Raw genomic sequence first — 54913 nt, 5'->3', positions numbered from 1 at the left:
GCCGCCCTGTGGAACTACGCGCAGCACTACGCCATGAGCGACCACGCCTTCAGCACGACCTTCGGGCCGTCCACGCCCGGCGCGATCAACCTCGTCTCCGGGCAGACCCACGGCGTCAAGGAGTTCACCGCCGACGGCAAGCCCGCGGCCACCCCGTCGACCGGCGACTACACGGTGCGCTTCCCCGACGCGAACGGCGTCGGCACCATGACCGGCGACCCCGACCCCGTCTACGACGACTGCTCCAACGCCAGCCGCACGAGGCGCAACCCGCTCGCCGCCATGACGGGCCGCAACATCGGTGACCTGCTCAACGCCAAGCGCATCACGTGGGGCTGGTTCCAGGGCGGCTTCACCCCGACGACCGTCGCGGCCCCGGGCAAGCCCGCCGCCTGCCTCACCTCGCACCGCAACGTGGCCGGGGTGAGCTCGACCGACTACAACCCGCACCACCAGCCCTTCCAGTACTACGCGTCGACGGCCAACCCGCACCACCTGGCGCCCGCGAGCCTCGCCGAGATCGGCCACGCGGGCCGGGCCAACCACCAGTACGACCTGTCGGACTTCGACCGGGTCGTCGCGAGCGGCAACCTTCCCGCCGTCAGCTTCCTCAAGGCCGCGAACTACCAGGACGGCCACGCCGGCTACTCCGACCCCATCGACGAGCAGCGGTTCATCGTCAAGCAGGTCAACGCGATCCAGCAGAGCAAGCACTGGAAGGACACGGCGATCATCCTCGCCTACGACGACTCCGACGGGTGGTACGACCACGTCGCCGCGAAGCTGCAGAACGCCTCGAACACGAGTGACGACGCGGCCTTCTGCCGCGACGCCGCGGCGGCCGGGGTGCCGATCGCCCGCGGCTACCAGGACCGCTGCGGGCCCGGGCCGCGACAGCCGCTCATCGTCGTCTCGCCCTTCGCGCGGACGAACTACGTCGACCACCGGCAGACCGACCAGGCCTCGATCCTGCGCCTCATCGAGGACAACTGGGGCCTCGGCCGCATCGGCGACGGGTCGGCCGACGCCTGGGCCGGTTCCCTCGGCGGGCTGTTCACCTTCGGTGAGTCCCGCGCCCCTCAGGTCGTCCTGGGCTCGACCGGCGCCGTGACCTCGGTGCGCCCGACCCTCTAGCCCGACCCTTACCTCGTCCCGCCAGGCCCGACCTGTTGCCTCGCCTCACGGCCTCACGGCTACTTGAGCAGCCGTGACATCCGGCGGTCGGCGAGCGGCTTGCCGCCGGTCTGGCACGTCGCGCAGTACTGGAGCGAGGTGTCGGCGAAGGACACCTCGCGCACGACGTCGCCGCACACCGGGCAGGCCTCGCCGGTGCGGGCGTGCACGCGCATGCCGGCGCGCTTGGCGTCCTTGAGCTCCTTGGCCGGCTTGCCCGACGCCGTCGCGACCGCGCTCTCCAGCGTGTCGCGCAACGCGGCATACAACCGGTCGACGACCTCGGGAGCGAGCGTGCCCGCGATGGCGAAGGGGCTGATCTTGGCGACGTGCAGGATCTCGTCGGAGTACGCGTTGCCGACGCCGGCGATGAACTCCTGGTCGCGCAGCAGTCCCTTGATCTGGGTGCGCCGGCCGTCGAGCATCGACCGGAACCGCTCGAGGGTGAAGTCGTCGGCCATCGGGTCGGGCCCGAGGCGTGCGATGCCGGGCACCTCGGCCGGGTCCTTGACGATGTAGGCGGCGAGCGACTTCTTCGTGCCGGCCTCGGTCAGGTCGAAGCCCGAGCCGTCGGACAGCCGCACCCGCAGGGCGATCGGCGACTTGCCGGGACGCACGACGGTGGCCGGCAGCTGGTCGGACCAGCGCAGCCACCCCGCGCGGGCGAGGTGGAAGACGAGGTGGGTGCCGTCGGCGTCGATGTCGAGGAACTTGCCGTGACGGTGGACGCCGTCGATCGGGGCTCCCTCGAGCGCCTGCGGCGGCGGGTTGAAGGTCTTGAGCACGCTGAACGACGCGAGCTCGACCCCCGTGATGGCGAGACCGTCCGTCCGCTCGGCGAGGAAGTCGACGAGCGCCTGCACCTCCGGCAGCTCAGGCATGGACCCAGTCTGTCATCCGGGGGCGACGGAACGGCCCGGGCGCGAGGGCTGTTCGTCGCTCGCCACGACCTCGCCGACCTTGCCGGCCGCGTCGAGGACCCGCAGCAGCCCGTGCCCGTCCGCCGCGGAGAAGGTCGGCACCGACCGCGCCGCCCAGGACCGGATCGGCGAGTCGATGCGTATCGGGTTGGACAGCACCTGCTCCGTCGGCGACAGGTGCCGGATGCAGATGGCGTCGACGCGCTCCGGCCTGGCCTCGGCGAAGTCGGCGTAGATCTGGGGGTCGTGCTGACCGTCGTCGCCGACGAGCAGCCACCTGATGTCCGGGAAGTCGCGGGCGAGGCGGTCGAGGCTCGTGCGCTTGTGCGCCTGCCCGCTGCGGAACCACCCGGTGTTGGTGGGCCCCCAGTCGGTGAGCATGAGCGGCCCGAGCGGGAAGCCGTTCTCCACGAGGAAGCGGTTGAGGGTGGCGGCGGTGTTCCACGCCCCCGTCGAGACGTAGACGATGGGTGCGCCCGGATGAGCCGAGAGGATCCGGCGGTACATCGGGGCCATGCCCGAGACGGCGTGCCGGGCCTTGCCGCGGCGCACGAACGTGTTGAAGGCGGCGATCATCGGGCGCGGCAGCATCGTCGTGATGACGGTGTCGTCGATGTCGCTGACGATGCCGTGCGTGACCCCGTCGGCGACGATGAAGACGTCGGCAGCGACCGGGTCGGTGCCCTGCACCTCGACGACGACCTGCTGCCAGCCGGGCTCGAGGCCGTGGTCGCGGGCCACGATGTCGACGTGGCCCCCGCGGTCGGACCGGCCGTAGACCTCGCGGTCGCCGACCGTCACCTTGACGGGGACGCCCGTGGCGGGCGAGGTGATGAAGGCGCGCCAGCCGCGATCGTAGTGGGCCGGGCTCAGGGCGCCGGTCGCGTCCTGACGCGGTTCGGGCCCCTCGGTGTGCTCACGACCCTTGCGCCCGAGGAGGACCCGCGCATAGACGCGGACGAAGGACGACGAGCCGTAGCCGACGTGCGTGATGACGCGGTTGCCCCAGCCGCGGCTGCGGAGCACGCGTTCGACCTGCTCGTGGACGGTGTCCTCGATGATGGCGGCCGCGTGCGGTCGTGACATGGCCTCAACCTACCCGTCGGCGTGCCAGCAGGTGGACCCCGACGAGCGGCGCTGCGACGTGGCGGGTTTGATGGACGGCGTGCACCCCATCGCCGAAGTCCTCAGCAAGGCCGCAGGTGGCGACTTCCCCGCCGTCGACGGCGGGTGGCAGCGCGTCGCGCCGTGGCGCCCCGGAGTCGAGGGCGTGGTCGCCTTCACCGGTCACGCCTTCCTCGCGGTCGACGACGACGTCTCGGACGGCACGCTCGTCTCGCTGAGCCCCGACGGCTTCGGCGGCGCGAGCAACCCGCGCCTCGTCTCGCGCCTCGCCGGCACCGGCTGGATCGACGCCCTCGACATCATCCTCGTGGCGCGCGGCGCCGGCGGCGAGCCGACGCTCGTGCCGCGCAGCGACCTGCGCAACCACCCGCGCGCCGAGCACGCGACGTCCGTGCGCAGCGACGTCACGACGTTCGGGTATGCCGCGCCGGACGACCACACGCTCGTGACCCTCTCGACGGGGCTGGGTGGACTGCCCGAGGTCGGCCTCGAGACCGACCCGGCCAAGGACCACGTCGGCGCCGACGTCGTGCGCGACGCGCTGACCCTCATCCCGGAGGGCGAGGTCGTCGTCGCGGCCTGCGCCCCGGGGAACGCGCGCGCCCTGCGCGCCTTCCTGTCCGCGGGCTTCGAGCCCGTCGCCTCCGTGCAGCTCTGGCGGCCCGAGCGCTGAGGGCCACGCCGCGACTGGCGCGACTGCCGCGACTGGCGCATGTCGGGCAGACATGATCGGATCTGCGCGTGGACAGCGGCGTCGGCATGCGTGGAGGAGCTCGGCCCGGGTGGGTCCGGGCCCGGGTGTGGCCGGTGCTGCCCCTTGCGGCCGCGGCGTGGTGGCTCGGCGGGGCGCTCCCCTGGGTCCTCGACGGGCTCGGTGCGCAGTCGCCCCGCGACTGGCCGTACGACGTCGCGACCGGCTCGGCGACCGACGGCTACATCAGCCTGCTGCCCTTCACGACGGCCCGCCTCGGCCTGCTCCTGACCATCACCCTCGTCGGTGGAGGCATCGCTGCCCTGGCCGTGCTCTGGGCCGGGCGCCGCGACCGCCGGCGCCTCGTCGTCGGCGTCCTCGCCGCGCTCGGTGCGCTCTCGGCGGCCGCGTACTCCATCGCCCAGTCGGCCGGTGCCACCCGCCAGCTCGGCAGTGACTTCGACCGCGACGACCGCGTGCTGCTCGGCGTGCTCGCCGTGGCCGTCGTCGGCACCATGCTCGGGATCGCCCTCGGGCTGCTCGTCGTGCTCGGCGGTCCGGTGCTGCGGGCCCTGGCCGCAGCGCCGCTCGCCGTCGCACTCGGCAGCTGGGTCAGCGCCGTCCTCGTGGCGCTGATCGGTGTCGAGCGGGCGATCAGCGCCCTGCGGTGGACACCGGTCGTCGTCGGCGTCGCAGCCGGCCTGGCCCTCGTGGGTCTCGGCCTGCGACCGGCGCGGCGCCTGCTCGCCTGGGTCGCCGTGCTGCTCCTCGTCGCGGTGGGCGCCGCCGGCCAGACGGCCTTCTCCTACCTCGTCGCCTACCTGCGGCCCCGCTCCGGCCTACCGGACGGCCTGCGCGACCACGTCGAGGCCAGCCGCTCGGTCTTCCTCGCCGCGCTCCGCCCCGGCCAGCAGGCCTGGGGCGTCTACGCCGTCGCGATCGTCGTCGGCCTCCTCGGCTCGGTGCTGCGCGTGCGGCGTCCCGCCACCCGGCCCACGCGAGACGCAGCGGTGCCGGCGAGCCCGGCCACACGGCATACGACCGCTTCTGCACAGGATCGTCACGCCGACGTCACGGCCTCATGAGCGGGGTGTCGCAGGGCGGCACGTACCGTGGGCACATGCTCAGGGGATCTCGCTCCAGGACTCTCGTCTCCGTCTCGCTCACGGGCGTGCTCGTCGGCACGCTGTCGGCCGGCTGCTCGATGTTCCAGTCACCGCCCGACCCCGGCGACGCCGCGCGTGCCCTCGCCACCGGCCTGGCCAAGGCCGACCTCGGCGCCGTCACCTTCAAGGGCACCACGCCGGCCAAGGCGACCGCCTTCGTGCAGGCCGCCTACAAGGACCTCGGCACCCTGCGGCCCCAGGTGTCGCTCAGCGAGATGAGCCACAACGAGGGCTCCGACCACGCGACCGCGACGCTCTTCACCCGCTGGGACGTCTCGAAGTCCGCCACCGACTGGACCTACGAGACGCGGGTCAACATGACCCTCGTCGACGACCAGTGGCAGGTGTCGTGGACGCCCGGCGTCGTCGCGCCCCAGCTGACCTCCGACGAGACGCTCGACCTCGCCCGCAAGTGGCCGCAGCGCGCCGACATCGTCGACTCCTCCGGCGGCAAGATCATGACCGAGCGCGAGGTCGCCGCCGTCGGCATCGACAAGACCAAGGTGTCGGGCGGCGAGGCCACCGCCTCGGCCAAGAAGCTCGCGGCGCTCATCGGGATCGACGCAGGCCGGTTCGCCGCCAAGGTGTCGGCCGCCGGCTCCAAGGCGTTCGTCGAGGGCGTCACGCTGCGCGAGACCGACCCGCTCCTCGAGCGCAACGGCGCCGCCATCGCCAAGGTCAAGGGCGCGATCACCGTGCCCGCGATGCAGGTGCTCGGCCCCAGCCGCACCTTCGCCGCCCCGATCCTCGGCACCGTCGGAGAGGCCACCGCCGAGCAGATCAAGGCCTCCAAGGACACCCTCCAGCCCGGCGACACCGTCGGCAAGACAGGGCTGCAGTACCGCTACGACGCGCAGCTGCGCGGCACCCCGGGCCTCGCCGTCCAGGCGGTCAAGCGGGGCGCCGACGGCAGCGCCATCGACAAGCGCGAGCTCTTCGCCGAGCAGTCGACCGACGGCAAGCCGCTGACGATCACCCTCGACCAGAAGGCCCAGGCCGCTGCCGAGGCAGCCCTCGCGAAGCAGACGGCGCACCCGACCGCCCTCGTCGCGGTTCGGGTGTCGACGGGCGAGGTGCTCGCCGCCGCCGTCGGCCCGGGCGCGAACGGCGCGACCCTCGCCCTCGCCGGCAAGGAGGCGCCCGGCTCGACGTTCAAGATCGTCAGCTCGCTCGCCAACGTGCGCAAGGGCGCAACGGCCGACACCAAGCTGCCGTGCACGCCGACGCTCACCGTCAACGGGCGCAAGTTCAGCAACTACACGGGCTACCCCACCAAGCACCTCGGCGACATCCCGATGCGCACGGCGCTCGCCTACTCGTGCAACACGGCCTTCATCAGCCAGTACGAGAAGGTCAGCCAGGACGACCTCATCAGCGCCGCCCAGTCGCTCGGGATGGGCGAGAAGCTCGACCTGCCGTTCACCGGCTTCCTCGGGTCGGTGCCCAAGACCGACAACGTCGTCGAGCACGCGGCGTCGTTCATCGGGCAGGGCCGCGTCGAGGCGTCGCCGCTGACGATGGCCCTCGTCGTCGCCTCCGTCATGAAGGGCCAGACGGTCCGGCCCCAGCTCGTCGCCGACGCGCCGGCGCTGCCCAAGCCGGCCACGCCGCTCGACCCGACCGAGGCCGGCGTGCTGCGCGCGGAGATGCGCGACGTCGTGGCCGAGGGGTCCGGCACGGTGCTGAAGCCGCTCGGGGTGGAGTACGCCAAGACCGGCACCGCCGAGTTCGGCACGAAGAACCCGCCCGACACCCACGTCTGGATGGTCGCCGGCCGCGGCGACATCGCGATCGCCGCCTACAACGAGGTCGGCGACAACGGCGTGACGGGCGCCGCGCCCTTCATCATCAGCTTCCTCAAGGCCTACGACCTCCGCTGACCCGAGGCCCTCCCCCTGAGTCGAGTGCCCATCTCCCGACGTGCCCGACGGTGCACTCGACCCAGGGAACGGCCCAGGACGGTCGAGTGCCCACTTCCCGACGTCGGAAAGTGGGCACTCGACTGGAGGGCGGAGCCGGGCTACTGGGCCGGGACGACGTCGACGTCCGCGGCGCGCACGTAGGCGAAGCGGTGGCCGAGCGAGATCTGGTAGTAACGGTCCTGCCCGACCACGTCGACGTGGTCGTTCGGGGTGTCGGCCGAGTAGGTCGTCGCGCGGTAGTAGTCCGTCGGCACCGTCAGGTCGCCCACGGCATACCGCTGGCCGGCGGCGAAGGTGTACTGCAGCGGCGCGATGGCCTGCGCCGGGATGCCCGCCGGGTAGGCGGACGCCTCGGGGTAGGCGCGGCCGTAGACCGGTGCCTTGGCCAGGCCCGCCTTGGGCACGACGTAGGAGCCCTTGACCGGGACGGCCGTCGGGTCGGCGACCGGGTTGAGGAACCAGCCCTTGACGCCGTTGAACCAGATGGCGGTCCAGTCACCGCGGCGCTCTGCGACCGCGAAGGTCAGGCCGGCCTGGGCGCGAGCGCCGATGTCGGAGACCGACGTCGTCGACGGGGCGCCGTTGGCCTTGCGGCCGATGTCGTTGACGAGTGGCGCGTCAGCGGACGGGGCCGTGCGCAGGTAGACGAAGTTCGTCGGCTGCGAGCCGCAGCTGGCGGCGACCTTGCCGTCGCAGAACGTCACCGGCTGGCGGTTGTCCTCGAAGCCGGGAAGGATGCGCACGAGGTCCTTGGCGTTGCCGGAGGTGTGTGCCTGCAGCGGTGCGCCGAGGAGCTGGAAGTAGTGCTCCCAGTTCCAGTAGGGGCCCGGGTCCCAGTGCATGCCGGCGACGTTGGCAGGCGTCACGCCGGGGATCTGGTCGTGGCCGAAGACGTGCTGCATGTCGAGCGGGATGTCGTACTTCGTGGCGAGGTAGCGCACGAGACGCGCCGACGAGCGGTACATCGGCTCGCTGAACCACTCGGCACCCGTCGCGGCGAAGCCCTCGTGCTCCAGACCGATCGAGTGACCGTTGACGTACCAGTTGCCCGCGTGCCAGCCGACGTCCTTGGACTCGAGGTGCTGGGCGATCTGGCCGTCGGAGCTGCGCAGGGTGTAGTTCCACGCGAGGTACGTCGGGTCGCTCACGAGCTTGAGCGTCGTGTCGTAGGTCGCCTCGGTGTTGTGGATGACGATGTTGGTGATCTTCGGCGCGGTCGGGCGGCTCGCGAGGTCGTGGTTGCCGTAGTCGCCGGGGTCGGAGCCCAGGCTCTCGTAGGGCGCCGGGACCCACGCGCAGTCGAGCCCGGGCGGGCAGTCGACCGGGCCGTTGTCCTTCGTCTTCTTCGCGACGAGGCCGAGCCGCTTGACCTGCGTGGCCTGCGGCGTGACCTTCGAGGGGACGAGCGAGACCTGCTTGCCGTCGACGGTGCGGCGGGACGCGCCGGAGGAGATCACGGAGTATGCGTCGTCGGCGAAGGCGGCCGCGACGTCCTCCTCGGCCGAGCCGGACGCATCGGCGACCGCCGCGAACCACTGGCCCGCGTCGGTGGACTCACCGGTCGGCAGCGCGAGCCGCTTCTGCGTGGCGGCGAGCAGCGCGGCGCCACCGCGGATGTTGGCGAGCTCGTCGGTGCGCAGGGCGTCCTCCGAGAGACCGGTCAGCGCGGCGGCGCGGCCGAGAGTGTCGGCCACGGGCGCCGGGGCGGGTGCCGGGGCCTCGCCCAGGCCCTTGCCCTCGGACGCCGACCCGAGGTTCGCGTCGACGAGGTGCATCGGGCCGTAGCCGCCCGACGTGCTGTGCCCGGGGTTGAAGTCCCAGCGCGTCTGGGCGTACGACACCGCCTCGAGGACGGTGCGCGGCACGCCGTACTCGGCGGACGCGGCGGCGAAGGCGCGCTCCCGGCTGGACGGGTCGCTGCCCGCGCCGGAGGCGGCACCACTGGCTCCCGCGGCGGCGGTGGGGTCGGCGGCCTGCGCCGTCGGGCTGGCGAACGCCATGCCCGCGGTGACGGCTGCGAGCGCACCGAACGCTGCCACGGACCGGCGCACTCTGCGGGCCCCTGGAGTTCGGTGCGGTGTGGAGTTGGGTATCACTCGATCGTCCCTTTCGTATCACTGGGACCGCAGGACGCGTGGTCGTCGATATGGGTCCATCGGCGGCGACGTCCCTGCGGCTTTCGGTGCGTCCGGCTCCGTGCCGCGACACACCTCTGAGTCCGAGCATTCCCGTGCACCTTGAGGCCCGCCACTTGAAACTGTCACCGAAGCGTTGCGCCCTGTCCGCCCGAACCGACGTGCATCGCCCGCCGAGAGGGCGCACCATGGATCACATGGGGCGCGCAGGCCTGTGCGTGGGGTTGGCCATCGCAGCACTCTTCGTCGGGGGGTGCGGGTCGGACGTGTCCACCGGCAGCTCCGGCAGCCCCGGCGCCACGGGCGCGACGTCCCAGGGCTCCAGCGGGTCCGGCGGCTCCACGAGGCCCTCGACGTCCACGCAGCCGCGGGTCGGCTCCGGCGGCAGCGACGCCGCCTCGCCCTCCTACGGGCCGGCCTTCCCGCTGACCCTGCGCCGGACCGGCGGCATCGCCGGCTTCAACGACCGCATCGTGCTCGACCTCGACGGCCGGCTGCACGTCGAGACCCGCTCGGTCCACGGCCGGGTGTGCACGCTCGCGCCGACGCAGCAGCGCCAGCTCGTCTCGCTCCTCGCGACGCTGCGCCTCGACCCGTCGGCGGCCGGCCTGCCCACGAGCGACCCGGCCGGCGGCCAGGGCCCGGTGGGTCCTGACAGCCCCGACGCCCCCGACGCGGTCACCGACCCCATCACCATCACGGTGACCGACGACGAGGCCCGCCCGATCGACCTCAGCGACCCCTCGCTCGGCGAGATCTCCGGGCTGGTCGGCGTGCTCGTCAGCGACGTGACGCTCTCCGTGCCGGCGACGACCCGCTGCACGACGCCGACGACGTCCTTGGCGGCCGCGCCCGCCCGCTGACCTCGCCCGATCGACGAGCCGGCCCCGCCTGTACGTGCTGCCCGCCACACGCACGAAGGCCGGTATGCCGCGGGGCGTGACCCCGCGGCATACCGACCTCTGGTGGTGCGTGACGTTCAGGGCTGCTCACGCAGCCCGGTGGGCTCCGTCGCTCAGAAGTTCGTCGAGACGTCGTCGACGACGAAGCTCGTCTGCAGCGAGGAGTCCTCGGTGTCGGCGAACTTCAGCGTGACGTTGGTGCCCTTGTAGGCCGTCAGGTCGATCGTCTTCTGGACGTAGGACGCCTTGGGCGTCGACAGGTTGGAGTAGCTCTGCTTCGTGACGCCGTTGATCTGGACCGTCGCCGTGTCGTAGGCGCTGGACGTCGTCGTCTCGGCCGTGTCGATGCGGATGTAGTACGTCAGCGTCGGCGAGGTGGCCGTGGACGGGACGGCGAAGGTCTGCGACTCGCTCTCCGAGCCGGAGGTGCCGTTGCCGCCGAGCCACAGCTTGTAGGAGCCGGTGCGCGCCGGGCGACCCGTGTTGTTGGTGATCGGGCCGGTGGTGCCGGTCCAGCCGGTCTGGCCGGACTCGAAACCGCCGTTGACGAGCGAACCGCCGGTGGGCGGGGGCGTGGTGCCGCCGCACGTCTCGGTGCTGGCCGGGGCCGCGATGGCAGCCATGGCCTTGTCGACCGCGGTGCACTCGGCCGAGCCGGCGCCGTAGAGGTCCTTGGCCGCCTTGATGACGCCGGTGCGGGCCGCCGCGTAGTTGCTGCTCGAGGTGAGGTACGTCGAGAGCGTGCGGTACCAGATCTTCTCGACCTTGGTGTGGCCGATGCCGGTCACCGTCGAGGCGTTGCACGTCGGGCTGTTGTAGCTGACGCCGTTGATCGTCTTGGCGCCCGAGCCCTCGGAGGCCAGGTAGTACCAGTGGTTGAGCGGGCCCGAGGAGTAGTGCGGGTCGAGGCCGCCGAGGGAGCTGCTCCAGCAGTCCTTCGACGCGCCGTCCTTGCTCGGCTTGTCCATGTAGCGCAGCGGCGTGCCGTTGCCGTTGAGGTTGATCTCCTCGCCGATGAGGTAGTCCGGCGTGTCGGAGGGGTTGTTGGCGTACCACTCGACGGCGGTGCCGAAGATGTCGGACGTCGACTCGTTGAGGCCGCCCGCGTCGCCGGAGTAGTTGAGGCCGGCGGTGTTCTCGGTGACGCCGTGGCTCATCTCGTGGCCGGCGACGTCGAGCTCGACGAGCGGGGCGGCGTTGTTGGCGCCGTCGCCGTAGGTCATCTGCGTGCCGTCCCAGAAGGCGTTGACGTAGTTCTGGCCGTAGTGCACGCGGCTGCGGGCGCCGGTGCCGTTGTTCCAGATGCCTGCGCGGCCGAGCTGGGTGTTGTAGTAGTCGTACGTCTTGCCGGCGCCGTAGTGCGCGTCGACGGCGGCCGACTGGCGGTTGCTCTGCAGGCCGTTGCCCCAGACGTCGTCGGCGTCGGTGAACGTCGTGCCGGTGCCGGACGTCGCCTGGTTGAGGTCGGTCGTGTAGTTGCCGTGCGTGTCCTTCATCGTGTAGCTCGTGCCGGCCGTCGTGGCGAGCGTGACCGAGCCGACGAAGATGCCGTTGCCGGTGCCCTCCTTGACGTCGTCCCAGCTCGTCAGCGTCTTGCCGGTGGTGGCGTCGACGATCGTGTGGAGCCTGGTCGGGGTCTGGTCGGCCTTGATGCCCTCGGTGATGACCTCGTAGGCCAGCTTGGGGCCGGCTGCCGACTGGAAGACGACGAGCTCGCCCGGCGTCGCGGTCTCCTTGTTGGCCTTGGAGGCGGCGAGACCGGCCTGGTGGGCCTCCCTCTTGGAGACCGCCGGGGTCATCGTCGACGGGGTGACGCTCTTGCGGATGTTCCACGTGACGCTCTTGACCGCGCCGGAGGAGTCCTTGTGGCTGACGAAGTCGCCCCCGATGACGCGGAGGCCGTTGATGGTGCGCTCGTAGCGGACGTGCGTGGCACCGTTCGGGTCCGCGATGACGGACTTGACGGTGAGCTTCTCACCGGAGGCGAGGCCGAGGGCGCTCGCGGACGATGCCGCTCGGGACTGCTCGGTCGCCTTGAGGCTCTGCGACTCGGGTGCCGGCGCCTTGTCGCGCCCTGCTCCGGCCGCTGCGCCCGCCGGGATCGCCGGCGAGATGGCGAGGGCGAGGGCGAGCAGCCCTCCGGTCGCCAGCCCAGACTTCAGTCGATTCACTGGTTGCTCCTTGTCGAGATGCGGCTGGAACGCCGCTTGGAGGGAGTTCCGCCCTCCCACGACTTGAGATCGGGCCGGAACGAGCGCGACGTTGGCAGTCGCGGAATCCACCGGTCAACGGGGCTTACCAAGTCTTTGCCATATGCGTCCCAAGTTCTGAGTAGCACTTGGCTGCAAGAGGATTCGCCGCAGGGCGCGGCTTGGGCGATTTCCCAGAGTCAGCCGGGCGAGCCCTCAGCGGTCGTTCGAACGGGCCTCAGTCGGCCGTCGGAGCGCCGTCCGCACGCTCGCGCGCACGGGCCAGGTCGGCCGGCGTGTCGACGTCGAGCGCCAGGTCGGCCGGGTCGTCGACGGACTGCGTGCGTATGCCGTCTGCGAGCGCTCGCATGCTGGCTCCGTAGGCGTCGCCGAGCTCCAGGAGCCGGGCCCGGAGCGCCGTCAGGCGCCAGGCCGCGCAGAGCCAGTTGCGCCGACCGTCCCGGTCGACGGTGACGGCCAGGTCCGCCTCGTCCAGGGCCTCGAGCAACCGCTCGACATGGGCGGAGGTGACGAAGGGCAGGTCGGCGGCGAGGACGGTGACGGCATACGGAAGCGGTGTGTCCGGGTCGGACGTCAGCGCGGCGACGGCGGCGGCGAGGCCGGCGACGGGACCACCCCCGGGCACCGGCTCCATGACGACGCGGACGCCGTCGGGGACGCCTTGGCCCGGGCCGACGACGACCGCCAGGTGCCCGCCGGCCGCGTCGAGCACGCGGGCGACGAGGGGGCGACCGCCCACGTCGAGCAGCGGCTTGTGCGAGCCCATGCGTCGGGATGCGCCGCCGGTCAGCACGACGACGACGGCCGGCGCGGTGGCTGGGGATGGTTGCACCCTGCGAGTCTGGCAGGCTGGGTGCATGGGACGGGTGACGGTACGGCGCAAGGTCACGACGATCGACCTCGCCACGCCCTCGACCACGACCCGCCCCGACACGCTCACCGTCGAGGAGCCGCTCGAGCTGCGCGTCAACGGGACGCCGCTCACGGTCACGATGCGCACGCCGGGGCACGACATCGAGCTCGTCCACGGTTTCCTCATGTCGGAGGGGCTCATCCGGTCGGCCGAGGACATCGCGCTGGCCCGCTACTGCGAGGGTGCGGTCGTGTCCGGCGAGAGCGGCTTCGACGAGAACACCTACAACGTCATCGACGTGACCCTCGCCCCCGGAGTCGCGGCGCCGGACGCCTCGGCGACGCGGGCCTTCTTCACCAACTCGTCGTGCGGCGTCTGCGGCAAGGCGAGCATCGAGCAGCTGCGGGCCCAGTCGGCCTTCGACGTGCGTTCGGACGTGACGGAGTTCTCGGCCAAGGTGGTCGCCGAGCTGCCCGACGCGCTGCGCGGCGAGCAGCGGTCGTTCGACAAGACGGGCGGCCTGCATGCAGCCGGCCTCTTCACCGCCGACGGCGAGCTGCTCGTCGTGCGTGAGGACGTCGGCCGGCACAACGCCGTCGACAAGGTCGTCGGCTGGGCGCTCCAGGAGGGGCGCGTGCCGGGGGTGGGCTGCGTGCTCGTCGTGTCGGGGCGCGCCTCGTTCGAGCTGACCCAGAAGGCGATCATGGCCGGGATCCCCTGCCTTGCAGCGGTTTCCGCCCCCTCGTCGCTCGCCGTCGAGTGTGCCGGCGACGCCGGGATGACCCTGCTCGGCTTCGTGCGTGGGAGCCGCCTCAACGTGTATGCCGGAGCACACCGGATCACGACCAGCTGACCACCGACGACCACCTGCCGACTGGAGGCCCACCCCGTGGCGATCTTTGCGATCCACTACACCTATCCCGACGACGTGACCGAGATGCTGACGATCCGTCCCGAGCACCGGGACTTCCTCGTGGGACTGCCCGGACTGCTCGTCGCGGGGATGTACCAGGACGGCCTCGACGAGGTGAGCGAGGGCGAGACGACCGACCAGGAGCCGGCCAACGCCGCCCTCATCGTCTACTCCGCCGACTCGGTCGAGGCCGTGACGGAGACGTTCGACCAGGACCCCTACTGGCTCGGCGGCTACGTGCTGCGACGCGTCGTCCGCCGCTGGGACCCGCCGCTGGGCCCGTGGGTCGCCGACCCCACCCAGTCCCCCGGCTGAGTCTGCCTGCCCGGACACCGCGCGACGCCCGGCCGCACACTTCCGGGCGAGCCACACACCTTGGGGCTGCACACACCTCGAACACGGTGTGGTCCTGACCCGGACGTGTGCGGCTGGCGTGCCCACGCGCGGGGTCCGCGGGTCAGGAGCGGGTGACCTGGCCGTCCTCGACGTGCCAGCGCTCGTCCAGCCGCACGTTCTCGAGCAGACGGCGGTCGTGCGAGACGAGCAGCAGCGCCCCGTCGTAGGAGTCGAGCGCCTCCTCGAGCTGCTCGATGGCGGGCAGGTCGAGGTGGTTGGTCGGCTCGTCGAGCACCAGCAGGTTGACGCCCCGGGCCTGCAGCAGCGCCATCGCGGCCCTGGTGCGCTCACCGGGTGACAGCCGCGCCACGGCGCTGCCGACCTGGTCGGCCTTGAGCCCGAACTTCGCGAGCAGCGTGCGCCGGTCGGCCGGCTCGAGGTCGGGCACGGCCTCGCCGAAGGCGTCCCCGAGCGTCAGGTCCTCGCGCAGCCCCGTGCGGGCCTGGTCGATCTCCCCCACCGCGACGCTCGCGCCGAGCGACGCGGTCCCCGAGGTCGGCTCGACCCGTCCCAGCAGCAGCGACAGCAGCGTCGTCTTGCCCGCGCCGTTGGGCCCGGTGATGCCGATGCGACGACGCGCCTCGACCTGCAGCGACGCCGGCCCGAAGGTCCAGTCCCCGCGGCGCACGACCGCCTCGTTGAGCGTCGCCACGACCGAGCTCGAGCGCGGCGCGGAGCCGATCGAGAACTGCAGCACCCACTCCTTGCGCGGCTCGGCGACCTCGTCGAGCCGGGCGATCCGCGACTCCATCTGCCGCACCTTGCGCGCCTGCTTCTCGGACGACTCGATGCTCGCCGCGCGACGGTTCTTGTCGTTGTCGGGGTTCTTCTTCATCGCGTTGCGCACGCCTTTGGACGACCACTCCCGCTGCGTGCGGGCCCGCGCCTCGAGGTCGGACTTCGTGCCGGCATACGCCTCGTACGCCTCGCGCGCGTGCCGCCGCGCGACCTCACGCTCCTCGAGGTAGGACTCGTAGCCTCCGTCGTGGACCGAGACGGAGTTCTGCGCGAGGTCGAGCTCGACGATGCGCGTGACGCAGCGGGCGAGGAACTCGCGGTCGTGCGAGACGAGCACGACGCCACCCCGCTGGCCGTGGACGAAGGCCTCCAGCCGGTCGAGCCCGGCGAGGTCGAGGTCGTTGGTCGGCTCGTCGAGCAGCACGATGTCGAAACGGCTGAGCAGCAGCGCGGCGAGCGCCGCACGGGCGGCCTGACCACCCGAGAGCGAGGTCATGAGCGCGTCGGCGCCCACATCGAGACCGAGCTCCGCGAGCATCGGCAGAATGCGGTCGTCGAGGTCGGGCGCTCCGCTGGCCAGCCAGTGGTCGAGGGCGACGGCATACGCCTCGTCGGCCTTCGGGTCGTCGCCGCCGAGCGCCGCCGCGGCCTCCTCCATCGCGAGCGTCGCGGCGGTGGCGCCCGTGCGCCGGCCGATGTGGTCGGCGACCGTCTCGCCGGGGAGACGCTCGTGCTCCTGCGGCAGCCAGCCGACGAACGCGTCGGACGGCGCGGTCGTGACGGTGCCGTCGAGCGGCAGGTCCGCGCCGGCGAGCAGGCGCAGCAGCGTCGACTTGCCCGCGCCGTTGGCGCCGACGACCCCGACGACGTCACCGGGGGCGACCGTGAGGTCGAGGTGCTCGAAGAGGGTCCGGTGGGCGTGGCCCCCGGCGAGGTCCTTGGCCACCAGGGTCGCGCTCACGGGCCCAAGCCTAGGGGCGCCCGGCGGGTGCCCCGTTCACACCGGGTGGACGACGACGACGTCGCCCTCGATGAGCTGGTCGACGCCCTCGGGCACCTCGACGAGGCAGTTCGCGGCGGCGAGCGCGGTGAGGTGCCGGGCGTCGGGAGAGCTGACCGTGCCGTCGTCGTGCAGCACGCTCGTGACGAACTGGACGCGTCCCGCGCGCGTGCGCCGGGTCCTGCCGACGTATGCCGCGTGGCCGGGTCGCGCGCCCGGCTCGCCGTGGCGTCGGTCGAGGGCCGGACGGACGAGGACGTGGAAGGCGACGAAGGCACCGACGGGCGTCCCCGGCAGGCAGACGACCGGCGTCGAGCCGTAGCGGCCGAGCCCCTGGGGTCCGCCGGGCTGCATGGCCAGGTGCACGAAGGCGAAGGACGCCAGCGGCTCGCAGACCTGCCGGACGACCTCGTACGCGCCGGCGCTCACGCCCCCGGTCGTGACGACGAGGTCGACCTCCGGGTCGGTGTCGAGCACGTCGAGCAGCGCGCGCAGGTCGTCGGGCTCGTCGGAGCACACCTCGACGCGGCGCACCTCGCACCCGGCGGCCTCGGCCAGGGCGGCGACCATGTCGGAGTTGGACTCGTGGATGCCGCCGGCACCCGGGTCGGCGTCGGGCGGGGCGAGCTCGGCCCCGGTGGCGATGACGGCGACGCGCGTGGGCACGTGGACCTCGACGGTGGTGCAGCCGGCAGAGCGGCCGAGGGCGATGAGGGCCGGGGTCACCGTGAACCCGGCGGTTGCGATGACCGTGCCGGCCGTGACGTCCTCGCCGCGACGGCGCACGTGCTGCCACGGGGCCGGCTCGACCCCCAAGGTCACCCGGGACGGCGCCGGTCCGGTCGGGCTCGCATCGGTGCGCTCGACGGGGACGACCGCAACGGCTCCCTCCGGCACGCGTGCCCCGGTCATGATGCGAGCCGCCTCACCGGGGCTCAGCGCGAAGCCGGGGGCCGACCCGGCGGGCACGTCCCCGACCACGGCATAGCTGCGCTGGCCCGGCGAGCCGGGGCACACGGCATACCCGTCCATGGCAGAGGCGTCGAAGCGCGGGAGGTCGTCGGCGGCGACGAGGTCGGCGGCGATTCGCCGCCCCGCGGCGTGGCGGTCGAGCGTGACGGGCTCGGTCGTCCCGGTGCCGAGCAGCCGCTCGACGGCGGCGCGGTGGTCTGCGACGGACACGTGACCCATGCGCGCCAGTCTGTCGCATCGCCCCGCCGGTACGTTGGCGGGCATGGTGCACGAGGTGAACGGCTTCAGGCTCGACGGCATGCTGCTCGGCGTCGCGAGCGCCGCAACGCAGGTCGAGGGCGGCGACGTCGAGAGCAACTGGAGCGACTGGGCCGACCGTCCCGGCACGATCGCCGATGGTTCGACGCCGAGGAGGGCGACCGACCACTGGCGGCGGTGGCGCGAGGACACCGAGCTGATGGCCTCGCTCGGCGTGCAGGTCTACCGGATGAGCGTCGACTGGGCGCGGCTAGAGCCGAGGCCCGGCGCCTGGGACGACGCGGCCTTCGCTCGCTACCGCGAGGAGCTGACCCTGCTCCGCGACAAGGGGATCCGACCGCTCGTGACACTGCACCACTTCAGCCACCCGTCGTGGTTCGAGCGGGACGGCGGCTGGCTCGCGCCGGGCGCCCTGTGGGTGTGGGAGCGCTTCGTCAGCGAGGTCGTGACACGGCTGGGCGACCTCGTCGCGGAGTGGGTGACGATCAACGAGCCCAACGTCTACGTCACCGGCGGACACGTCTTCGGCGACTTCCCGCCCGGCCACCGCAGCCTGCGCGAGGGGATGCGCGTCTACAGCGTGCTCGCGGCGGCCCACATCCGCGCGTACGCCCTCATCCACGCCCTGCGACCCACGCCCGACACGATGGTCGGGGTCGCCCACCACCTGCGGACCTTCCGGCCGGGCAACCCACGCAACCCGAGGCACCAGGCGCTGACCCGGGTCATGCGCCACCTCTTCCAGGACGCGATCGTGCGAGCGATGACGACCGGCGAGTTCGCCGCACCGCTGCGCAGGCCTACGGGCATCGAATCCGGTTGCTACGCGGACTTCTTCGGGCTCAACTACTACTCCCGCACGACGGTGACCCGCTTCGACGACGGCACGCCGTCCGGCGTCCCCGTCAACGACCTCGGCTGGGAGGTGTATGCCGCGGGGCTCGGCGAGACGGCCCGTTGGGCCTGGGAGACCTACCGCCTGCCCGTCTGGGTCACCGAGAACGGCACGTGCGACGCGGCCGACGCCTTCCGGTCCCGCTACCTGTGGGAGCACCTGTCGGTGCTGAGCGAGGTTCGGGCGCAAGGGGTTCCGGTCGAGCGCTACTACCACTGGTGCTTCGTCGACAACTGGGAGTGGGCCGAGGGCGAGGGGCCCCGCTTCGGTCTCGTCGCGCTGGACTACGAGGCGCAGGAGCGCACGGTCCGCGACTCCGGCCGCTTCTTCGCCGAGGTCATCCGTGAGGGCGGGACGACTGCCGAGATGTTCGCGAGCCACGTTGCAGGACAGGCCTATCCGGTGAGCACGGCCGAGGGCCACCACCGCTGAGCGATCTCGGCCAGATCTCCCCGACGGTTCCAGGACCCGGTGAGCGCCGACGCAGACCACGAGCACGGGTCGACGTGGAAGCCGCCCCGCCCCGGCTGGGACGGGGCGGCCACCGGGCCGGCTCTCCGCTCACCCCTCCGGAGCGGAGCAGCTGCCCTTGTCCCACGTGAAGCCGGAACCGGACGACCAGTGGCTGACGATCTGCACCTTGACGTTGCCGCCGGAGGTGACGTCGTGCAGCACCCAGTGCTCGGTGTCGGTGAAGACGAGCGGCGTGCCCGTGCCGTCGACCTTGCCGCCGAACCACGAGGCGCCCGAGACCGTGTAGAGGTCGCCGTTGGAGCCCTGGAGCGTGACGCCGCTCGTGTTGACGGTCCCCGTCTCGTGGAACACCCCCTGACCGTCGACGTTCCAGTGGTCGACCATCTTGACCGTGCCGGTGAGCGCGGTGATGTCACCCGTGGGTGCAGCGCACTCGAAGACCGCGCCTGCGGCAGGGAACGTGATGTGCTCGGTCCCTCCGTTCGCGGGTGCAGCGCCGGCCGAGGCGGCGGCTCCCGTGGTCAGCGCGATGGTGCCCAGTGCGGTGACGCCGGCCCTGACGGCGCGGCTGCGCAGTGAACGCATGTGTCTCCCCTTTTCCCCTTGTTGACCAGCCGGCGCAAGGCCCCCGAGGTCGGCGGGTGACGCCGACCGGCGCCACGTTCCAAGGTGCTCCCGGGCAGGCCGTCAGAGACGAAAAGGGCTGAACTGTCAGCGAACTCGGAGGTAGGCGCGCCTTCCTGAGTCCACGCTGCACGCAAAGGCGACATTCACAGCGTCGGGACGAGAGGGCTGGAGCGACGGCGCAGCGCCGACGGCCTCAGCACTCGATGACGTTGACGGCGAGGCCGCCTCGCGCGGTCTCCTTGTACTTCACCTTCATGTCGCGGCCGGTCTCGCGCATCGTCTTGATCACCTTGTCGAGGCTGACGACGTGCGAGCCGTCGCCACGCAGGGCGGTGCGGGCGGCCGTGATGGCCTTGACCGAGGCGATGGCGTTGCGCTCGATGCACGGGATCTGGACCAGCCCGCCGACGGGGTCGCAGGTGAGGCCGAGGTTGTGCTCCATGCCGATCTCGGCGGCGTTCTCGACCTGCTCGGGCGTGCCGCCCATGACGGCGGCCATCGCGCCGGCCGCCATCGAGCAGGCCGAGCCGACCTCGCCCTGGCAGCCGACCTCGGCACCGGAGATCGAGGCGGTCTCCTTGTAGATGACGCCGATGGCGCCGGCGGTCAGCAGGAAGCGCACGATGCCGTCGCGGTCGGCGCCGTTGACGAAGTTCGCGTAGTAGTGCAGCACCGCGGGGATGATCCCGGCCGCGCCGTTGGTCGGAGCGGTCACGACCCGGCCACCCGAGGCGTTCTCCTCGTTGACGGCGAGCGCGTAGAGCGTGATCCAGTCCATGCCGCGCAGCGGGTCGTCGCTCGTGCCCTCGAGGCGCAGCCGCCGGGCCAGCTCGGGCGCCCGACGCCGCACGCGCAGGCCACCGGGCAGCACGCCCTCGGTGTCGATGCCGTTGCGCACGCACTCCTTCATGACGCGCCAGATCTCGAGCAGGCCGTCTCGGACCTCCTGCTCGCTGCGCCACGACAGCTCGTTCTCGAGCATGATCCGGGCGATCGACTTGCCGGTCTCCTTGCAGTGCGCGAGCAGCTCGTCGCCGGTGCGGAACGGGTGCGCGACCGGCGTCGAGTCCTCGACGATCTTCGTCGAGCCGTCGGCGTCCTCGCCGACGACGAAGCCGCCGCCGACGGAGTAGTACGTGTGCTCGGCGACCGTCGCGCCCGCGGCGTCCACGGCCGTGAACGTCATGCCGTTGGGGTGCAGGGGCAGCGTCTTGCGCCGGTGCAGCGTCAGGTCCTCGAGCTCGATGAAGTCGATCTCGTGCTCGCCGAGCAGGGCGAGACGCTTGGTCGAGCGGATCTCGGCGAGGCGGCCCTCGACGGCGCGCGGGTCGCACAGCTCGGGCCGCTCGCCGGTGAGGCCGAGCAGCACGGCCTTGTCGCTGCCGTGCCCGTGGCCGGTGGCGCCGAGCGAGCCGAAGAGCTGCGAGCGCACCCGCGCGACCTGGCCCAGCGTGCCCTCGTCGCGCAGCCGCTCGGCGAAGAGCGCCGCGGCCCGCATGGGGCCGACGGTGTGCGAGCTCGACGGCCCGATGCCGATCGAGAAGAGGTCGAAAACGCTGAGCGCCATGGTGTCCTGACTTCGTGTCGTCGTTGACGGCTGCCGCCCGGGGTGGTGGACGACCGCCTGAGCCTACGTCTGACGGGCCCTCGCCCGCACGTGCGTGCGGGGTGGCCGGCCGAGCGCGGGCCGCGACCGGCACCTACAGTCGGGGCGTGCCCCAGGTCAGCGCTGATGTCCACGTCCCGCTCGCCCCTCCCGTCGCCCGCACCCTGGCGGCCACGGTCGGTGAGCCGGCGCTGCGGCTGCCCGCCCACGTCCGTGCCGAGCCGCTGACCTGGCGCTTCGACGCCGAGGGCGAGGGGACACTCGTCGTGCTGACGCTGGCGTATGCCGTGTCGCCCGGCTGGGTGCGCCCGATCACGCACGAGGTCACCCAGTGGTCGCTGGCCAGGCAGCTGCGCGGCCACCTGGCGAAAATCACGGCGGCAGCCGCCGACCCGGCCCGGCTCGAGCTCGCCCGCAGCAGCAGCAGCGACACCGACACCGACACGGTCACCGGGGAGGTCTGAGGTGCAGCAGCCGCGCTGGGTCGACGCCGCGACGGTGCGCCGGTCCCTATCCCCCGACCGGGCCCGGCGGCTCATCCGGCGCGAGCTCGCCGACGGTCTCGACCCGGCCTCGGACCCGCCTCGCCTGGCCGCGCCGGCCGGTGACGGACAGCTGCTCGTCATGCCGTCGACCAACCGTCGCGCCGCCGGCGTCAAGGTGCTCTCGGTCGCGCCGGGCAATCCCGCGCGAGGGCTCGACCGCATCCAGGCCGTCTACGTCCTGCTCGACGCCGACACCCTGACGCCGTCGGTGCTCGTCGACGGCACGGCCGTCACGTCGCTGCGCACCCCGGCCGTGTCTGCGGTCGCCATCGAGGCCCTGGCGCCGGCCGAGGTCGAGTCCGCAGTGATCTTCGGGAGCGGGCCGCAGGCGCTCGGTCACGCGGAGGCGCTGCTCGCCATCCGGCATACGTCATCGGTGACGGTCGTCGGCCGGCGCGCGGAGGCCGCTCGCTCGACGGCCCAGCGGATCTCGGGACTCGCCTCGACGCACCGGCTCACCGCACGCGCGCTCACGGTCGACGACCCGCAGGTCGAGGCCGCGGTCCGCGAGGCCCAGGTCGTCGTCACCGCGACCTCGGCCGCGACCCCGGTGCTGGGCGACGACTGGGTCGCCGACGGCGCGTGCGTCGTCGCCATCGGGTCGCACGAGCCGCACCGGCGCGAGCTCGGCTCGGCGCTGCTCGGCCGCTCGCTCGTGATCGTCGAGGACCTCGGCACGGCGCACCGCGAGGCCGGCGACGTCATCCTCGCGGCCGCTCAGGGCGCGCTGGACTGGAACGACGTCCGCACGCTGCAGGACGTCGTGCTCGGCCGCGTCGAGCGGGCGACCGACCGGCCCAACGTCTTCAAGAGCGTCGGGATGGCGTGGCAGGACCTCGTCATCGCCGAGCAGCTCGCCCGCCCCTGAAACGAGTGAGCGCCTGACCACAGTCGAGTGAGCGCCCCGCCCCACAGGGATGTGGCGGAGCGCTCAGTCGACTGTGGCGGAGCGCTCACTCGACTTGGGAGCGGGGGGTCAGGCGGGGATGGCGGCCACGACGTCGTCGATGGGCTGGAAGCCGTCGTTGAAGGCGATGATGCGCTGCGCCGTCGTGTCCGGGTGCGCGACGACCGAGCGGATCACGTGGGCGACGTTGTCGCGCGACACCTCGCCGGCCTCGACGCCCTCGCCCGCCGCGATGTGGCCGGTGGCAGCGCCGAGCGTCAGGCTGCTCGGGCGCAGGATCGTCCACGCGAGGTCGGTCGTCTTGAGGTGCTCGTCGGCCGCGGCCTTGGCCTCGGCGTAGGCGTAGAAGCCGTTGTCCTCGGGCACGCCGTGGTCGGGCCCGGCGCCGAAGTAGCTCACCATGACGTAGCGCCCGACGCCCGCCTGGGCCGCGGCGTCCATGGACCGGATCGCGGCGTCGCGGTCGACGGCATACGTCCGCTCGGGGCTGCCGCCGCCGGCGCCGGCCGACCACACGAGCACGTCGCTGCCGCGCACGAGGTCGGCAATCTGCTCGGCCGAGCTGCTCTCGACGTCGAGGACGGCCGCGGTGGCGCCGGTGGCCTCGACGTCGGCCACGTGGTCGGGGTTGCGCACGACCGAGGTGACCTCGTGCCCGTCGGCGACGAGCAGCGGGGCGGCGAGCAGGGCGACCTTGCCGTGGCCGCCGATGAGCGTGATGCGGGACATGCCTCTCCTCGGGTTGGGGTCGTGGGTCTCCTCGTTCCAACACGCAACACCGACGAGGTATGCCGCAGGCCCGGTCGTGCGCGACGACCGGGCCTGCGGGTGGGCTGGGTCAGCTGCTGCTGCCGCGGCCGATGAGCCAGCCGATGACGACGCCGATCGCGGCGGCCGCTGCGTAGCCGGCGTACCGCTGGATGAGCACGGGCATGACGGCCGAGCCGAGGTCGAGCGGGGCGTCCTCCTCGACGTCGGCCGGGACCCGGCGCGGCGGGTGCGCGTGGTGCGCTGCGGGCGCTGCACCGGGGGCCGCTGAGGTCGCCCCGGTGGCAGCCTTGCCGGTGTCGGCGGCGAGCGCGTCGGAGGCCGTCTCGACGTAGCCGTTGGACGACCCCACGGCAGCGGCGGCCGGGGCCGGCGCTGCAGCCTCCCCCTCCGCCCCAGCCGCGGCGCCCGTCTCAGGACCGGCCAGCTGCTTCTCGATGCAGGCGACGAACGCCTGGAGCAGCTTGTCCGACACGTCCTGCATGACGCCCCGGCCGAACTGTGCCGGCTTGCCCGTGACGGCGAGGTCGGTGATGACGTCGGCGCGGGCCCCGGTGCCGTCGGGGCTCAGCGTGATCGTCACCGTCGCCCCGGCGGTGCCGTTGCCGCGCTTGTCCTTGCCCTTGGCCTCGATGACGGCGTGCTTGGCGGCGTCGTCACGCTCGACGAACGAGCCCGACCCGGCGTAGACGAGCGCGATCGGACCGAGCTTGACCTTGACGGTCCCGGAGAAGCCGTCGTCGGTCACCTCCGTCACCGTCGCGCCGGGGAAGCAGCCGCCGACCCGCTCGAGGTCCATGAACAGGGCCCACGCGTCGTCGACCGAGGTCGGCACCGTGAAGGAGTGCGTCAGTTCCATCCGGGCTTCACGCTCCTGCCGCGGCGAGGACCGCGCGCCGCGTCAGCACCGTGGCGAGGTGCTTGCGGTAGTCGGCGTCACCGTTGAGGTCCGACGGCGGGTTGGTGCCCTCGGCCACGGAGGCGACGGCTGCGCGGACGGCCTCGTCGGTCGCGGGCTGCCCGACGAGGGCCTCCTCGACCGCCTTGGCGCGCAACGGCGTCGAGCCCATGTTGGTCAGGCCGACGCGGGCCTCGGCGATGGAGCCGCCCTCGCTGCGCACCGTGGCCGCGACCCCGACGATCGACCACTGGTGGCTGACGCGCACGAACTTCTCGTAGTGCGCGCCCCACCCGGTGTGCTTCGGGATGCGGATCTGGGTCAGCAGCTCACCTTCGCCGACGGCGGTCGTGAAGAGGTCCTCGAAGAAGTCCTCGGCCGCGACGGTGCGCGTCGAGCCACCCGAGCCCGCGATGACGAACTCGGCCCCGAGCGCGAGCGCGGGGGCGCCGACGTCACCGGCCGGGTCGGCGTGCACCAGGGCGCCGCCCACCGTGCCGCGGTGACGGATCTGCGGGTCCGCGACGGTCGCGATCGCCTTGGACAGCAGGGCCGCGTGCGTCGACACGGCCTCGGAGGCGAGCACGGCGGCATACGTCGTCATGGCTCCGATGACGAGGTGGTCGCCGTCCTCGGTGACGCCCTGCAGCTCGGGGATGCGGCCGAGGTCGATGACGACACCCGGCGCGTTGAGCCGCATGCGCAGGATCGGCAGGAGCGACTGCCCGCCGGCGAGCACCTTGGCTTCGTCGCCGTGCTCGGCGAGCGCCGCCACGGCCTCCTCGACCGAGCCCGGTGCGACGTAGTCGAACTGTGCGGGGATCATGCCTGGCTCCCTTCGCTCGCGGCACCGGGATCCTGGTTGGGGACGCCCTCGTCGAAGTGCGGCTGCGCGTCGCGCTCGCCCTCTCCGGGCACCGACCTGCCCTTCTCGATGGCCTTCCACACCCGCTCGGGCGTGCACGGCATGAGGATGTCGTTGACGCCGAACTGGCGCACGGCGTCGACGATGGCGTTGACGACCGCCGGGGTCGAGGCGATGCAGCCCGCCTCGCCGACTCCCTTGGTGCCCAAGGAGTTGTAGGTCGACGGCGAGACCGTGTGGTCGGTGACGAAGCTGATCGTGTCGGCCGACGTCGGCAGGGTGTAGTCGACGAACGAGCCGGTCACGAGGGTGCCCTGCTCGTCGTACTCCGCACCCTCCCAGAGCGCCTGGGCGATGCCCTGGACCAGACCGCCGTGGACCTGGCCCTCGACGATGAGCGGGTTGATGATCGTGCCGATGTCGTCGACGCAGACGTACTTGCGCATCTTCGTGGCCCCGGTCTCGGTGTCGACCTCCATGGCGCACAGGTGCGTGCCGTGGGGGAAGGAGAAGTTGTCGGGGTCGAAGGTCGCGTCGGCGTCGATCGAGGGCTCCACGCCGTCTGGCAGGTTGTGACCCGTCCACGTGGCGATGGCGACCTCGGGCATCGAGATGCCCTTGTCGGTGCCCTTGACGCCGAACGTCCCGGCCTTGAACTCGATGTCGTCGACGCTCGCCTCGAGCAGGTGCGCGGCGACGACCTTGGCCTTCTCGATCACCTTGTCGGCGGCGCGGACGACCGCCTCGCCGCCCACGACGAGCGAGCGCGACCCGTAGGTGTCCATGCCCTTGGGCGCGATCTGGGTGTCGCCGTGCAGCACCTCGACGCTCTCGAACGGCACGCCGAGCTTGTCGGCGACGATCTGGCTCCATGCCGTCTCGTGGCCCTGGCCGTGCGGCGAGACGCCGGTGATGACCTCGACCGTGCCGGTGGCGAGCATGCGGATGCTGGCGCTCTCCCAGCCGCCGGCGCCGTAGTTGAGCGCGCCGAGGATGCGGGACGGCGCGAGGCCGCACATCTCGGTGAACGTCGAGATGCCGATGCCCAGCTGGACCGGGTCGTTGCTCTCCCGGCGGCGCTTCTGCTCGGCCCGCAGCTCGTCGTAGCCGAAGAGCTCCTTGGCCTTCTCGGTCGCCGCCTCATAGTTGCCGGAGTCGTAGGTCATGCCGGCGACCGTGGTGAACGGGAACTCGTCGTGGGTGATCCAGTTCTTCTCGCGGATCTCCATCGGGTCGACCCCGACCTCGGCCGCGAGCTCGTCCATGAGCCGCTCGATGGCATAGGTCGCCTCGGGCCGTCCGGCGCCGCGGTAGGCGTCGACCCACGTCTTGTTCGTGTAGTAGTTCGTGAGGTTGAACTGGTAGGCGTCGAACTTGTAGATCGAGTTGAACATCCACGCGCCGAGCACCGGCACGCCGCCGCCGACGAGGGCGGCATACGCCCCGAGGTCGGCCATGAGGTCGACCTTGAGCGCCGTGACCCGGCCGTCCTTCTCGGCGGCGAGGGTCAGCTTCTGCCACTGGTCGCGGCCGTGGTGGCCGCTCACCATCGTCTCGGAGCGGGTCTCGGTGTACTTGACCGGCTTGCCGAGCTTGCGGGCCACGGCGAGCGTCGCGAACTCCTCGGGCGTCGTCTGCAGCTTGCCGCCGAAGCCGCCGCCCACGTCGGGGGCTATGACGCGGATCTTCGACTCGGGCAGGCCGGTCGTCGCGGCGATGCAGAAGCGCAGCACGTGCGGCACCTGCGTCGCCGACCACATCGTCACCTGCTCGCCCGTGGGGTCGACCACGGTCGAGCGGGGCTCCATGAAGGCGGGGATGAGCCGCTGCTGGCGGTACTCGCGCTCGATGACGATGCCACTCTCGCGGGCCTTGGCGATGGCCTCCTCGACGTCACCGCCGGAGCCCTGGCCGGCCGAGTCGAGCTGCCACACGGCGCTCGTGTTGGTGCCGAGGTCGGGGTGCGCGAGCACCTCGTCCTTCGCGGCCTCCTTGAGGTCGAGGACCGCGGGCAGCTCGGCGTAGTCGACGTCGACGAGCTCGGCCGCGTCACGCGCGGCAGCCGCCGAGCGGGCCGCGACGACGGCGACGATCTCACCGGCGTGCGCGACGTGCGAGACGGCGACGGGCAGGTGGTCGGGCGTCTTCTGCTCGGCCGAGACCGGCCACGCCGTGATGTTGACGCCCTGGATGTCCTTGAGGTCCTCGCCGGTGAAGACACCGATGACGCCGGAGGCCGCCTTGGCCTCGGTCACGTCGATCGAGCTGATCGTCGCGTGCGCGAACGGGCTGCGCACCATGGCGAGGTGGAGCATGCCGGGCAGCTGGATGTTGTCGGTCCAGCGGGTGCGGCCGGTGATGAGGCGCTGGTCCTCCTTGCGACGGCGGGCCTTGCCGATCTCGGGTGAGGCGGCGTCGGCGGCGCGGTCCTCGGTGATCGTCATGACGACACCGCCTGCGAGCTCGAGCTGCTCATCGCGCCCGCCGCCTGCTGCACGGCCTTGACGATGTTGTGGTAGCCGGTGCAGCGGCAGAGATTGCCCTCGAGACCCTCACGGATCTCCTGCTCGCTGGGGTCGGGGTTGTTCTTCAGCACGTCGCACGCCTGCATGATCATGCCGGGCGTGCAGTAGCCGCACTGGAGGGCGTGGCACTCGTGGAAGGCCTGCTGGACCGGGTGGAGCTCGCCGTTCTCGGCGAGCCCCTCGATCGTCGTCACCTCGTGGCCGTCCGCCTGGACGGCGAGGACGTTGCACGACTTCACGCTCGTCCCGTCGAGGTGCACGGTGCACGCACCGCAGTTGCTCGTGTCGCACCCCACGACGGTGCCGGTCTTGCCCAGCCCTTCGCGGAGGTACTGGACCAGTAGGGTCCTGGGCTCGACCTCGTCGGAGTAGCTCACCCCGTCGACGGTCACATTGATACGGGTCATGCTGTCGGTCCTCCTGCCACACTGCAGTTGACATCGTTGACTTCCCCACGCGCAGTCTTACTCGCCGTCACCTGCTTCACAAGGGCAACAGGAAGAACCCTCCACATCCACAGCGGACGTCCGGGACACGACTCGCCGTGGGCCCCGCCTTTCGCGGCATACGTCCTTGCGACGAGACTGGGGAGCATGACTCTTCACGCCGACGCCTACCAGGCAGCGCGCGACCGCTACGAATCGATGACGTACCGCCGCACCGGCCGCTCGGGCCTCGACCTGCCGGCCGTCTCGCTCGGCCTGTGGCACAACTTCGGCGACGACGTGCCGCTCGACCGCCAGCGCGGGACCCTGCGCCGCGCCTTCGACCTCGGCGTCACGCACTTCGACCTCGCCAACAACTACGGCCCGCCCTACGGCAGCGCCGAGCGCAACTTCGGCGCCATCTACGCGCAGGACTTCAAGCGCTACCGCGACGAGCTGATCCTCTCGACCAAGGCGGGCTACGACATGTGGCCGGGCCCGTACGGCCAGGGTGGCGGCAGCCGCAAGTACGTCCTGTCCTCGCTCGACCAGTCGCTGCAGCGGATGGGCGTCGACTACGTCGACATCTTCTACTCCCACCGCTTCGACGAGACGACGCCGCTCGAGGAGACGATGGGCGCGCTCGACACCGCCGTCCGCCAGGGCAAGGCGCTGTATGCCGGCATCTCCTCCTACTCGGGGCCGCGCACCCGCGAGGCCGTGCAGATCCTCCGCGACCTCGGCACGCCGCTGCTCATCCACCAGCCGAGCTACTCGATGCTCAACCGCTGGGTCGAGGAGGACCTGCTCGACGTGCTCGGCGAGGAGGGCGTCGGCTGCATCGCCTTCAGCCCGCTCGCGCAGGGCATGCTCACCGACAAGTACCTCAACGGCGTCCCGGAGGGCTCTCGCGCGTCGCAGGACAAGTCCCTGTCGACCGACCTGCTGACCGAGCAGAACCTGACGCACATCCGCGCGCTCAACGAGATGGCGAAGCAGCGCGGCCAGTCGCTCGCGCAGATGGCGCTCGCGTGGATCCTGCGCGACCAGCGCGTCACGTCGGTGCTCATCGGCGCCTCGTCGGTGGGCCAGCTCGAGAACAGCCTCGGCTCGCTCGACAACCTCGACTTCTCGCAGGAGGAGCTCGACACGATCGACCAGCACGCCGTCGAGGGCGGCATCAACCTCTGGAAGACCTCCAGCGCCCACTGAGCGGTCGCCGGGCGGTTCGTCACCGAACCACCCGATGACGTATGCCGTGTCGCCCGCTCGGCGACACGGCATACGTCCTGCTCAGGCGTGGGCCAGTGAGTCCTTGACCCGCGTCAGCGCGGGCCGGTGGTCCGGGAGCGAGACCGACAGCAGGTCGTCGAGCACGGCGGACAGGCGCCGCGGGACCTGCACGGAGTCCCGGCCGTAGTGGATGATCTCCTCGGTCGCGAGGTCGACGAGGTCGCCGACCTCCTGCGGCCGCAGCACGACCCGCACAGCGCCCTCGGCGTCCGCGGCGTAGCGAGAGCCGGTGCGGCGCGTCACGAGCAGCCGCAGGATCCGGTGCAGCTCGTCCAGCGCCTGCACGGCCGTCGTCGGGTCGTTGACGCCCGGGGAGAGCGCGCGCTCGGCGATGTCGACGAGCTGGCGGATGCCGAAACCGAGGTCCTGACGCATCGTGCGCTCCGTCTCGAGGAGGACGCAGTCACGCAGGCGCTCGGCTCGGGCGTCGTCGAGGTCGGGCCGGCCCCACACCGTCACGAGCGGCATGTGCTCGGCGAGGAAGTCCCCGACGCCCACCTCGACGGTCGCCACGAGGTCGAGGTCGCGGGCCACCTCGGTCAGCCGCTCGACGTCGATCTCGGTCACGACGCCGTGCCGGTCCCCGGAGGTCACCGCGGCCCTGGGCATGCCGACCTCCGGCGACCACGTCGCCGTCGGTGCGGGTGCCCCTTCCGGGTAGAGGTCGTCGGCGAGTGCGACGGCCCGGTCGCCGATGCCGGAGATGACGCTCGAGACCTGGATCGAGACGGTGATGTGGTGGATGAACGCGATGAAGCAGCCCATCGAGGAGATGACGAGCAGGAAGGCGGTCGTCACCGACAGCTGCGGCACGAACGCGTCGATGTCGTTGCCGCCTCGCACCGATCGCAGCACAGTGAGCGCGAAGACGAACGACGCGATGAAGACGCCGAGCGTGACCTGCGTGGTCCGCTGGGCGAGGAAGTCGCCGAGGATGCGCGGCGTGAACTGGCTGCTGGCCAGCTGCAGGACCACCATCGTGATGGAGAAGACGAGGCCGGTCACCGAGATCATCGCCGTGGCGATGGTGCTCAGCAGGCTGCGGGCGCTGTCACTGCCGCCCTGGAAGAGGTAGGGCACGTGCTCCGAGAGCCCTCGGTCCAGCAGGGGCAGCACGACGCCAGCCGCGATGGCGGCGAGGGCGATGGCCAGCGGCAGCGCCCAGAACGGCCGCCAGACCCGCTGCCAGGGCGTCAGGTGGTGCGGGGAGGCCATGGCCCATCCTCACACGCGAGCCGACGCGGGCCGGGGACGTGCCCGGGGACGCCACCGGCCGGCATACGACCCCGTCAGGTGCGCGGCAGGACGGTGAGCACCCGCTCGACGTGGTCGCGGAACTCCTGCATGAAGTCGGTGAGGAACTGCTTCATCGACTCGTCGGTGACCTCGCCGTCGTCGGTGATCGCGCCCGGCGCGAGGCGGATGTAGGCCTCGGGCGAGGTCATCTGGCGAGCGTTGCAGAAGCTGAGGACGCCGCGCAGGCTCTGCTGGGCGAGCGCCGTGCCGATCTGCCCGGGCGAGGCGCCGATGACGGCGGCCGGCACGTGGTTGAAGGAGTTCTCGCCCCACGGGCGTGAGGCCCAGTCGATGGCGTTCTTCAGGGCGCCCGGGATGGAGCGGTTGTACTCCGGCGTCACGAAGAGGACGGCCGACGAGGCGGCGATCGCCTCCTTGAGCGCGCGCGGACCGGGCGGGTAGTCGGCGTCGAAGTCGGGGCTGTAGAGCGGGAGGTCGCCGATGGGGATCTCGGTGAACTCGAGGTCCGGAGGCGCCACCGCGATCAGCGCCTTGCTCAGGGTCCGGTTGATCGAGGTCGATGACAGGCTGCCCACGAAGTAGCCGACCTGGTACGTGCTCACGATGGTCCTCCTGGTCCGGGAGCGGGGGCCGCACCCTCCACCCCATCGTGGACCTCCGACCCGGGCTCGGCCAGACGTACGGGCTCAGGTGCCCGGCTGCCAGCCGGGTCCGCGGACGACGTGCCCCCACCGGGCGCGCCACGTGCGGGCGGCGCTCACGTCGGCCCAGATCGAGGCGTACTCGTGGGTGGCGACGACGAGCGGGTTGTGGGTGCGCAGCTGCTTGGTCAGGCCGTAGACGACGCGCTCGCCCTCGGGCTCGAAGGAGCGGAAGAGGCGGTCCCAGATGATGAGGATGCCGCCGTAGTTGCGGTCGAGGTAGGCGTTGTTCATGCCGTGGTGCACGCGGTGGTGGGAGGGCGTGTTCATGACGTATTCGACTGGGCGCCAGAGCTTCCCGACGCGCTCGGTGTGCAGGAAGAACTGGTAGATGAGCGAGATCGACTGCTGGAGGAAGATCGCCCAGACGGGCACGCCGAGCAGGGCGAGCGGCGCCCAGAACGGGATGCCGCCGAAGGGCGTCCACGTCTGGCGCAGCGCGGTCGAGAAGTTGTAGCGCTGGCTCGAGTGGTGCACGACGTGGCTGGCCCAGAGGATGCGCACCTCGTGGTGGGCGCGGTGGTACCAGTAGTACGCGAGGTCCTCGGCGAGGAAGATGACGACCCACACCCACCACAGCGAGGTGTCGAGGCGAAGGGGCGTCACGGCATACAACGCGGCGTAGACGACGAGCTGCAGGGCCTTGTAGAAGATCCCGATGCCGACGCTGCCGAGGCCCATCGTCAGGCTCGTGACGGTGTCGCGCACCTCGTAGCCGACCTCGTCGTCGTCGGGCGCGAACCACAGCGAGACGACCTCGATGACGATGAACGCGATGAAGAACGGGATCGCCGTCAGGATGATGTCGACCATCAGGCGCCCCGGGTCACCGGGTCCAGGGTGCGGCCGGAGTCGGTGAGCGAGGCCCACACGTCGACGGCCTGGCTGAGGATCGCGTCGGCGAGGCGCGCGGCGAGCTCGGCGTCGCCGGCGGCGATGGCGGACGCCAGAGGCGCGTGCGGCAGCAGGTCGGCGCGGTCGGCGGCGAGGAGCGCGTCCATGACGTCGGAGCCGCTGTCGATGGCCTGGACGAGCGAGTTGAGGGCGAGCCGGAAGGTGAGGTTGCCACTCGCCTCGACCACCTCGAGCCAGAAGGCGCGGTCGGCGTCGGGGTGGTCGTCGAGGTCGTATGCCGCCGCTGCCGCCACGACGCGGTTGCGGGCCTCGCACGACGCGCGGGTCGCGGCGACGCGGGCCGCCTCGACGCCGATGCAGCGGCGCATCTCCAGACCGTCGCGCAGGATCATCGGGTCGAGGCCCTCGCCCGAGCGGGCGAGGTGGCCGAGCAGGTCGAGGCCGGCGGTGCTGCGGACGTCGAGGACCGTGGTGCCGCCGCCGTGGACGACCCGGACGAAGCCGGCGGTCTGCAGGCGCTGGAGGGCCTCGCGGACCGCGTGCCGGTTGACGGCGAAGGAGGCGGCGAGCTCGCGCTCGGGCGGCAGCGAGTCGCCGGGGGCGAACCGTCCGGTGAGCACCGCGTCGCGCAGCTCGGAGAAGACCTGGTCGGACACGGACCGGCGGGTGACGGGGCTGAACCCGCTCTGGTCGTCGTTCTCACGCATGGTCACGAGAATGACACCGCCGGCCGGACTCATCAAGTGGTTGGACCAATTCGTGACCGGCCGGCGCGGGTAGCGTGGGCGCGTGCCCAGCGACCCCGCCCTCAGCGACCCCGGCCTCAGCGTCCTTAGCGTCCAGGAACGGCTCTACCCCAACCTCCCGTGCTTCGGCTGCGGACCGGGCAACGCCAAGGGGCTGCAGCTGCGGAGCTATCCGGTCGGTGACGGGTCTGCCGACGGGGTCACGGCCTCGTTCACGCCGTGGCCCGAGCACGACAACGGCCTCGGCTACCTCAACGGCGGGATCATCGGCACCGTCCTCGACTGCCACAGCGCGGCGGCCGTGATGCTCGAGGCCGAGCGCCAGGGCTGGCCGCCGCTGCCCGGCGCCGACCTCGCCTACGTCACGGCCGGTCTCGACGTGCGCTACCTGCGGCCGGCGCCGTTGCTCAAGACGGTGGAGCTGCACGCCGTCGTCACCGAGGTCGACGAGCCTCAGATGACGGTCGCCGTGGAGCTGCGCTTCGACGGCAAGACCCGCGCCGAGGCCACTGCTGTGTGGAAGCGCTGGCGTCCGCGCACCTGAGCCGGGTCGGCCTGTTCCAGCGTCCTACCCGAACATCGCCTTGACGAAGTCGGCTGCGATCTTCGTGTGGCCCGAACGGACCGGGTGCAGGCAGTCGCTGCCGCCGACGAAGTCACCGGCGCCCAAGGTGCCGAAGGTGTCGGCGACCTTGGCCCCGTTGGCGGCCGAGATGCCGCGGATGAGGTCGTTGAAGCCGGCGGGCAGGGTGCCGAAGCCGGGCAGCGTGCCGCCCTCGAGGAACCAGTCGGCGAAGACGCCGGCGCTCGGGTTCGCCTGTCCGATGGCGCAGTACGGCAGCGGGTTGTAGTACGTCATGGTGATGATCGGGGTGTCCGGACCGGCGGCGGCACGCAGCTGACCGAGGATCGCGGCGTAGTTCGTCGAGAACGACGCGAAGGCCGTCCCGATGGCGGCCGCGCACCCGCTCGGGACGGGCTGGAGGCAGGCCGAGGTGATCGGCCCGAAGATGTCATTGCCGCCGACGGTGATGGTGACGACCTCGACGTCGTTGCGCGGGTTGGCGTCGCCGTTGCGCGCCTTGAGCAGGGCCACGGCCTCGGGCAGCTGCTCGTCGATGACGATCTGCGTGGTGACGCCGGGCTTGGGCGGCTGCCCGTCCATGGCCGGGACGCCGGAGCGGGCGAGGTTGACGACCTGCAGGGCCTTGCAGCCGGAGCGGGCGTTGGGGTTCGCAGCGGGGAGGCAGTTGAGGCGGTCCTTCAGGACGGCGTCGAACTGGGCCACGTAGCCGTTGGCGCGCCAGCCGGCGACGGTCGTGGCGTAGTCGACGATCTCGGGGGCGGACGCCTGGCCGTTGGCGATCGAGTCGCCGAGGGCGAGGTAGACCGGCAGCCCCGGGACCGGGTCGACGCCGCCGGACTGCGCCTGCGCGGCCGAGGACCCCAGTCCCGTCAGTCCCGTCACCAGCAGGGCCACAGCCCCGACGACCCACACCGGACGCTTCATCGCAGTTCCTCTCGTCGTGACCCCGAGCGCCTCACACGCTAGACCCAGGTAGCGCTCGCCGGTCTGGAACGGCGCGGTCACTCTCCCATGGCGTCGTCGTGAGCGGGATGGTGGTGATGGATCGCACGTGACCCCCGTGACGCACTCGGGAGCTGCTCCGCAACACGGAGCAGCTCCCGATGCGTCGTGCGGTCAGGGTCAGAGCCCGAGCTTGCCGCCGAGGCCGCCGAGCAGCTCCTGCGGGTTGATGTTGAACTTGCTGAGCAGGTCGGAGTGCTGGTCGGTGTCGACCTGGTCGGGCAGCTCGTTCTGCGCCTGCTCGGCCTGCTGCTGGTCGCCGCGGTTGCGGAGAAGCTCGAGGATCTGCTGCTTGTCGATCTGCATGGTGGCCTCCTTGAGGGGTGATGCGGACAGCAGGCCCCGTACCCCGCCGCGGGTGGCTGTGACAACGAGCGACGAACCGACTCGTCAGTGGCCGAGCGGGTTGTCGTGCGCAGGATGGTGGTGGTGGATCGGGCCCTCGGTCGCGGCGAGCCGCTCACCGGCGCCGCCCCAACGCAGCGCGATGATCTCGGCGGCGATCGAGACGGCGGTCTCCTCGGGCGTCCGGGCGCCGAGGTCGAGACCGATGGGCGAGCTCATCCGGGCGAGCTCGTCGTCGGTGAGGCCGGCCTCGCGGAGCCGCTCGAGCCGGTCCTCGTGGGTGCGGCGCGAGCCCATGGCCCCGATGTAGGCGACGTCGGGCAGGCGCAGCGCGACCTCGAGCAGCGGCACGTCGAACTTCGGGTCGTGGGTGAGCACGGCGATGACGGTGCGGCTGTCGATGCGGCCCTCGTCGACCTCGTGCTGGAGGTAGTCGTGCGGCCACTTGACGACGACCTCGTCGGCCCCAGGGAAGCGGGTCTTCGTGGCGAAGACGGGCCGGGCGTCGCAGACGGTGACGTAGTAGCCGAGGAAGCTGCCGACCCGCGCCACGGCGGCGGCGAAGTCGATGGCACCGAAGACGAGCATCCGCGGCTTCGGTGCGTGCGCGGCGACGAAGACGCGCATGCCCTCACCGCGGCGCTCCCCGTCGGGACCGTAGGTGAGGATCGCCGAGCGGCCTTGCGCGAGAAGCCCTCTGGCGTCGTCGCGGACTGCGTCGTCCGCGCGGCCGCTGCCGAGCGAGCCGAGCACCGAGGTCTCGTCGTCCTCCCCCTCCGCCTCGGGGTGCACGACGACGCGCCGACCGACCCACGTCGGCTCGGGGTGCTCGATGACGGTGACGACGGCGACGGGCCGGCCGGCCGCGATGTCGGTGGCGACGTCGCCGAGCTCGGGGAACGTGTCGCGTGAGACCTTCTCGACGAAGACGTCGAGGATGCCCCCGCAGGTGAGGCCCACGGCATACGCGTCGTCGTCGCTGACGCCGTAGCGCTGGAGCACGGGGTGGCCGGACTCGACGACCTCCTGGGCCAGCTCGTAGACGGCGCCCTCGACACACCCGCCGGAGACGGAGCCGACGGCCTCGCCGCCCGGGCCGACGAGCATCGACGCGCCCGCCTGGCGCGGCGCCGAGCGCCACGTGCCCACGACGGTGCCGACGCCGACGGTCTCGCCGGCCGACCACCACTGCATCAGCTCGTCCATCACCTCACGCACGGGCCACCACCTCGATCAGCTCCTCGAACGCCGCGAGCGAGTGCCCTGCGACGAAGTCGTCGATGTGCGGCAGCGCCGCGACGATCCCCTGCTGCACCGGCGCGTAGCCGGCCTTGCCGCGGTGCGGGTTGACCCACACGACGCGGTGCGAGAGCGCGGCGAGCCGGCGCATCTGCTCGCCGAGCAGCTCGGGGCCCTCGCGCTCCCACCCGTCGGAGAAGACGACGACGACCGAGCCGCGGGCCATGCCGCGCCGGCCCCAGCGGTCGAGGAAGGCGCCGATGGCCTCGCCGAGGCGCGTGCCGCCCGACCAGTCGGGGACGACCCGGCCGGCGGCCGCGAGCGCCCGGTCGGGGTCGCGCTCGGTGAGGGCTCGGGTCACGTGGGTCAGGCGGGTGCCCATGGTGAAGACCTCGACGTGAGGCACCGCGCGCACGAAGACGTGGGCGAGGCGGAGGAGGCTGTCGGCATACGGGCTCATCGATCCGGAGACGTCGATGAGCAGGACGATGCGGCGCGGGCGGGTGCCGCGACGACGGTGCTGGATGCGGCCGGGCTCGCCCATGCGGCGCAGCTGCTCCCGGAGGGTGGCGGGGCCGTCGATGGCGCCGCTGCGCCCGCGGACGTGCCGGCGGGCGCGCCGCAGCGGTGAGCGCGGGTCGAGGCTCGCGAACATCCTTGCGGCAGCGGCACGGTCGGCCGCGCTGAGGGTCGCGACGTCGCGGTGACGCAGCACCTCCTGCGCGCTCGCGCGGGCCTGAGCGCTCTCGGAGTCGCCGTCGCCGGCCTCCCCCTCGCCGCTGTCGAGCGGCGCCTGGCTCACGGGCGGACGCTGGACGTCGACGTTGCGCCCCTTGGGCACGTCCTCGCCGCCGAACCATCGCTCGAAGAGCTCGTCGTATGCCGGGAAGTCCGCGGGCGTGGACGTCAGGGTCGCGCGGCCGGCCCAGTAGACGCCCGAGCGCTCCCCCATGCCGAGGGTGGCCGCGGCAATGAGGAAGGTGCGCTCGCGGTCGGCGGTGACGTGCAGGCCGGCGGCGCGCAGGGCGCGGGCGAAGCCGAGGAGCAGCTCGTCGACGTCGGGCTCGGCGGGTCCGGCAGGTGGGGGCGCGGCGGTCAGGGTCATGCGGTGAGCAGCTTGTCGAGCGAGGCGCGGATCCTCTCGGAGTCCTCGCGGTACTTCAGGGCGGCGCCGAGGGTGGCGGCGGCGACCTCGGGGTTCAGGCGCGTGGCGCCGACGGTATCGAGGGCGCGCGCCCAGTCGAGGGTCTCGGCGACGCCCGGGGGCTTGATGAGCTCGCCGCTCGTGCGGAGGCGCTGGACGAGGGTGACGACCTGCTCGGCGAGTGCGGCGCTGACCTCGGGGAGGCGGGTGCGCACGATCTCGAGCTCGCGGGCCAGGCCGGGGTGGTCGATCCAGTGGTAGAGGCAGCGGCGCTTGAGCGCGTCGTGCAGCTCGCGCGTGCGGTTGGAGGTGAGGACGACGATCGGAGGTGTCTTGGCAGCGATGGTGCCGAGCTCGGGGATCGTGACCTGCCAGGTGGAGAGGACCTCGAGAAGGAACGCCTCGAACTCGTCGTCGGCGCGGTCGATCTCGTCGATGAGCAGCACGCAGGGGGCTTCGCGAAGGGCCTGGAGCACCGGGCGCGCGAGGAGGAAGCGCTCGTCGAAGAGCTCGGCCTCGAGCGCTTTGGGGTCGTGGTGCTCGTCGCGGCTGAGGGCCTCGACGGTGCGCAGGTGCAGGATCTGGCGCGGGAAGTCCCAGTCGTAGAGGGCCTGTGTCGCGTCGATGCCCTCGTAGCACTGGAGCCGGATGAGCTTGAGGTCGAGGGATTCGGCGAGCGCCTCGGCGAGCGCGGTCTTGCCGGTGCCGGGCTCGCCCTCGAGCAGGATCGGCCGGTTCAGCCGGGTCGCGAGGAAGGTGATCGTCGCGAGCGCCTCGTCGGCGAGGTAGCCCGTGCCGCCCAGGGCGGTCGTGACGTCGTCGGCACTGTTGAACAGGTGATCCATCCCCTGAGCATCACTCATGAACCGAGGTTGTGGAAGCGGAGGCCTCCTCAACGAGACGTGTCGAGCTCTTCGCGGGTGTCGACGTCGCGACCGGTCGCGAGGTCGCCGCACTCGACGAGCTCGTGCGGGGTGGTGCGGAAGTAGTGGCGGGCGCCGTGGTCGCCAGTCGCCGAGGCGATGACCTGCTCCCAGTGGTCGCGCCCGATGAGCGCGGGGTGCCCGGGGACGCCGTCGTATGCCGCGCGGCGGAGCGTCGCTCGGAGCTCCTGGTTGGTGGGGGCTGAGGTCTTGTGGAGCTCGACCGCGTGCTCGTCGGGGTCGGGGTGCGGCGAGTGGTCGTTGTCGACGTGACCCGGGGCGTCGAGCACGCGGGCGACGACCTCGGGCGTCAGGTCCGGCAGGTCGACGAGGGTGACGAGCACGGCGTCGACGCAGCCCTCGCCCTCGTGGGTGGAGCGCGTGAGAGCGGTGAGGCCGGCGCGGAGGGAGGCGCCCATGCCTTCGTCCCAGTCGGGACAGGGGACGACATCGACGTCGCGACCGAGCGCGGTGACGATTGCGGTGACCTCCTCGGCGGCGGCACCGACGACGACGGTGATGCCGGAGCAGCCACCGGCATGCAGGAGCGAGACGGCCCGCTCGACCAGAGTCGGCTCGTCCGGGTGCCGGCGAACCAGCGCCTTCGGCCCACCCATCCGCCGCCCCGCGCCTGCCGCCAGGACAAGCCCACGCACGTGGGCAGCCCGTCCATGCACGGCAGCTGGATGGGGCCCGCCCTCAACGTCACTCACAATCGTGAACCTACCCGCGGGGCAGCTCCCGCCGCCCTCATGCACTGCGCGGCAAACCCGCGTCGCCCCGCCGCGAAGCGGCAGTGTCACACCGCCGCTCGGGGTCGACCCCTCAGAGCTTCCCGATGTGATTTCGCGCGTGCTCGACGACGACACTGAGATCCAGACCGTACGCGGAGCGTCCGGTCCGCATGAAGGTGCTCAATCGCTCGGCGGCGCGATCGAAAAGCCGATCAGCTCCGACCTGATTTCCTCGGGCTGCATGGGTCATGGCCACACAGACCTGCGCAACCCCCTGCCACAGATCACGCTCTTCGGTGGGTCCCGCCTTCCAACGCGCCTCCAGCACCTCATGGGCGGAGAAGGGCCGTCCTGCCGCCACGAGTTCTCGAGCTGCGTCAAGGGTCTCTTGGGGCGGGAGAGCCTCCTCCGACACGGGCTCGACACCCTCGGCCCCATAGGGCAGCGGTCGGCCCAAAGCATCGCGAGGCCTGGCCTGGCGAGCGCGGCCCCCGGTGTCCCGGTCACGATCAGGTTTCGTCACATGAGGAGTCTCTCAAGTGGCAGCACCATACGGCGCTGTCGACAGGTCTTCTCAGTACCGGCTGTCGGATGCGGCCTCTGGCGCTGTCACCGCATCTGCCGGATGGTCCTGGCCCAACGCCCTCCACGCGTACTGAAGCCAGGGCGGCCCTTGACGTCGAACTGCCCGTCCAGCGGCGTAGCGTCGCTCCATGAGCCTGGACACCACCCATTCAGAGGGGTTCGACGTCGACGAGATCCGGCGCGGCCTGGAGACGGACGGCATCATCGCCTGCAAGGGCGCGTTCCCCCGAGACTGGGTGCAGCGGCTGCGGGAGGACATTGATGCGGCGTTCCAGGAGGCGCGCTCGAGGCCCGGAGGAGCCGTCGGACGTGGGCCCAACCGCTGGTATGTCGAGATCCACCCCGAGGACGTGCGGGGCTTCGTGGACCTCGTCGAACACCCTTGGGTGCGAACGGTGTGCGAGACGGTGCTCGGACCGGACTACCAGATCGTCGAGGTGGGCTTCGACACGCCGTTTCCGGGTGCCCAGGTGCAGCCGTGGCACCGCGACTTCCCCAGCCCGCCGGAGACGAAGAACGAGCGCCGCCTGACCTCGTTGGCCTTCAACCTGACGACGGTCGACACCACCGACGAGATGGGGCCTTTCGAGATCGCGCCAGGCACCCAGTGGGAGGCAGGCGACGACTTCGACCACGAACAGTTCCCACCGGACTCTGAGTACTTGCGCTACGAGGCGCTGGCCCAACGGAAGTACCCCCGGATGGGCGACATCTCTGCCCGGTCCGCGCTGACGATTCATCGGGGGACACCGAACCGGTCGCAGCTGCCCCGACCGGTGTTGGTGCTCGGTGTCGACGCGCCGGGGGCCGGGAACGACGCGCACCACGACCTCGCGGTGACCCATGGGTTCTGGGAGCAGCTGCCCGAGTCCGTGCGCTCACACCTGTCCTGCCCGATCGTCGACGAGCTGCAACCCATCGTCCAGAAGCACGACATCGAGGGTCTCGTCATGGGCTGAAACCGACCGGAGGGCGGTGAGAGCGGGTCAGCCGTCCCTGCGGGAGAGCAGGGCGAGGAAGCGCTCTGCGTCTCCTGTCCGGGGGATGTTGTTGAACATGACGTACGGCCTCGGTCGACCCTCGACGAGGTCTCGTAGCCGTCGGAGCTCGTCGTCAGTGTGGACGTGGCGCCAGCCGGTGGTGCCGTGGAGCCGGTAGTAGGTCTGCTCCGGCGTCACCGTCTCGGCCTGCATCGGGTCGACGACGTGGACGAGGTCCAGCTCGGCGCAGAGCTCCCCGAGCAGCGCCGTGGGCCACTCGCCCCGGGGCTCCCACAGCAGGCGACCCGCCGGCCGTTCCACCTGCGACACGAAGTCACGCAGTCGCTGGACGTTCTCCTTCGTCGGGCGGAAGCTCGCCGGGCACTGCAGCAGCACCGCGGTCGCCTGCAGGATCCGGGCGCACTCCAAAGTCCGTTCCCAACCCGCGAGGACCTCCGGCGTCGTCCGGAAACCTCCTACCTGCCCATGGGCGCTCTCCGGCAGCGGCTGCTTCAGGCGACGGTACGTGGGGCTGTTGGACTCGTGCGTGACGATCTGCCACGCCTTCAGCGTGAACTCGAAGTCGGCCGGCACCTGCGTGCGCCACCGGGTCAGCACGTCGTCCGTCGGCGGGTCGTAGAAGGTGTTCTGCACCTCGACGACAGGGAAGCGCCGTACATACGACGCCTGCGACACCGTCCAACCACACAGGCCCACACGAACGTCCACGTCCACATCCCTACCCGTGGGTGCTGGCCTCGAGACCCACGACGGTCATCCCGGCAGCTGACGCACGATCCATGGACGCCAGCGCAGCGCCGGCCTCTTCGAGTCCGATGACCCGGCCGACGAGATCGGCGGGGCGGAGGGCACCGCTTTCGATCAGCCGAAGCATCGCGGGATAGTCGCGGGCGGGCATGCCGTGGGAGCCGTAGACCTCGAGCTCTTGGGAGATGACGAGGTCCATCGGGAGGGGCGGCGTCGACTTCGGCCCGAGCAGCAGTCCGGCCTGCACGTGACGGCCTCGCCGGCGCGGGTTGCGTACGGAGGCCACGGCCGACTCGGCCGAGCCCGAACGCCCAACGACAGCGGCAGCGGCAGCCGCCAGGTGAAGACCACCTGGTGGCCGTACTGTCACGTCTAGGCGATGGAGCGACAGACAACGAGGAGACGCAGACCGGACGGCGACCCGGCCGGCGTGCGCGGAAACGAGTGAGCCATGGGTGAGCCCGGTGTGAGCGGTCACCGAGAAGGTCAGACGTCGGCGGACGACCAGACTGCGCTCGCAGCCTGGTTGGGCCGGTTGCAGGATGCGTCTTTCGAGCGGGGCGGCGCTGCTGTCCGCAAGGCGTACCCGCCGCACCGGCGCATGAGCGGACCTCAGCTCGAGTCGTACCTGGAGCGCCGGACCTACGCGATCGCGTCCTCGACGCGACCCGATGGACGTGCTCACGCCGCGCCGACGCTGTTCACCGCGTACGACGAAGCGATCTGGCTCCCCACCGTCGGGAACGCGGCCCGGATCGCCCATGTCCGCGCCCACCCGTGGCTGGCCCTTTCCGTCGTCGAGGGCGAGCACGACACGCACGCCGCGGTCCTCCTGGAAGGTCCGGCCCACGTGGAGACGAACGCCCCAGAGGAACTCTGGCGCATCACCGAGATGCGCAACCTCGGCGGCACCCTCGCCTGGGCGGCGTGCTGGCTGCGGATCACGCCGGAGCGGCTCTTCAGCTTCGCCGAGCACGCTTGGCAGGACGAAGGATCCGGCTCCGACAGCTGAGGCCGTCGGGGTCAGCGAGGCTACCGGAGGAGCGATGCCCTCCCCACGGCCGGGAGCACGGCACCGGCCAGACCGCGCGGGCCTGCCCGAGTCAGAGGCGGACGACAGTCATGCCGCCCTTGCCGGGCTGGTCCATGTCCGCCAGGGCGGCGCCGGCGTCCTCGAGACCGATGACCTGGCCGACGAGATCGGCTGGGCGGAGGGCGCCGTCTTGGATCAGCCGAAGCATCGCCGGGTAGTCGCGCGCGGGCATGCCGTGGGAGCCGTAGATCTCGAGCTCCTGGGAGATGACGAGGTCCATCGGGAGGGGCGGCGTCGACTTCGGTCCGAGCAGCAGTCCGGCCTGCACGTGCCGGCCGCGCCGACGCAGGCTCTGCACCGAGGCCACCGCCGACTCGGGCGAGCCGAACGCGTCGATGGAGACGTGCGCGCCGCCGCCCGTGACCTCTCGGACGGCCGAAGCCATACTGTCAACAGCCCCAGCATCAACCACCGCAGCGGCCCCCAACGACGAGGCCCGTTCCAGCGCAGCCGGGTTCACGTCGACAGCGACGACCTGCGCGCCGAGTGCCACACCGATCATGACCGCCGACAGTCCGACCCCGCCGCACCCGTGCACGGCCAGCCACTCACCAGAGCCAAGCCGCCCGTGCGTCGTCAGCGCCCGGAACGCCGTCGCGAACCGGCACCCCAGCGACGCCGCCGTCACGAAGTCGACCGAGTCCGGCAGCCGCACGAGGTTCGTGTCAGCGCCATGGATCGTGACGAGCTCTGCGAACGACCCCGGTCCCGTGAAGCCGGGCTGCGTCTGGTCCGGACACACCTGCGCCTCACCAGCGAGACACCACGAGCACACGCCGCACCCGCACACGAAAGGCACCGTCACCCGGTCACCGACAGCCCAGTCACGCACGCCGGCCCCGAGCGCGTGCACGACGCCAGCCAGCTCGTGACCGGGCGTGTGAGGCAACGACACCGGGTCGTGCCCCATCCACGCGTGCCAGTCCGAGCGGCATACGCCCGTGGCCTTCACGGCGATGACGACCCCGCCAGCCGGGCACTCAGGCTCCGGCACGTCGGCGAGTGACGGCATACGCCCGTACTCGTCGTAGACGACAGCCTTCACGACGCGTGCGGGTCCGTCAGGACATCGCGCCATGAGTGCTGGGGTGAGTAGCCGAGCAGGTCGCGGGCCTTGTCGATGGAGTAGAAGGTCTCGTTGCGCCCCATCGGCCGCCGCTGCTCCACCCCGTCGTAGAAGCGCTCGCGCACCTCGTCGGTCGTCGCGGCGACCGACATGTCGGCGTTCGCGACGTTGAACACCTCGTAGCCCAGGCCGTCGGTCTCGAGGCAGCGCTGCACCATCTGGCCGAGGTCGCGGGTGTCGATGTAGGCGAAGATGTTGCGCCGCCGCAGCGCCGGGTCCTGCAGGAACGGCGGGAACATCTCGGCGTACTCGTGCGGCTCGATGACGTTGTTGATGCGCAGACCGTAGATGTCGGCGCCGGTGCGGGCCTGGAACGAGCGCGCCGTCACCTCGTTGGCGACCTTACTCATCGCGTAGGAGTCCTCCGGCACCGTCGGGTGCTCCTCGTCGACCGGCACGTAGAGCGGCTTGCGCTCGCCCTGCGCGAAACACACGCCGTACGTCGTCTCCGACGACGCGAAGACCACCTTGCGGATCCCCAGCCGGGTCGCGGCCTCGAGCACGTTGTACGTGCTGAGCACGTTCGTCGCGTACGTCTTCGCCTCCGACGTGAGCAGGATCGCCGGCACCGCCGCGAAGTGCACGACGGCGTCGTATGCCGGCTTGGCCGCAAGCTCCAGCTCGTCGAAGCGCGCCAGTCCCGCGAGCGCTGAGTACGTCTCACCGATGTCGGTGAGGTCGACCCTGAGGTCGTCGACGCCGTCGTGCTTGAGCGGGACGAGGTCCGCGTTGGTGACCTGGTGGCCCTGCTCGGCGAGGAAGGGTGCGACGTGCTTGCCGGCCTTGCCGCTGCCGCCCGTGAAGAAGATGCGCATGCCTCGATCAAACCACCGCAGCGCTCGACAACGACCCCCGACTCCCGGCAGCCGCCCCCCGGTCTACCCGTTCACTCCCGGCCCAGCACCGGCAGCAGCATCTCGAGGATCGCCAGCTCGGCCTGCCTGGCCGAGAGTCCGCCGTCGAACCGGAGGATTCGCCACGTCGTGGCGTCGCAGATCGCGACGACCTGGGCCAGGCGACGCGCGCGGGTGGCCCGGTCCTGCCCGCTCGCCAAGTGCGCACCGAAGGCCGTCTTGCACCACGCCACGTGATAGGTCCGGCTGCGGGCGGCCAGCTCCGGCACTCCGGGCGCCTGCCCCGCCTCGGCGTAGAGCTTGAGGATCAGGGCGCCGTGGTTCTCGTAGTAGCGGCCGAGCGAGCTCACCGTCTCCTCGGGGCTCTCCCCCACGGCCGCTGCGCGGTCGGCGGCGAGCGCCGCGAGCTCGCGTTCGACGGTGGCGGCCAGCAGGCCGTGCTTCGTCCCGAACCGCCGGATGACGGTCTGGACCGTCACCTCGGCCCTGGAGGCGACGTCGTCGAGGCGGATCTGGTCATAGGGGACGTCGGCGTAGAGCCCGAGCATCGCATCGATGATGCGCTCGCCCGTGCGCTCCGCCGCCTGCGCCCGAGCCGTCATCCGGTACTCCCGAGCACTCCCAACTTTCATGAGACCCATGCTAACCTCAATATATTCATGTGAGTCACACCAACATCAAAGAGCTCGAGGAGCGACCATGGACCATCCGCCCACCAACCCCGGCAGCAACGACAAGCTGACCGAGACGACCTCCGTCGTTCCCACCCGCCTCGGCAGGCTCCACGTCCGCCTCGTCGGCGACGGCCCGACGACCGTCCTGTGGTCCTCGATGTTCGTCGACAGCCACACGTGGGACCCGATGCTGCCGCTCCTGCCGTCGGGTCGCCGCTATGCGCTGGTCGACCCGCCCGGCCTGGGACTCAGCGAGCCGCTGCGCGCGCCCAGCGACATCAACGGTGCTGCGGATGCCGCCACGGACCTGCTCACCGGTCTGGAGGTCGACGGCCCGGTCGACTGGGTGGGCAACGCCTTCGGGGGCCACGTCGGATTCAAGCTCGCCGCGCGAGCCGGAGTGCTCCGAAGCCTCGTCGCCGTCAGCTCGCCGGCCCAGCCGATCGACGCCGCGCTGCGCAGGCAGATCACCCTTCTCCTTCCGATCCTTCGGACAGCTGGACCGGTCGGACCCGTGCGCACGGCGATCCTGACGGCCATGCTCACCGACGCCTCCCGCGCCAGCGAGCCCCTGCGTCAGGTGGTGGAGGAGTCCCTGGCACGCCCGACCCGCCGCAGCATGGCCCTCGCCGTGCAGTCGTTCATCCTCAACCGCGTCGACGTCACCGGCGAGCTGGCGCAGCTGGGCGTGCCGAGCCTCTTCGTCGCATCCGACGACCGCGGCGACTGGAGCCCGCAGGAGTCGGAGTATGCCGCGTCGCTGGTTCCCGACGCCTCCGCCGTGACCGTGGCGCAAGCTCGCACGCTGGTCCCGCTGGAGCAGCCCGAAATGCTGGCCACCCTCGTCCGCCGGTTCTGGGACCAGCTCTCCGGCTGAGTCCACGCGAAGCGGCGGCCCGGGCCTGAGGACCCGAGCCGCCGCCGATGATCACTTGATGAGGAGCCGGCCTCTCAGCAGAGAGACTTCGCGACTGCGTTCTTGGCCTGGCCCCCGCCGACGGCCTGAACGAGCTGCCCCACGTTCTCGAATCCGGGGACGCCGCCGCTGTTCACCGTCTTGTGCACCTGGCCGAAGCACGCCGCGTCGGACGGTGCTGCGGAGGCGCTGCCGGCGAAGCCGACCATGGCGAGAACGGCGATGGACCCCGTGGCGAGAATGCGCTTCATGAGACATCCCTTTCTGGTTGGTGGGTGCGTGTCACCCATCGCCCCTTCTTCCGCACGTCGGGCGAGGAGGGATGCACCTGCACCGAACTTTTTTCCGGCGTCTTTCGCGCAGGTCCGGCGCTGACATGATGACGACCATGCAGGACGACGCGGACCGGCAGACCGAGGCCCGTGCCCTGCTCGCCGAGCTCGGCACGGCGATGATCGCCACCGGCCAGCCGGTGCAGGAGATCGAGGAGGAGCTCGCCGAGGTGAGCGTCCGTCTCGGCTACCCCGACGTCCAGACGGCCGTCGGCCCCACCGGCCTCATGGTCACCCTCACACCGGGCGGACCGAGCACCTACCGATCGGCCGTCGCCGGCCTGCGCCTGCACCAGTCCGCGAGCGTCCGTCTCATCCGACACCAGCTCGTCCAGGGCGAGCTGACCGTCGCGGCCGCCCGTGACGAGCTCGCGGCAACGGCCGGCCGCCCGGTGCAGCAGCCCGCGTGGCTCGTCGCCCTGGCGTGGCCCGTGCTCGCCGTCGGGATCGCGCTCATCCTCCAGCCCGGGTGGGCCAACGTGGCGGCCGCGGGAGTCGGCGCGCTCATCGTCCTCGCCCTCGTCCAGCTCGCCGAGCGCTACGAGGTCGTCAAGGCGCTGCTCCCGACCCTCGCCGCGTTCGCCGTGTCGCTGCTCGTCTTCGGCGCCGCCAACGCGGGGCTGCTCGAGGGGCCGCTGCGCACCGTCCTTCCCCCGCTCGCCGTCCTGCTCCCGGGAGCCCTCGTCGTCAACGGGATGTCGGAGCTCGCGGCCGGGCACATGCAGGCCGGGTCGGCCCGGCTGACCTACGGCCTCGCGCAGCTGGGCCTCTTCGCCCTGGGCCTGCTCATGGCGACTGCGCTGCTCCGCATCCCGACCTCGACCCTCGTCAACCTCCGCGTCGACGACATCGGCTGGGCCGGCGCCCCCGTCGGCCTCGTGCTCATCGGCGCGAGCATCTGCCTCATGGAGGGCGTCCCGCTGCGCATGCAGGGCTGGGTCCTGCTCGTGCTGAGCCTCGCCTTCGGCGCCCAGCTCGCCGGGCAGGAGCTCGGCACGATCGCCCTCGGCGGCTTCCTCGGCGCCATCGCCGCCAGCCTCGGGGCCAGCATCGTCGAGCTGAGACGGCCCCAGCTTCCGCGACTCGTCCTCTTCCTCCCGGCGTTCTGGCTGCTCGTGCCGGGCAGCCTCGGCCTCGTCGGTGTCACCGAGCTGGCCGCCGGCCGCGAGTCGGCCACCGACGTCGCCCTCGGACTGCTCGGCGTGGCCATCGCCATCGCGCTCGGCCTGCTCGTCGGGTCGTCCATCGGCCGGGCCCTGCGCGGGCGCCGCCCCCCAGCCCCCGCCGACGCCCTCGCCGCCGCCGCGTCACCGTCGCCGCCCGCTGCGGACTAGAGTCGGACACGCAACACCCTGTCCTCTCGCCAGGACGGGGTGTTGCGCGCTGCCACGGGTGGGGGCACCGCCGGCATGGGTACGGAACGTAGGCTCTAGGGTCAACTGGCCCCAGACCAGCACGCCGAGGAGGCACCGTGTCTCAGACTTCATCCCGGATCAGGACGATCCTGCCGACGTCGAGTCGCACCGCATTGGGAGCGACCGTCGCCACCGGTCTGCTGACCGCCCTCGCCTCTGCACCGGAGCGCCTGAGCCGGCTCCTGCGCGAGCGCTACCCGATGGTCGCCGTCACCGGCATGACCGGCGTCGGCAAGAGCCAGCTCGTCGACCGGCTGACCCGCCGCTCCACCGACGACGCCGTGGCCGAGGTCGGCTCGGCCGTCATGGAGCGCCGCACCCGCAAGGGCGCCAAGCTGCACGGCTTCCGCTTCCTCGTCGTCCCCGGCGACAACGCCGCCACCCGCCTCGCCGCCCTCGACGAGGTCTTCCACGACGAGCCGGTCGACGGACTCATCCACGTCGTCGCCAACGGCTACGCCACCCCACGCCGCGCCGGCGGCACGAGCGGGGTCGCCACCGCGACCCGCGAGGAGCAGCTCGCCGCCGAGCTCGAGGACTGGACCATCACCTCGCACCGCATCGCCTCGCTCGCCGTACGCCGCAACAAGCCGATCTGGCTCATCATCGCCGTGACCAAGACCGACCTCTACCCCGACGGCGGCGACGAGGCCGTGCGCTACTACTCGCCCGGCAGCGGCACGCCGTTCGGCGACAAGGTCGACGCCCTGCGCGCCCTCGCCGGCGGCGCCAAGCTCTCGATCGACGTGCTCCCGGTCTCCAGCGCCGGCGGCGACCGCAAGTCCGTCTTCCCCGAGAAGCGCGCCGGCGCGATGGTCGACGCCCTCGCCGACCGGCTGGGCCAGCTGAGCGGCCACGCCTGACCGCAGGGGCGGCCGGCCTCAGTAGCGGTCGGCCTCCCGCAGCGCCTTGGGCCGCCCGTCCGGGTCGTGGACGAGGTCGAGCGGCAGCGCCGCCCAGGCCCGCTGACGGGCCGTGAGCTGCGGCATCGGCAGCCGGCGCAGCCGTCCCGGGGGGCGCTCACCACGCTGGCCGCCCGCGTGCCAGGCCTCGAGGTCGTCCGCGACGGCGGCATAGACCTCGAACATCCCTACCGGGTCGAGGCAGTCGTCCATCGCAGCCTCGAGCCCGTGCTCACCCGCCTCCTCCAGCCGGTCGAGGTGCTCCGCCGCGAGCGTGAGCCGCAGGTCGCGGGCATAGCCCTCGTCGAGCACGACGGCCGACAGCTCCGAGTCGTGCGTCCACGAGCGGCGGCTGAAGTTGTCCGAGCCGATGCCGGCCCACGTGTCGTCGATGACGCAGACCTTGGCATGGACGTAGACCGGCACGCCGGCGCGGTTCTCTATCCCGTATGCCGCCACCCTCCCCGGAGCGACCGCCTCGAGCCGGGCGAGGGAGCGTTCACGACCGAGCAGCTGCGGCACGCGGTTGACCCCGTCGAGGTCGGGGACGAGCGGGATGACGACGACGAGGCGCAGGCCGGGCTGCGCCCGCAGCCTCTCCTCGAAGACGCGGGCCACGTCGCGGCCCCAGAAGTACTGGTCCTCGACGTAGACGAGACGCTCGGCCCGCGCCACCGCCTTGGCGTAGCCGCGGGCCACGCTGCGCTCACCGCCCCTGGCGAACGGGTAGTCGCGGCCGTGCCTGAGGTCGGGGTAGGTCCGGAGCAGCTGCACCGTGTGGCTGCCGGCGGGCGGCGGGGGCGGCCACTGCTCGGGCAGCGGCGCCGGCGAGCCGGCCAGGCCACGCATCGCGTCGGCAGCGCGCCGCCACGGAGCGTGGGTCAGCGGAGTCGGGTCCTCCCACCTCTCCCGGAACACCGTCTCGACGTCGTGGACGGCGGGCCCCCGGATCTCGGCCTGCACGTCGTGCCACGGTGGGTGCGCGCCGTACTCGTCGGTGAGGCGCTGCGCCTGCGGGTCACCGTGGTGGGCCGCGTCGTCCCGGCGGTTGTGGGCGAGGTCGATCCCGCCGACGAAGGCCACGTCACGGGTCGGGTCGTCACGGTGGCGGACGACGACGAACTTCTGGTGGTGCGAGCCGCCGGCACGGACGCGCATGTCGAGCAGCACCTTGGCCCCCCGCTTCTCCAGCTGCTCCCCGAGGTGGCGGTTCTCCGTGGCGAAGAAGCCGGTCTGGTCGAGGTGCGAGCGCCACACCAGCCCGTAGACGGCGACACCCCGCTGGTCGGCGCGGGACAGGACCTCGACGACCTCGCTGCCGGGCTCACTGGTCAGCCGTTCGTCGGCGTCGCCCTGCCAGTCGGTGAACATCACGAGGTCGCCCGGCCCGGTCGCCTCGAACGCGTCGTGCAGGGCGCGGAAGTACGTCGCGCCGTGGATGAGGGGCCGCACGAGGTTGCCCTCGGACCAGGCCCGGTCACCGTGGAGCGCATCGATCCGGGTCAGCGGGTTGCCACGCTCGGCGCGGGTCAGCAACCAGTCAGCGGGGTCGCCCATGCGTCGAGCATGCCGCATCTGACCAGGGGGCGTCGCCGGAGCGCCCTGGCGGCAGGAGGCCCCACGTGCGGGTCAGCGGCGCCCCACGCCGAGCGGCCTGGTGAACACCTGCTCCCGCTCGGTCGCCTCGGTCAGGTCGTGCCGTCGCGCGACGAGGAGGGCCTGCACGTCGACGTGGCCGACGACGGAGCCTGCATCGTCGAGGACGGCGGCACCGTCGTGGCCGTGCTCGGCGAAGACGTAGGCCACGTGGCGCAGCGTGTCGCGCTCGCCGACGACGTGGTGACCGCCGTCGGTGGCCAGTCTGCGCGCCACCGCGAGCGCCTCCGGCGTGGTGCTCATGACCTCCGACGCGAAGAAGGTCTCGAGCGGGTCGGTGCTGTAGTCGCGGGTGAGGTGCAGGCCGCGGCGGGCGATCTTCTCCGTAAGCACCGAGCGCTGGAGCACGAGGACGGACACGGCATACGCCGTCGACGACGCGATGAGCAGGGGCAGCATCGCGTCCCAGGCGTGGGTGAGCTCGAGGGTGAAGACGACGCCCGTGAGCGGCGAGCGCATGACCCCGCCGACGACGGCCGCGAGACCGAGCATGGCCCAGAAGCCGGGGAAGACGTTTGGCAGCACGAGCCCCATCGCGGCGCCGAGCGCACCGCCGATCATGAAGATCGGTGCCAGCACGCCGCCGGACGTCCCCGACCCGAGCGACAGCGACCAGATGAGCGTCTTGACGACGAGGATGCCGACGATGAGGCCGGTCGTCGCGCGGCCGGTGAGCAGCTGGTCGATGACGTCGTAGCCCACCCCGAGCGCCCGGGGCTCGACGAGCCCGCCGAGGCCGATGACGAGCCCGCCGATGGCCGGCCACCACATCCAGTGCATCGGCAGCCGGCGGAAGAGGTCCTCCGCGAAGTAGACGAGCCACGTCGCGCCGAGCGCCACGAAGGCGCCGCTGAGCCCGACGAGGACGCTGAGCGTCTCGGCGGTCCAGGCGATGTGCACGTCGGCGTGCGGCACCGGGAAGATCGCGTCGAAGCCGAGGAGCGGCCCCCGCACGACGGTGGCGACGGCCACCGCGGCGACGACGGGGACGAAGCTGCGCGGTCGCCACTCGAAGAGCAGCAGCTCGACCGCCAAGAGCACGGCGGCCAGCGGTGAGTTGAAGGTGGCGGCCATGCCGGCCGCGGCGCCCGCGACGAGCAGGGTCTTGCGCTCGTCGGCGGTCAGGCGGAGGTGCTGCGCGAGGATCGAGCCGATGGCGCCGCCGGTCATGATGATCGGCCCCTCGGCGCCGAACGGGCCACCCGAGCCGATGCTGATCGCGGCCGAGATCGGTTTGAGCGCAGCGACCTTCGGTTCGATGCGGCTGCCGCCGACGAGGATCGACTCGATCGCCTCCGGCATGCCGTGTCCGCGGATCTTCTCCGACCCGTAGCGCGCCATGAGCCCGATGACGAGGCCGCCGACGACGGGCGCGAGGAGCACGAGCAGCCACGGGTGGGGCGTCGCCCCCGGCGCGACGAGCGAGGTCTCGAACCGCTGGTAGAAGACGAGGTTCGTCGTCAGGCCGATCAGCTGGAGCAGCACGTATGCCGCGGCCGCACCGAGCGCTCCGACGGGCAGCGCCCACGCCGTGATGAGCAGCATGCGCGGGTGGACGTTGAAGTCCCCGAGCGGGGCCTGGCGGGCCCCGCTCACAGCGGCACCGGCCCGGTGAGGTCGTGGTGGCATTGCTGCAGGGCGTCGTGCAGCACGTTGAGGCTGTCGGTGAGTGAGCCCAGGGCGGCGGCGTCCAGGCTGTGCAGGGCCCGGGTCAGCTCGCGCGAGCGCCACGCCAGCACGGCCTCGATGACGTCGACGCCGTGCTCGGTCAGCGCGAGGAGCACCCGGCTGCGGCTGCCCGGGTCGCCGGCCCGCGTGATGTGGCCCGAGGCCACGAGCCGGTCGGCCAGGCGCGTGACCGACGAGCCGCTGACGCCGAGCACGTGGGCGAGGTCGGTGCAGGACGACTCGCCCTCGTCGCGCAGGGCGAAGAGCAGCCGCATCTGCGGCAGGGACACCTCCCCCACCTCGTCGACGCTGCGCACGGCGAGGCCGAGCAGGTCACGGGTGACCACCTGCAGGGCATCAACCGCAGTGGGGAACGATCGTCGCGCTTGCATTCGACAAGTCTTGCATGCGACAAGCAATTGCCGACAACCTGACCGTCCCATGGACAACCCGGACTCCAGCCTCCGCGCCGTCGCGGAAACACGTCCGGAGGGGACCATCGCCTCTTGCGTGCACCCACCCCGGCCGGCCTAGCGTCGAGGTGAGGGAAGGAGGTGAATGCAGATGGCAACCTTGACACGAAGCATCACGATCCATGCCCCGGTCTCGACGGTGTTCGACATCGCCCTGGACATCGGCAGGCTGTGGAACGCCGAGGACGTGGCCCTGGCCGCCGTGGACATCAAGCCCGGCGGCGTCGGCACCTCGGCACGGCTCTACTCGCACCTGCTCGGCTTCCACATCGAAGGCGGGCTGGAGTACACCGAGGTCGTGCCGCAGGAGCGCATCGTCGCTCAGGTGCACTTCTTCGCGGAGAAGCCGACATGGACCTTCACGTTCTCCGAGGCCGACGGCGACACGACCGTGACCGCCGTGGGTGAGTGGGTCGTGAAGGTGCCCGTGGTGGGACGCCCGATCGAGGGGATGATGGTGCGCGAGCACGAGTCGTTCCTCGAGGGCATCCTCGAGCACCTGAAGAGCCAGGCAGAGGCCCAGGTCGCGGCCTGACCGCACGAAGCCGCCCGGCGCTCATCGAGTCGGCCGGGCGGCTCCGTGCACACCCGTCCTCTCCCTCCGTGCACACCGCCAGCTCGAGGAGGGGCAGGCCCCGATCACCCCGCTCCCGTTCCTTGACGCAGGTCAAGGCACCCACCGTCCGGGCGGCGTGGAATGAGGCCAACGGCAGGGAGAAGAAGTCTCCCCGGCCACAGCAGAGGAGAGAACGCCATGACCGTCCACAGCGCACCAGCCGTCGACCTCCCGCAGCACCTGCACGACACGGACGCACACCACGCGTCGGACGCCGAGATCGCCCAGCAGGTCCGTGAGCACCACGCTGCGATGGTGGCCGACCTCGACCGGCTCACCACGGCGCTGCGCGACGCCCCCGAATCCGACCAGGCCGCCGCCCGCGCGAGCCTGGAGGAGTGGTTCGAGGCCGTCCTCGTGCCGCACGCCGACGAGGAGGAGGTGACCACCTACCGCGCAGCGAGCACGCTCGTCGGGGGCCGGCTGCTCATCGAGGCGATGGTGCGCGAGCACGTCCTCATCAAGCGACTGGTCGCCCTCTTCCGCTCGAGCGAGGGCGCGGCTGCAGCCGCCTACGGTCGCGCGGTCTTCGAGGCGTTCGACAGCCACCAGGGCAAGGAGAACGACGTGATCCTGCCGCTGCTGCTCGCTGCCCCACAGGTCTCACTCAGCACCGTCATGGGTGCACACGCCCACCAGGTCGGCGAGCACACCGACCACCACCACGAGCACCACCACCACTGAGCTGAGCCTGCAGCGCCGGCGCTCGCCTCAGGCCCGGGCCGCAGCCCGCAGCCGCTGGAGGTCACGGACCTCGACGAGGCCACGCGGCCCGAGTCGCACCACCCCGGAGTCCTGCAGCTCCGCGAGCCGGCGACTCAGCGTCTCCGGCGTCGTCGCGAGGTAGGAGGCGAGGTCCTTCTTGGTCGAGGGCAGGCGGAACGTGGTCGCTCCGGCCTCGTCGGCCAGCTCGAGCAGCTGGCTGGCCAGCCGAGCCCCCACGGACGCGCCGGTCACGGTGGAGAGCTGCTGCTCAGCTGCCTCGAGGCGCTCCGACATCGCCGACAGCATCCGCGTCGCCACCTCCGGACGTTCGCGCAACAAGCGGGAGATCTCGCTGCCCCCGACCACGCAGACCTCGGCCGCCTCGAGGGCCACCGCCCAGGAGTCGACCGCCGCCCGGTCAACAGGGTGGTCTCGCCGAGGAAGTCGCCGGGGCGCAGGATGCGCAGCAGCTGCTCGGCCCCGGCCTCGTTGGCGCGATACACCTTCACCCTCCCGCCGTGCACGATCCGCAGCCCCGACTCCTCGCCGGGCCGGTGCACCTGCTCACCCCGCGCGTAGCGGTGCGTCACCGCGACCTCGGCGATCCGGTGCCGGTCATCGACGGACAGGCCGGCGAAGAGCGGCACCCGGCTCACGCAGGCGAACCGGTGGTCTGCGCCCGTGCTCGCGGAGCGACTCCTCACCCGTACCTCCTCAGGACGGACGATACGGCGTCGCACCGCCATCGTCAGTCAGGGCGCAAGGGGCGCAGCTACAGACGGGACGCGGCCACACGGCATACAAAAAGACCATCCCCCGACCAGACGGTCGGGGGATGGTCAGGGACGGAGTCCCCAAAGACTGTCGTGGGTCAGATGCCCTTGACCTTCTCCGCCTGCGGGCCCTTGGGACCCTGCGTGACGTCGAACTCGACCTTCTGGCCCTCCTGGAGCTCGCGGTAGCCGCCGCTCTCGATGGCCGAGTAGTGAACGAAGACATCGGCGCCGCCGCCGTCCTGCTCAATGAAGCCGAAGCCCTTTTCGCTGTTGAACCACTTCACGGTGCCTGTTGCCACTGGTGTTGCCTCTTCTGCTTCAGTGAAGCCTTCCGTGTGAAGGCCTCAGGTTGCCGACGACCACGACGAACGCGTGGTCCTTGCCGGCAGCTGGGAACGACGGTAGCAGTCAGCGCCATCGCGCGCCCCTTCTCTCCAGCGACGTCTTCCGCGCGGCCTCTCTACGACGCCGCTCCGAGCTGCATCGCGAAGTCGCGGATCAGCAGGTTGACCTTGACCGGGTCGCGGGCCAGCGGGATGTGCCCCGAGCCCTCGAGGGCGACGAACCGCCCTCCGGTCAGCTCCGCCAGCCGGCGCCCGCGCGAGGGCGGGCTGACCAGGTCGTGCGTGCCGTGGATGGC

Annotated in this window: 56 protein-coding genes and 1 pseudogene (2 of these 57 cut by a window edge); 19 read left to right on the top strand and 38 right to left on the bottom strand. The window is 71.6% G+C overall.

What is annotated here, in order from left to right; all coding sequences use genetic code 11:
* A protein-coding gene (locus U5C87_RS05795; RefSeq protein ID WP_330475671.1) for a phospholipase C crosses the window boundary here: on the top strand, window positions 1–1134 show its 3' portion. 549 nt of this gene lie to the left of the window's left edge; only the last 1134 of its 1683 coding nucleotides appear in the window; its start codon lies beyond the left edge, outside the window; its stop codon occupies window positions 1132–1134.
* 59 nt (window positions 1135–1193) lie between these two features.
* On the opposite strand, the gene U5C87_RS05790 is transcribed toward U5C87_RS05795, so the two are convergent.
* Window positions 1194–2054: an Fpg/Nei family DNA glycosylase gene (locus U5C87_RS05790; RefSeq protein ID WP_330475670.1), complete on the bottom strand. Its 861-nt coding sequence runs from the start codon at window positions 2052–2054 to the stop codon at window positions 1194–1196.
* Window positions 2055–2066: 12 nt separating this feature from the next.
* Window positions 2067–3179 (bottom strand): App1 family protein, encoded by a 1113-nt coding sequence (locus U5C87_RS05785; protein WP_330475669.1) that lies wholly within the window; start codon window positions 3177–3179, stop codon window positions 2067–2069.
* Between U5C87_RS05785 and U5C87_RS05780 the strand changes: the two genes are divergently transcribed.
* The 3 genes from U5C87_RS05780 to U5C87_RS05770 all read left to right on the top strand — a co-directional run bounded on the left by U5C87_RS05780 (window position 3178) and on the right by U5C87_RS05770 (window position 6955).
* Window positions 3178–3891 (top strand): N-acetyltransferase, encoded by a 714-nt coding sequence (locus tag U5C87_RS05780; protein ID WP_330475668.1) that lies wholly within the window; start codon window positions 3178–3180, stop codon window positions 3889–3891. The genes U5C87_RS05785 and U5C87_RS05780 overlap by 2 nt on opposite strands.
* A 68-nt stretch (window positions 3892–3959) precedes the next feature.
* Complete coding sequence (locus tag U5C87_RS05775) at window positions 3960–4994, top strand: hypothetical protein (protein WP_330475667.1); 1035 nt, start codon at window positions 3960–3962, stop codon at window positions 4992–4994.
* 35 nt (window positions 4995–5029) lie between these two features.
* Window positions 5030–6955: a penicillin-binding transpeptidase domain-containing protein gene (locus U5C87_RS05770; protein ID WP_330475666.1), complete on the top strand. Its 1926-nt coding sequence runs from the start codon at window positions 5030–5032 to the stop codon at window positions 6953–6955.
* A gap of 140 nt (window positions 6956–7095) precedes the next feature.
* Here the strand turns inward: U5C87_RS05770 and U5C87_RS05765 are convergent, their stop codons facing one another.
* On the bottom strand, window positions 7096–9036 hold the full coding sequence (locus tag U5C87_RS05765; protein WP_330475665.1) for an N-acetylmuramoyl-L-alanine amidase: 1941 nt from the start codon (window positions 9034–9036) through the stop codon (window positions 7096–7098).
* A gap of 362 nt (window positions 9037–9398) precedes the next feature.
* On the opposite strand from U5C87_RS05765, the gene U5C87_RS05760 reads away from it, so the two are divergent.
* Window positions 9399–9995, top strand: coding sequence for a hypothetical protein (locus U5C87_RS05760; protein ID WP_330475664.1), 597 nt, complete (start codon window positions 9399–9401; stop codon window positions 9993–9995).
* 152 nt (window positions 9996–10147) lie between these two features.
* Here U5C87_RS05760 and U5C87_RS05755 read toward each other — a convergent pair whose 3' ends face one another.
* Window positions 10148–12205: a M4 family metallopeptidase gene (locus tag U5C87_RS05755; RefSeq protein WP_330475663.1), complete on the bottom strand. Its 2058-nt coding sequence runs from the start codon at window positions 12203–12205 to the stop codon at window positions 10148–10150.
* A gap of 256 nt (window positions 12206–12461) precedes the next feature.
* Complete coding sequence (gene mobA / locus U5C87_RS05750; protein ID WP_330475662.1) at window positions 12462–13076, bottom strand: molybdenum cofactor guanylyltransferase; 615 nt, start codon at window positions 13074–13076, stop codon at window positions 12462–12464.
* A 25-nt stretch (window positions 13077–13101) separates the two neighbouring features.
* Between mobA and fdhD the strand changes: the two genes are divergently transcribed.
* Together fdhD and U5C87_RS05740 are read left to right on the top strand one after the other, a co-directional pair.
* Entirely contained in the window at window positions 13102–13950 is an 849-nt protein-coding gene (gene fdhD / locus U5C87_RS05745) for a formate dehydrogenase accessory sulfurtransferase FdhD (RefSeq protein WP_330475661.1), read from the top strand.
* A 36-nt stretch (window positions 13951–13986) separates the two neighbouring features.
* On the top strand, window positions 13987–14325 hold the full coding sequence (locus U5C87_RS05740; protein WP_030202272.1) for a YciI family protein: 339 nt from the start codon (window positions 13987–13989) through the stop codon (window positions 14323–14325).
* A 142-nt stretch (window positions 14326–14467) separates the two neighbouring features.
* On the opposite strand, the gene U5C87_RS05735 is transcribed toward U5C87_RS05740, so the two are convergent.
* Window positions 14468–16105, bottom strand: a complete 1638-nt coding sequence (locus tag U5C87_RS05735) for an ABC-F family ATP-binding cassette domain-containing protein (protein WP_330475660.1) — start codon at window positions 16103–16105, stop codon at window positions 14468–14470.
* A 36-nt stretch (window positions 16106–16141) separates the two neighbouring features.
* Window positions 16142–17335 carry a molybdopterin molybdotransferase MoeA gene (locus tag U5C87_RS05730; protein WP_330475659.1) on the bottom strand — a complete coding sequence of 398 codons (1194 nt, stop codon included), beginning with the start codon at window positions 17333–17335 and terminating at the stop codon, window positions 16142–16144.
* A gap of 43 nt (window positions 17336–17378) precedes the next feature.
* Here U5C87_RS05730 and U5C87_RS05725 point away from each other — a divergent pair, with 43 nt between their 5' ends.
* Window positions 17379–18701, top strand: a complete 1323-nt coding sequence (locus U5C87_RS05725; protein WP_330475658.1) for a glycoside hydrolase family 1 protein — start codon at window positions 17379–17381, stop codon at window positions 18699–18701.
* A gap of 129 nt (window positions 18702–18830) precedes the next feature.
* Here the strand turns inward: U5C87_RS05725 and U5C87_RS05720 are convergent, their stop codons facing one another.
* Window positions 18831–19328, bottom strand: a complete 498-nt coding sequence (locus tag U5C87_RS05720) for a hypothetical protein (RefSeq protein WP_330475657.1) — start codon at window positions 19326–19328, stop codon at window positions 18831–18833.
* A gap of 235 nt (window positions 19329–19563) precedes the next feature.
* Window positions 19564–20937, bottom strand: a complete 1374-nt coding sequence (locus U5C87_RS05715; protein ID WP_330475656.1) for an L-serine ammonia-lyase — start codon at window positions 20935–20937, stop codon at window positions 19564–19566.
* A 146-nt stretch (window positions 20938–21083) separates the two neighbouring features.
* Here U5C87_RS05715 and U5C87_RS05710 point away from each other — a divergent pair, with 146 nt between their 5' ends.
* Together U5C87_RS05710 and U5C87_RS05705 are read left to right on the top strand one after the other, a co-directional pair.
* Entirely contained in the window at window positions 21084–21440 is a 357-nt protein-coding gene (locus U5C87_RS05710; protein WP_330475655.1) for a hypothetical protein, read from the top strand.
* Between the two features lies 1 nt (window position 21441).
* Window positions 21442–22389 carry an ornithine cyclodeaminase family protein gene (locus tag U5C87_RS05705; RefSeq protein ID WP_330475654.1) on the top strand — a complete coding sequence of 316 codons (948 nt, stop codon included), beginning with the start codon at window positions 21442–21444 and terminating at the stop codon, window positions 22387–22389.
* 108 nt (window positions 22390–22497) lie between these two features.
* Here U5C87_RS05705 and U5C87_RS05700 read toward each other — a convergent pair whose 3' ends face one another.
* The 5 genes from U5C87_RS05700 to U5C87_RS05680 form a co-directional block, all read right to left on the bottom strand.
* Window positions 22498–23157 (bottom strand): NAD(P)-dependent oxidoreductase, encoded by a 660-nt coding sequence (locus U5C87_RS05700; RefSeq protein WP_330475653.1) that lies wholly within the window; start codon window positions 23155–23157, stop codon window positions 22498–22500.
* A 109-nt stretch (window positions 23158–23266) separates the two neighbouring features.
* Window positions 23267–24055, bottom strand: coding sequence for an SRPBCC family protein (locus tag U5C87_RS05695; RefSeq protein ID WP_330475652.1), 789 nt, complete (start codon window positions 24053–24055; stop codon window positions 23267–23269).
* Window positions 24056–24062: 7 nt separating this feature from the next.
* A complete protein-coding gene (locus U5C87_RS05690) occupies window positions 24063–24920 on the bottom strand; it encodes an FAD binding domain-containing protein (RefSeq protein WP_330475651.1) in 858 nt (285 codons plus the stop codon).
* A complete protein-coding gene (locus tag U5C87_RS05685) occupies window positions 24917–27403 on the bottom strand; it encodes a xanthine dehydrogenase family protein molybdopterin-binding subunit (RefSeq protein WP_330475650.1) in 2487 nt (828 codons plus the stop codon). Before U5C87_RS05685 ends, U5C87_RS05690 begins: the two co-directional genes overlap by 4 nt.
* The gene (locus U5C87_RS05680; protein ID WP_030203956.1) at window positions 27400–27891 is read right to left on the bottom strand and encodes a (2Fe-2S)-binding protein; all 492 of its coding nucleotides are present in this window, start codon (window positions 27889–27891) and stop codon (window positions 27400–27402) included. The genes U5C87_RS05685 and U5C87_RS05680 overlap by 4 nt, the downstream gene beginning before the upstream one ends.
* A 186-nt stretch (window positions 27892–28077) precedes the next feature.
* Between U5C87_RS05680 and mgrA the strand changes: the two genes are divergently transcribed.
* On the top strand, window positions 28078–29121 hold the full coding sequence (gene mgrA / locus U5C87_RS05675) for an L-glyceraldehyde 3-phosphate reductase (protein ID WP_330475649.1): 1044 nt from the start codon (window positions 28078–28080) through the stop codon (window positions 29119–29121).
* Between the two features lie 81 nt (window positions 29122–29202).
* Here mgrA and U5C87_RS05670 read toward each other — a convergent pair whose 3' ends face one another.
* The 4 genes from U5C87_RS05670 to U5C87_RS05655 form a co-directional block, all read right to left on the bottom strand.
* Window positions 29203–30417 carry a DUF2254 domain-containing protein gene (locus U5C87_RS05670; protein WP_330475648.1) on the bottom strand — a complete coding sequence of 405 codons (1215 nt, stop codon included), beginning with the start codon at window positions 30415–30417 and terminating at the stop codon, window positions 29203–29205.
* Between the two features lie 74 nt (window positions 30418–30491).
* Window positions 30492–31061 (bottom strand): NADPH-dependent FMN reductase, encoded by a 570-nt coding sequence (locus U5C87_RS05665; RefSeq protein WP_330475647.1) that lies wholly within the window; start codon window positions 31059–31061, stop codon window positions 30492–30494.
* An 84-nt stretch (window positions 31062–31145) separates the two neighbouring features.
* Entirely contained in the window at window positions 31146–31973 is an 828-nt protein-coding gene (locus U5C87_RS05660) for a sterol desaturase family protein (RefSeq protein ID WP_330475646.1), read from the bottom strand.
* On the bottom strand, window positions 31973–32722 hold the full coding sequence (locus U5C87_RS05655) for a FadR/GntR family transcriptional regulator (protein ID WP_030203971.1): 750 nt from the start codon (window positions 32720–32722) through the stop codon (window positions 31973–31975). The genes U5C87_RS05660 and U5C87_RS05655 overlap by 1 nt, the downstream gene beginning before the upstream one ends.
* 82 nt (window positions 32723–32804) lie before the next feature.
* On the opposite strand from U5C87_RS05655, the gene U5C87_RS05650 reads away from it, so the two are divergent.
* Window positions 32805–33305 (top strand): PaaI family thioesterase, encoded by a 501-nt coding sequence (locus U5C87_RS05650; protein ID WP_330475645.1) that lies wholly within the window; start codon window positions 32805–32807, stop codon window positions 33303–33305.
* Window positions 33306–33329: 24 nt separating this feature from the next.
* On the opposite strand, the gene U5C87_RS05645 is transcribed toward U5C87_RS05650, so the two are convergent.
* The 7 genes from U5C87_RS05645 to U5C87_RS05615 form a co-directional block, all read right to left on the bottom strand.
* Entirely contained in the window at window positions 33330–34271 is a 942-nt protein-coding gene (locus U5C87_RS05645) for an SGNH/GDSL hydrolase family protein (protein WP_330475644.1), read from the bottom strand.
* A gap of 198 nt (window positions 34272–34469) precedes the next feature.
* Window positions 34470–34655, bottom strand: a complete 186-nt coding sequence (locus U5C87_RS05640) for a hypothetical protein (RefSeq protein ID WP_030203981.1) — start codon at window positions 34653–34655, stop codon at window positions 34470–34472.
* An 84-nt stretch (window positions 34656–34739) separates the two neighbouring features.
* Window positions 34740–35912, bottom strand: coding sequence for an XdhC/CoxI family protein (locus U5C87_RS05635; protein WP_330475643.1), 1173 nt, complete (start codon window positions 35910–35912; stop codon window positions 34740–34742).
* Window positions 35905–37038: a vWA domain-containing protein gene (locus U5C87_RS05630; protein ID WP_330475642.1), complete on the bottom strand. Its 1134-nt coding sequence runs from the start codon at window positions 37036–37038 to the stop codon at window positions 35905–35907. The genes U5C87_RS05635 and U5C87_RS05630 overlap by 8 nt, the downstream gene beginning before the upstream one ends.
* On the bottom strand, window positions 37035–37940 hold the full coding sequence (locus tag U5C87_RS05625) for an AAA family ATPase (protein WP_443082102.1): 906 nt from the start codon (window positions 37938–37940) through the stop codon (window positions 37035–37037). Before U5C87_RS05625 ends, U5C87_RS05630 begins: the two co-directional genes overlap by 4 nt.
* Window positions 37941–37969: 29 nt before the next feature.
* Window positions 37970–38656 carry a nucleotidyltransferase family protein gene (locus tag U5C87_RS05620; RefSeq protein WP_330475641.1) on the bottom strand — a complete coding sequence of 229 codons (687 nt, stop codon included), beginning with the start codon at window positions 38654–38656 and terminating at the stop codon, window positions 37970–37972.
* A gap of 169 nt (window positions 38657–38825) precedes the next feature.
* Window positions 38826–39149, bottom strand: coding sequence for a DUF309 domain-containing protein (locus U5C87_RS05615; protein WP_330475640.1), 324 nt, complete (start codon window positions 39147–39149; stop codon window positions 38826–38828).
* A gap of 298 nt (window positions 39150–39447) precedes the next feature.
* Between U5C87_RS05615 and U5C87_RS05610 the strand changes: the two genes are divergently transcribed.
* Window positions 39448–40278: a phytanoyl-CoA dioxygenase family protein gene (locus tag U5C87_RS05610; RefSeq protein WP_330475639.1), complete on the top strand. Its 831-nt coding sequence runs from the start codon at window positions 39448–39450 to the stop codon at window positions 40276–40278.
* A 27-nt stretch (window positions 40279–40305) separates the two neighbouring features.
* Here U5C87_RS05610 and U5C87_RS05605 read toward each other — a convergent pair whose 3' ends face one another.
* Together U5C87_RS05605 and U5C87_RS05600 are read right to left on the bottom strand one after the other, a co-directional pair.
* The gene (locus U5C87_RS05605; protein ID WP_330475638.1) at window positions 40306–41028 is read right to left on the bottom strand and encodes a DUF72 domain-containing protein; all 723 of its coding nucleotides are present in this window, start codon (window positions 41026–41028) and stop codon (window positions 40306–40308) included.
* Between the two features lie 10 nt (window positions 41029–41038).
* Window positions 41039–41353, bottom strand: coding sequence for a hypothetical protein (locus U5C87_RS05600; RefSeq protein WP_330475637.1), 315 nt, complete (start codon window positions 41351–41353; stop codon window positions 41039–41041).
* 165 nt (window positions 41354–41518) lie between these two features.
* On the opposite strand from U5C87_RS05600, the gene U5C87_RS05595 reads away from it, so the two are divergent.
* Window positions 41519–42079, top strand: coding sequence for a pyridoxamine 5'-phosphate oxidase family protein (locus U5C87_RS05595; RefSeq protein ID WP_330475636.1), 561 nt, complete (start codon window positions 41519–41521; stop codon window positions 42077–42079).
* A gap of 91 nt (window positions 42080–42170) precedes the next feature.
* Here U5C87_RS05595 and U5C87_RS05590 read toward each other — a convergent pair whose 3' ends face one another.
* From U5C87_RS05590 to U5C87_RS05580, 3 genes are all read right to left on the bottom strand, one after another.
* Window positions 42171–43205 (bottom strand): zinc-dependent alcohol dehydrogenase family protein, encoded by a 1035-nt coding sequence (locus tag U5C87_RS05590; RefSeq protein WP_330475635.1) that lies wholly within the window; start codon window positions 43203–43205, stop codon window positions 42171–42173.
* Window positions 43202–44101: an NAD-dependent epimerase/dehydratase family protein gene (locus tag U5C87_RS05585; protein WP_330475634.1), complete on the bottom strand. Its 900-nt coding sequence runs from the start codon at window positions 44099–44101 to the stop codon at window positions 43202–43204. Before U5C87_RS05585 ends, U5C87_RS05590 begins: the two co-directional genes overlap by 4 nt.
* A gap of 71 nt (window positions 44102–44172) precedes the next feature.
* Window positions 44173–44772, bottom strand: coding sequence for a TetR/AcrR family transcriptional regulator (locus tag U5C87_RS05580; RefSeq protein WP_330475633.1), 600 nt, complete (start codon window positions 44770–44772; stop codon window positions 44173–44175).
* 67 nt (window positions 44773–44839) lie between these two features.
* Between U5C87_RS05580 and U5C87_RS05575 the strand changes: the two genes are divergently transcribed.
* The gene (locus tag U5C87_RS05575; protein ID WP_330475632.1) at window positions 44840–45691 is read left to right on the top strand and encodes an alpha/beta fold hydrolase; all 852 of its coding nucleotides are present in this window, start codon (window positions 44840–44842) and stop codon (window positions 45689–45691) included.
* A 74-nt stretch (window positions 45692–45765) separates the two neighbouring features.
* Here the strand turns inward: U5C87_RS05575 and U5C87_RS05570 are convergent, their stop codons facing one another.
* Entirely contained in the window at window positions 45766–45981 is a 216-nt protein-coding gene (locus U5C87_RS05570) for a hypothetical protein (RefSeq protein ID WP_330475631.1), read from the bottom strand.
* 137 nt (window positions 45982–46118) lie between these two features.
* On the opposite strand from U5C87_RS05570, the gene U5C87_RS05565 reads away from it, so the two are divergent.
* Window positions 46119–47396, top strand: a complete 1278-nt coding sequence (locus U5C87_RS05565; protein ID WP_330475630.1) for a threonine/serine ThrE exporter family protein — start codon at window positions 46119–46121, stop codon at window positions 47394–47396.
* A gap of 137 nt (window positions 47397–47533) precedes the next feature.
* Window positions 47534–48340, top strand: a complete 807-nt coding sequence (locus tag U5C87_RS05560) for a hypothetical protein (protein ID WP_330475629.1) — start codon at window positions 47534–47536, stop codon at window positions 48338–48340.
* Window positions 48341–48358: 18 nt separating this feature from the next.
* Here U5C87_RS05560 and U5C87_RS05555 read toward each other — a convergent pair whose 3' ends face one another.
* The 3 genes from U5C87_RS05555 to U5C87_RS05545 form a co-directional block, all read right to left on the bottom strand.
* A complete protein-coding gene (locus tag U5C87_RS05555; RefSeq protein ID WP_330475628.1) occupies window positions 48359–49936 on the bottom strand; it encodes a phospholipase D family protein in 1578 nt (525 codons plus the stop codon).
* Window positions 49937–50008: 72 nt separating this feature from the next.
* Window positions 50009–51631, bottom strand: a complete 1623-nt coding sequence (locus tag U5C87_RS05550) for a chloride channel protein (RefSeq protein WP_330475627.1) — start codon at window positions 51629–51631, stop codon at window positions 50009–50011.
* On the bottom strand, window positions 51628–52095 hold the full coding sequence (locus U5C87_RS05545) for a MarR family winged helix-turn-helix transcriptional regulator (protein WP_330475626.1): 468 nt from the start codon (window positions 52093–52095) through the stop codon (window positions 51628–51630). Before U5C87_RS05545 ends, U5C87_RS05550 begins: the two co-directional genes overlap by 4 nt.
* 181 nt (window positions 52096–52276) lie before the next feature.
* Here U5C87_RS05545 and U5C87_RS05540 point away from each other — a divergent pair, with 181 nt between their 5' ends.
* Both U5C87_RS05540 and U5C87_RS05535 read left to right on the top strand, forming a co-directional pair.
* Complete coding sequence (locus U5C87_RS05540) at window positions 52277–52711, top strand: SRPBCC family protein (protein WP_330475625.1); 435 nt, start codon at window positions 52277–52279, stop codon at window positions 52709–52711.
* 219 nt (window positions 52712–52930) lie between these two features.
* A complete protein-coding gene (locus U5C87_RS05535; RefSeq protein ID WP_330475624.1) occupies window positions 52931–53476 on the top strand; it encodes a hemerythrin domain-containing protein in 546 nt (181 codons plus the stop codon).
* A 27-nt stretch (window positions 53477–53503) separates the two neighbouring features.
* Here U5C87_RS05535 and U5C87_RS05530 read toward each other — a convergent pair whose 3' ends face one another.
* The 4 genes and pseudogenes from U5C87_RS05530 to U5C87_RS05520 all read right to left on the bottom strand — a co-directional run.
* Entirely contained in the window at window positions 53504–53890 is a 387-nt protein-coding gene (locus tag U5C87_RS05530; protein WP_330475623.1) for a Crp/Fnr family transcriptional regulator, read from the bottom strand.
* 74 nt (window positions 53891–53964) lie between these two features.
* Window positions 53965–54243, bottom strand: a pseudogene (locus U5C87_RS22645) (hypothetical protein); the annotation flags it as partial.
* Between the two features lie 125 nt (window positions 54244–54368).
* Window positions 54369–54572 (bottom strand): cold-shock protein, encoded by a 204-nt coding sequence (locus tag U5C87_RS05525; protein WP_009777120.1) that lies wholly within the window; start codon window positions 54570–54572, stop codon window positions 54369–54371.
* 161 nt (window positions 54573–54733) lie between these two features.
* A protein-coding gene (locus U5C87_RS05520; protein ID WP_330475622.1) for an alpha/beta fold hydrolase crosses the window boundary here: on the bottom strand, window positions 54734–54913 show its 3' end. 840 nt of this gene lie beyond the right edge of the window; 180 of the gene's 1020 nt are visible here — the last part of the coding sequence; its start codon lies beyond the right edge, outside the window; the stop codon is at window positions 54734–54736.

The sequence above is a fragment of the Terrabacter sp. C0L_2 genome (assembly GCF_036352015.1).
Taxonomy (GTDB): Bacteria; Actinomycetota; Actinomycetes; order Actinomycetales; family Dermatophilaceae; genus Terrabacter; species Terrabacter tumescens.
This window is presented reverse-complemented; position numbering and strand designations above follow the sequence as displayed.

What these genes read in the sequence shown, in the direction of transcription:
- U5C87_RS05670 (WP_330475648.1), bottom strand. Translation starts at nt 30,417, where the DNA reads ATGGCCTCCCCGCACCACCTGACGCCCTGGCAGCGGGTCTGGCGGCCG.
- U5C87_RS05780 (WP_330475668.1), top strand. Translation starts at nt 3,178, where the DNA reads ATGGCCTCAACCTACCCGTCGGCGTGCCAGCAGGTGGACCCCGACGAG.
- U5C87_RS05580 (WP_330475633.1), bottom strand. Translation starts at nt 44,772, where the DNA reads ATGAAAGTTGGGAGTGCTCGGGAGTACCGGATGACGGCTCGGGCGCAG.
- U5C87_RS05725 (WP_330475658.1), top strand. Translation starts at nt 17,379, where the DNA reads ATGGTGCACGAGGTGAACGGCTTCAGGCTCGACGGCATGCTGCTCGGC.
- U5C87_RS05660 (WP_330475646.1), bottom strand. Translation starts at nt 31,973, where the DNA reads ATGGTCGACATCATCCTGACGGCGATCCCGTTCTTCATCGCGTTCATC.
- mgrA (WP_330475649.1), top strand. Translation starts at nt 28,078, where the DNA reads ATGACTCTTCACGCCGACGCCTACCAGGCAGCGCGCGACCGCTACGAA.
- U5C87_RS05685 (WP_330475650.1), bottom strand. Translation starts at nt 27,403, where the DNA reads ATGACGATCACCGAGGACCGCGCCGCCGACGCCGCCTCACCCGAGATC.
- U5C87_RS05570 (WP_330475631.1), bottom strand. Translation starts at nt 45,981, where the DNA reads ATGAAGCGCATTCTCGCCACGGGGTCCATCGCCGTTCTCGCCATGGTC.
- U5C87_RS05595 (WP_330475636.1), top strand. Translation starts at nt 41,519, where the DNA reads ATGGGTGAGCCCGGTGTGAGCGGTCACCGAGAAGGTCAGACGTCGGCG.
- U5C87_RS05630 (WP_330475642.1), bottom strand. Translation starts at nt 37,038, where the DNA reads ATGACCCTGACCGCCGCGCCCCCACCTGCCGGACCCGCCGAGCCCGAC.
- U5C87_RS05555 (WP_330475628.1), bottom strand. Translation starts at nt 49,936, where the DNA reads ATGGGCGACCCCGCTGACTGGTTGCTGACCCGCGCCGAGCGTGGCAAC.
- U5C87_RS05680 (WP_030203956.1), bottom strand. Translation starts at nt 27,891, where the DNA reads ATGACCCGTATCAATGTGACCGTCGACGGGGTGAGCTACTCCGACGAG.
- fdhD (WP_330475661.1), top strand. Translation starts at nt 13,102, where the DNA reads ATGGGACGGGTGACGGTACGGCGCAAGGTCACGACGATCGACCTCGCC.
- U5C87_RS05645 (WP_330475644.1), bottom strand. Translation starts at nt 34,271, where the DNA reads ATGAAGCGTCCGGTGTGGGTCGTCGGGGCTGTGGCCCTGCTGGTGACG.
- U5C87_RS05535 (WP_330475624.1), top strand. Translation starts at nt 52,931, where the DNA reads ATGACCGTCCACAGCGCACCAGCCGTCGACCTCCCGCAGCACCTGCAC.
- U5C87_RS05575 (WP_330475632.1), top strand. Translation starts at nt 44,840, where the DNA reads ATGGACCATCCGCCCACCAACCCCGGCAGCAACGACAAGCTGACCGAG.
- U5C87_RS05785 (WP_330475669.1), bottom strand. Translation starts at nt 3,179, where the DNA reads ATGTCACGACCGCACGCGGCCGCCATCATCGAGGACACCGTCCACGAG.
- U5C87_RS05655 (WP_030203971.1), bottom strand. Translation starts at nt 32,722, where the DNA reads ATGCGTGAGAACGACGACCAGAGCGGGTTCAGCCCCGTCACCCGCCGG.
- U5C87_RS05700 (WP_330475653.1), bottom strand. Translation starts at nt 23,157, where the DNA reads ATGTCCCGCATCACGCTCATCGGCGGCCACGGCAAGGTCGCCCTGCTC.
- U5C87_RS05690 (WP_330475651.1), bottom strand. Translation starts at nt 24,920, where the DNA reads ATGATCCCCGCACAGTTCGACTACGTCGCACCGGGCTCGGTCGAGGAG.
- U5C87_RS05610 (WP_330475639.1), top strand. Translation starts at nt 39,448, where the DNA reads ATGAGCCTGGACACCACCCATTCAGAGGGGTTCGACGTCGACGAGATC.
- U5C87_RS05545 (WP_330475626.1), bottom strand. Translation starts at nt 52,095, where the DNA reads ATGCAAGCGCGACGATCGTTCCCCACTGCGGTTGATGCCCTGCAGGTG.
- U5C87_RS05640 (WP_030203981.1), bottom strand. Translation starts at nt 34,655, where the DNA reads ATGCAGATCGACAAGCAGCAGATCCTCGAGCTTCTCCGCAACCGCGGC.
- U5C87_RS05790 (WP_330475670.1), bottom strand. Translation starts at nt 2,054, where the DNA reads ATGCCTGAGCTGCCGGAGGTGCAGGCGCTCGTCGACTTCCTCGCCGAG.
- U5C87_RS05770 (WP_330475666.1), top strand. Translation starts at nt 5,030, where the DNA reads ATGCTCAGGGGATCTCGCTCCAGGACTCTCGTCTCCGTCTCGCTCACG.
- U5C87_RS05625 (WP_443082102.1), bottom strand. Translation starts at nt 37,940, where the DNA reads ATGAGTGATGCTCAGGGGATGGATCACCTGTTCAACAGTGCCGACGAC.
- U5C87_RS05565 (WP_330475630.1), top strand. Translation starts at nt 46,119, where the DNA reads ATGCAGGACGACGCGGACCGGCAGACCGAGGCCCGTGCCCTGCTCGCC.
- U5C87_RS05730 (WP_330475659.1), bottom strand. Translation starts at nt 17,335, where the DNA reads ATGGGTCACGTGTCCGTCGCAGACCACCGCGCCGCCGTCGAGCGGCTG.
- U5C87_RS05585 (WP_330475634.1), bottom strand. Translation starts at nt 44,101, where the DNA reads ATGCGCATCTTCTTCACGGGCGGCAGCGGCAAGGCCGGCAAGCACGTC.
- U5C87_RS05715 (WP_330475656.1), bottom strand. Translation starts at nt 20,937, where the DNA reads ATGGCGCTCAGCGTTTTCGACCTCTTCTCGATCGGCATCGGGCCGTCG.
- U5C87_RS05695 (WP_330475652.1), bottom strand. Translation starts at nt 24,055, where the DNA reads ATGGAACTGACGCACTCCTTCACGGTGCCGACCTCGGTCGACGACGCG.
- U5C87_RS05720 (WP_330475657.1), bottom strand. Translation starts at nt 19,328, where the DNA reads ATGCGTTCACTGCGCAGCCGCGCCGTCAGGGCCGGCGTCACCGCACTG.